At 68.8% G+C, this 57,671-nt stretch carries 48 protein-coding genes (1 of these 48 running past the window's edge); 21 read left to right on the plus strand and 27 right to left on the minus strand.

All coding sequences use genetic code 11. The annotated features are described in order from the left end of the window. Window positions 1-296 precede the first annotated feature (296 nt). Window positions 297-713 (plus strand): RDD family protein, encoded by a 417-nt coding sequence (locus tag AB0I04_RS43050; protein WP_360898415.1) that lies wholly within the window; start codon window positions 297-299, stop codon window positions 711-713. 865 nt (window positions 714-1,578) lie between these two features. Then, a complete protein-coding gene (locus AB0I04_RS43055) occupies window positions 1,579-2,001 on the plus strand; it encodes a spore-associated protein A (RefSeq protein WP_360898417.1) in 423 nt (140 codons plus the stop codon). A 180-nt stretch (window positions 2,002-2,181) separates the two neighbouring features. Here the strand turns inward: AB0I04_RS43055 and AB0I04_RS43060 are convergent, their stop codons facing one another. Continuing rightward, complete coding sequence (locus AB0I04_RS43060) at window positions 2,182-2,919, minus strand: hypothetical protein (RefSeq protein ID WP_360898419.1); 738 nt, start codon at window positions 2,917-2,919, stop codon at window positions 2,182-2,184. A gap of 254 nt (window positions 2,920-3,173) precedes the next feature. Next, entirely contained in the window at window positions 3,174-3,998 is an 825-nt protein-coding gene (locus AB0I04_RS43065; RefSeq protein WP_360898421.1) for an alpha/beta fold hydrolase, read from the minus strand. 28 nt (window positions 3,999-4,026) lie between these two features. Between AB0I04_RS43065 and AB0I04_RS43070 the strand changes: the two genes are divergently transcribed. Beyond that, on the plus strand, window positions 4,027-5,190 hold the full coding sequence (locus AB0I04_RS43070) for an acyl-CoA dehydrogenase family protein (RefSeq protein ID WP_360898423.1): 1,164 nt from the start codon (window positions 4,027-4,029) through the stop codon (window positions 5,188-5,190). A gap of 19 nt (window positions 5,191-5,209) precedes the next feature. Here the strand turns inward: AB0I04_RS43070 and AB0I04_RS43075 are convergent, their stop codons facing one another. The 4 genes from AB0I04_RS43075 to AB0I04_RS43090 all read right to left on the minus strand — a co-directional run bounded on the left by AB0I04_RS43075 (window position 5,210) and on the right by AB0I04_RS43090 (window position 7,425). After that, complete coding sequence (locus AB0I04_RS43075) at window positions 5,210-5,881, minus strand: DUF3159 domain-containing protein (RefSeq protein ID WP_360898425.1); 672 nt, start codon at window positions 5,879-5,881, stop codon at window positions 5,210-5,212. After that, entirely contained in the window at window positions 5,862-6,113 is a 252-nt protein-coding gene (locus tag AB0I04_RS43080; protein WP_360898427.1) for a hypothetical protein, read from the minus strand. The genes AB0I04_RS43075 and AB0I04_RS43080 overlap by 20 nt, the downstream gene beginning before the upstream one ends. 103 nt (window positions 6,114-6,216) lie before the next feature. After that, entirely contained in the window at window positions 6,217-6,714 is a 498-nt protein-coding gene (locus AB0I04_RS43085) for a hypothetical protein (protein WP_360898429.1), read from the minus strand. 39 nt (window positions 6,715-6,753) lie between these two features. Continuing rightward, complete coding sequence (locus AB0I04_RS43090; RefSeq protein WP_360898431.1) at window positions 6,754-7,425, minus strand: DJ-1/PfpI family protein; 672 nt, start codon at window positions 7,423-7,425, stop codon at window positions 6,754-6,756. A gap of 185 nt (window positions 7,426-7,610) precedes the next feature. Between AB0I04_RS43090 and AB0I04_RS43095 the strand changes: the two genes are divergently transcribed. Continuing rightward, a complete protein-coding gene (locus AB0I04_RS43095; RefSeq protein WP_360898433.1) occupies window positions 7,611-8,558 on the plus strand; it encodes a helix-turn-helix domain-containing protein in 948 nt (315 codons plus the stop codon). 9 nt (window positions 8,559-8,567) lie between these two features. On the opposite strand, the gene bla is transcribed toward AB0I04_RS43095, so the two are convergent. After that, window positions 8,568-9,494, minus strand: a complete 927-nt coding sequence (gene bla / locus AB0I04_RS43100) for a class A beta-lactamase (protein ID WP_360898435.1) — start codon at window positions 9,492-9,494, stop codon at window positions 8,568-8,570. Between the two features lie 268 nt (window positions 9,495-9,762). Here bla and AB0I04_RS43105 point away from each other — a divergent pair, with 268 nt between their 5' ends. Next, complete coding sequence (locus tag AB0I04_RS43105) at window positions 9,763-11,019, plus strand: MFS transporter (RefSeq protein ID WP_360898437.1); 1,257 nt, start codon at window positions 9,763-9,765, stop codon at window positions 11,017-11,019. A 116-nt stretch (window positions 11,020-11,135) separates the two neighbouring features. Here the strand turns inward: AB0I04_RS43105 and AB0I04_RS43110 are convergent, their stop codons facing one another. Beyond that, a complete protein-coding gene (locus AB0I04_RS43110; RefSeq protein WP_360898439.1) occupies window positions 11,136-13,829 on the minus strand; it encodes a hypothetical protein in 2,694 nt (897 codons plus the stop codon). A 222-nt stretch (window positions 13,830-14,051) separates the two neighbouring features. Between AB0I04_RS43110 and AB0I04_RS43115 the strand changes: the two genes are divergently transcribed. Beyond that, window positions 14,052-16,847, plus strand: a complete 2,796-nt coding sequence (locus AB0I04_RS43115) for a SpoIIE family protein phosphatase (protein WP_360898441.1) — start codon at window positions 14,052-14,054, stop codon at window positions 16,845-16,847. 16 nt (window positions 16,848-16,863) lie between these two features. On the opposite strand, the gene AB0I04_RS43120 is transcribed toward AB0I04_RS43115, so the two are convergent. The 3 genes from AB0I04_RS43120 to AB0I04_RS43130 form a co-directional block, all read right to left on the minus strand. Further along, a complete protein-coding gene (locus AB0I04_RS43120; RefSeq protein WP_360898443.1) occupies window positions 16,864-17,622 on the minus strand; it encodes a hypothetical protein in 759 nt (252 codons plus the stop codon). 214 nt (window positions 17,623-17,836) lie between these two features. Continuing rightward, window positions 17,837-19,996 carry a hypothetical protein gene (locus tag AB0I04_RS43125; protein ID WP_360898445.1) on the minus strand — a complete coding sequence of 720 codons (2,160 nt, stop codon included), beginning with the start codon at window positions 19,994-19,996 and terminating at the stop codon, window positions 17,837-17,839. 242 nt (window positions 19,997-20,238) lie between these two features. Next, window positions 20,239-21,057, minus strand: a complete 819-nt coding sequence (locus tag AB0I04_RS43130; RefSeq protein WP_360898447.1) for a dienelactone hydrolase family protein — start codon at window positions 21,055-21,057, stop codon at window positions 20,239-20,241. 151 nt (window positions 21,058-21,208) lie between these two features. Here AB0I04_RS43130 and AB0I04_RS43135 point away from each other — a divergent pair, with 151 nt between their 5' ends. The 3 genes from AB0I04_RS43135 (at window position 21,209) to AB0I04_RS43145 (ending at window position 22,482) form a co-directional block, all read left to right on the plus strand. Then, on the plus strand, window positions 21,209-21,631 hold the full coding sequence (locus AB0I04_RS43135; RefSeq protein ID WP_360898449.1) for a cupin domain-containing protein: 423 nt from the start codon (window positions 21,209-21,211) through the stop codon (window positions 21,629-21,631). 49 nt (window positions 21,632-21,680) lie between these two features. After that, the gene (locus AB0I04_RS43140; RefSeq protein ID WP_360898519.1) at window positions 21,681-22,184 is read left to right on the plus strand and encodes an oligopeptide/dipeptide ABC transporter ATP-binding protein; all 504 of its coding nucleotides are present in this window, start codon (window positions 21,681-21,683) and stop codon (window positions 22,182-22,184) included. A 145-nt stretch (window positions 22,185-22,329) separates the two neighbouring features. Further along, a complete protein-coding gene (locus AB0I04_RS43145; protein WP_360898451.1) occupies window positions 22,330-22,482 on the plus strand; it encodes a hypothetical protein in 153 nt (50 codons plus the stop codon). Window positions 22,483-22,705: 223 nt separating this feature from the next. On the opposite strand, the gene AB0I04_RS43150 is transcribed toward AB0I04_RS43145, so the two are convergent. Then, window positions 22,706-23,905, minus strand: a complete 1,200-nt coding sequence (locus tag AB0I04_RS43150) for a helix-turn-helix transcriptional regulator (protein WP_360898453.1) — start codon at window positions 23,903-23,905, stop codon at window positions 22,706-22,708. 124 nt (window positions 23,906-24,029) lie between these two features. Between AB0I04_RS43150 and AB0I04_RS43155 the strand changes: the two genes are divergently transcribed. Then, the gene (locus tag AB0I04_RS43155; protein ID WP_360898455.1) at window positions 24,030-24,740 is read left to right on the plus strand and encodes a hypothetical protein; all 711 of its coding nucleotides are present in this window, start codon (window positions 24,030-24,032) and stop codon (window positions 24,738-24,740) included. A 12-nt stretch (window positions 24,741-24,752) separates the two neighbouring features. Here AB0I04_RS43155 and AB0I04_RS43160 read toward each other — a convergent pair whose 3' ends face one another. From AB0I04_RS43160 to AB0I04_RS43170, 3 genes are all read right to left on the minus strand, one after another. Beyond that, window positions 24,753-25,538 carry a hypothetical protein gene (locus tag AB0I04_RS43160; protein ID WP_360898457.1) on the minus strand — a complete coding sequence of 262 codons (786 nt, stop codon included), beginning with the start codon at window positions 25,536-25,538 and terminating at the stop codon, window positions 24,753-24,755. Window positions 25,539-25,574: 36 nt separating this feature from the next. Continuing rightward, complete coding sequence (locus AB0I04_RS43165) at window positions 25,575-26,342, minus strand: transposase (protein ID WP_360898459.1); 768 nt, start codon at window positions 26,340-26,342, stop codon at window positions 25,575-25,577. A 121-nt stretch (window positions 26,343-26,463) separates the two neighbouring features. Beyond that, a complete protein-coding gene (locus AB0I04_RS43170; RefSeq protein WP_360898461.1) occupies window positions 26,464-26,979 on the minus strand; it encodes a hypothetical protein in 516 nt (171 codons plus the stop codon). 392 nt (window positions 26,980-27,371) lie between these two features. Between AB0I04_RS43170 and AB0I04_RS43175 the strand changes: the two genes are divergently transcribed. Further along, window positions 27,372-28,112, plus strand: a complete 741-nt coding sequence (locus tag AB0I04_RS43175; RefSeq protein WP_360898463.1) for a hypothetical protein — start codon at window positions 27,372-27,374, stop codon at window positions 28,110-28,112. Window positions 28,113-28,578: 466 nt separating this feature from the next. Here the strand turns inward: AB0I04_RS43175 and AB0I04_RS43180 are convergent, their stop codons facing one another. After that, window positions 28,579-28,845 carry a hypothetical protein gene (locus AB0I04_RS43180; RefSeq protein WP_360898465.1) on the minus strand — a complete coding sequence of 89 codons (267 nt, stop codon included), beginning with the start codon at window positions 28,843-28,845 and terminating at the stop codon, window positions 28,579-28,581. Window positions 28,846-28,953: 108 nt separating this feature from the next. Between AB0I04_RS43180 and ssuE the strand changes: the two genes are divergently transcribed. After that, window positions 28,954-29,457, plus strand: coding sequence for an NADPH-dependent FMN reductase (gene ssuE / locus AB0I04_RS43185; protein WP_360898467.1), 504 nt, complete (start codon window positions 28,954-28,956; stop codon window positions 29,455-29,457). A gap of 38 nt (window positions 29,458-29,495) precedes the next feature. On the opposite strand, the gene AB0I04_RS43190 is transcribed toward ssuE, so the two are convergent. From AB0I04_RS43190 to AB0I04_RS43200, 3 genes are read right to left on the minus strand one after another with little or no spacing between them, the layout of a single operon-like run. Next, a complete protein-coding gene (locus tag AB0I04_RS43190) occupies window positions 29,496-32,147 on the minus strand; it encodes a hypothetical protein (RefSeq protein WP_360898469.1) in 2,652 nt (883 codons plus the stop codon). A 16-nt stretch (window positions 32,148-32,163) separates the two neighbouring features. Further along, on the minus strand, window positions 32,164-33,207 hold the full coding sequence (locus tag AB0I04_RS43195; protein WP_360898471.1) for a hypothetical protein: 1,044 nt from the start codon (window positions 33,205-33,207) through the stop codon (window positions 32,164-32,166). 14 nt (window positions 33,208-33,221) lie between these two features. Beyond that, on the minus strand, window positions 33,222-34,868 hold the full coding sequence (locus AB0I04_RS43200; RefSeq protein WP_360898473.1) for a hypothetical protein: 1,647 nt from the start codon (window positions 34,866-34,868) through the stop codon (window positions 33,222-33,224). A 574-nt stretch (window positions 34,869-35,442) separates the two neighbouring features. On the opposite strand from AB0I04_RS43200, the gene AB0I04_RS43205 reads away from it, so the two are divergent. Next, entirely contained in the window at window positions 35,443-36,861 is a 1,419-nt protein-coding gene (locus AB0I04_RS43205) for a DUF4407 domain-containing protein (RefSeq protein WP_360898475.1), read from the plus strand. Further along, a complete protein-coding gene (locus AB0I04_RS43210) occupies window positions 36,858-38,546 on the plus strand; it encodes a protein kinase (RefSeq protein WP_360898476.1) in 1,689 nt (562 codons plus the stop codon). The genes AB0I04_RS43205 and AB0I04_RS43210 overlap by 4 nt, the downstream gene beginning before the upstream one ends. A 106-nt stretch (window positions 38,547-38,652) precedes the next feature. On the opposite strand, the gene AB0I04_RS43215 is transcribed toward AB0I04_RS43210, so the two are convergent. After that, on the minus strand, window positions 38,653-39,621 hold the full coding sequence (locus AB0I04_RS43215; protein ID WP_360898478.1) for a cyclase family protein: 969 nt from the start codon (window positions 39,619-39,621) through the stop codon (window positions 38,653-38,655). A 405-nt stretch (window positions 39,622-40,026) separates the two neighbouring features. Between AB0I04_RS43215 and AB0I04_RS43220 the strand changes: the two genes are divergently transcribed. Then, window positions 40,027-40,866, plus strand: a complete 840-nt coding sequence (locus AB0I04_RS43220; RefSeq protein ID WP_360898480.1) for a PE-PPE domain-containing protein — start codon at window positions 40,027-40,029, stop codon at window positions 40,864-40,866. Here AB0I04_RS43220 and AB0I04_RS43225 read toward each other — a convergent pair. Then, complete coding sequence (locus AB0I04_RS43225) at window positions 40,844-42,925, minus strand: AfsR/SARP family transcriptional regulator (RefSeq protein ID WP_360898482.1); 2,082 nt, start codon at window positions 42,923-42,925, stop codon at window positions 40,844-40,846. The genes AB0I04_RS43220 and AB0I04_RS43225 overlap by 23 nt on opposite strands. 3 nt (window positions 42,926-42,928) lie before the next feature. Further along, window positions 42,929-43,570 carry a TetR/AcrR family transcriptional regulator gene (locus AB0I04_RS43230; protein ID WP_360898484.1) on the minus strand — a complete coding sequence of 214 codons (642 nt, stop codon included), beginning with the start codon at window positions 43,568-43,570 and terminating at the stop codon, window positions 42,929-42,931. A 243-nt stretch (window positions 43,571-43,813) separates the two neighbouring features. On the opposite strand from AB0I04_RS43230, the gene AB0I04_RS43235 reads away from it, so the two are divergent. Beyond that, window positions 43,814-45,151 (plus strand): MFS transporter, encoded by a 1,338-nt coding sequence (locus AB0I04_RS43235; RefSeq protein ID WP_360898486.1) that lies wholly within the window; start codon window positions 43,814-43,816, stop codon window positions 45,149-45,151. Window positions 45,152-45,156: 5 nt separating this feature from the next. Beyond that, window positions 45,157-45,666 (plus strand): MarR family transcriptional regulator, encoded by a 510-nt coding sequence (locus AB0I04_RS43240; protein ID WP_360898488.1) that lies wholly within the window; start codon window positions 45,157-45,159, stop codon window positions 45,664-45,666. A 61-nt stretch (window positions 45,667-45,727) separates the two neighbouring features. Here the strand turns inward: AB0I04_RS43240 and AB0I04_RS43245 are convergent, their stop codons facing one another. The 4 genes from AB0I04_RS43245 to AB0I04_RS43260 form a co-directional block, all read right to left on the minus strand. Beyond that, window positions 45,728-45,982 carry a hypothetical protein gene (locus AB0I04_RS43245; protein WP_360898490.1) on the minus strand — a complete coding sequence of 85 codons (255 nt, stop codon included), beginning with the start codon at window positions 45,980-45,982 and terminating at the stop codon, window positions 45,728-45,730. A 35-nt stretch (window positions 45,983-46,017) separates the two neighbouring features. After that, the gene (locus AB0I04_RS43250) at window positions 46,018-46,803 is read right to left on the minus strand and encodes a DUF202 domain-containing protein (protein ID WP_360898492.1); all 786 of its coding nucleotides are present in this window, start codon (window positions 46,801-46,803) and stop codon (window positions 46,018-46,020) included. Between the two features lie 587 nt (window positions 46,804-47,390). Beyond that, window positions 47,391-49,157 (minus strand): SulP family inorganic anion transporter, encoded by a 1,767-nt coding sequence (locus AB0I04_RS43255; RefSeq protein WP_360898494.1) that lies wholly within the window; start codon window positions 49,155-49,157, stop codon window positions 47,391-47,393. Window positions 49,158-49,460: 303 nt separating this feature from the next. Then, window positions 49,461-50,081 carry a TetR/AcrR family transcriptional regulator gene (locus tag AB0I04_RS43260; protein WP_360898496.1) on the minus strand — a complete coding sequence of 207 codons (621 nt, stop codon included), beginning with the start codon at window positions 50,079-50,081 and terminating at the stop codon, window positions 49,461-49,463. A gap of 61 nt (window positions 50,082-50,142) precedes the next feature. Here AB0I04_RS43260 and AB0I04_RS43265 point away from each other — a divergent pair, with 61 nt between their 5' ends. Next, window positions 50,143-51,630 (plus strand): FAD-dependent monooxygenase, encoded by a 1,488-nt coding sequence (locus AB0I04_RS43265; protein ID WP_360898498.1) that lies wholly within the window; start codon window positions 50,143-50,145, stop codon window positions 51,628-51,630. Here the strand turns inward: AB0I04_RS43265 and AB0I04_RS43270 are convergent. Continuing rightward, a complete protein-coding gene (locus AB0I04_RS43270) occupies window positions 51,627-53,342 on the minus strand; it encodes an aromatic amino acid ammonia-lyase (protein WP_360898500.1) in 1,716 nt (571 codons plus the stop codon). The two genes, AB0I04_RS43265 and AB0I04_RS43270, sit on opposite strands and share 4 nt — an antisense overlap. Before the next feature lie 612 nt (window positions 53,343-53,954). Here AB0I04_RS43270 and AB0I04_RS43275 point away from each other — a divergent pair. The 3 genes from AB0I04_RS43275 to mgtA all read left to right on the plus strand — a co-directional run. Then, complete coding sequence (locus AB0I04_RS43275; protein ID WP_360898502.1) at window positions 53,955-55,442, plus strand: LCP family protein; 1,488 nt, start codon at window positions 53,955-53,957, stop codon at window positions 55,440-55,442. Between the two features lie 127 nt (window positions 55,443-55,569). Further along, window positions 55,570-55,923 carry a metalloregulator ArsR/SmtB family transcription factor gene (locus AB0I04_RS43280; RefSeq protein ID WP_360898504.1) on the plus strand — a complete coding sequence of 118 codons (354 nt, stop codon included), beginning with the start codon at window positions 55,570-55,572 and terminating at the stop codon, window positions 55,921-55,923. Continuing rightward, window positions 55,907-57,671, plus strand: partial view of a magnesium-translocating P-type ATPase gene (gene mgtA, locus AB0I04_RS43285; RefSeq protein WP_360898506.1) — the 5' portion only. Its footprint extends 938 nt past the window's final position; 1,765 of the gene's 2,703 nt are visible here — the first part of the coding sequence; it begins with the start codon at window positions 55,907-55,909; its stop codon lies beyond the right edge, outside the window. Before AB0I04_RS43280 ends, mgtA begins: the two co-directional genes overlap by 17 nt.

Here is a 57,671-nt window from a genome sequence, read left to right on the forward strand (position 1 = left end):
TCATGGCCACATCTTCCCCCCAGCTCCGGCCTGGAGGCACTGACACTGCTGAGATCGCCTCCGGCCTTCCCCCAAGCTGCGCGGCCTCGGTGATGCGGCGCTTGGCTTCATCTTCCTGACCGACCAAGTCGGCGCTGACTCGCGCTGTCGATCCCCGGCTCGACCCGATAAAGGTTCACCGCCCCTGACTTCCAATCGGGCTGCCCGGTGATTCACCACGGACGTCGCGTCAACACATGAACAACATTCCCGGCCATTCCCGACAAGTCGGCGCGCCATCTGTATGATCGCCCGCCATGGCACAACGAGAGGTCGAGCTCGCCGGCCGGGGACGCAGGTTCCTCGCAGCACTCATCGACGGGCTCTGCATTGCGGTCCTGAACTGGCTGATCTTCCGTAGAACCGCTCCCAATGCCTCGTCCTCTATCTCGTCCTCCGTCGCGTACCTGCCGATCGCGTTTACGTATTTCTGGGTTCAGCACGGCTGGTGGGGTCAGACGCTCGGCAAGCGTGCCATGGGCATCAAGGTGATACACGTGAACTTCGACGAGATCGGGTGGCGAACCGCCGCATGGAGGGGCGGGTTCGGAATGATCTTTTCCCTGATCACCTGCGGAGTTGGCGGGTTCATCGACTTGGCATGGATCCTCTGGGACCCCGACAACCAGACCCTCCACGACAAGGTTGCCAAAACCTGGGTTGTGAACGTATAGCACGACGATGCCGATCGCTACAGCGATCTACCCTCCATATGCGCGTAGGCGCTCATTCGGCAGGAGGTCCCGCAGGGGGCGATCGCTGCCGCCCCGCTTCCGTTCTCGGGCCGTGAACGGCCCTGCGGTACGGGTCGGGGTTGCCCCCGAATTATGGCGGTGCTGTCGCTCTTGGCCCCACCCGGCGGGCTGGGTTCGGCCCCACCGTGTAGCCGGGCGGTTACGGTTTAGCGAGTTCTGGCTCCACCTGAGGTGTTGTAGCTCGCCCGAACCCGCAGGCCGGCGATGCCGGCGATGGGATTCTCGATCACAGGTGCGTCTTCTCGGCACGCACGGTCATGCGTTCCACGGGCTCCCGCCCGCCCGCACCCGAGACCTCTCGCGCTTTCCCCCGTACGGTGTCACTCTTCGTACAAGCAACTCAATCAGACAGACAGCCTCACATCAAACTTCTCATAATAAATAAATGGGGCAGAACCGACATCGGAACAAATAGCTTGTAGGCGACGGTGAACGTCCACCGCTTGGGTCGATCGGCCCGCGGCCCATCACCGGGAGGAAGGTTCTGGCTGGTCATTGCCTCTATGCTCGTTGCCCATTCTCGCCCCCGCTCATGCCAATTAGGGAAATTAATCCCCTTATGTCCCATTTCGGCTTGATGTGGAGGGACCCGCATGTCGGTTACCGCAGGGACTTCAACGGTTGTGGGGCGGGGAGAGTGATCATGATCACGCCCCATTCCGGAACGCCTTCGGTGTTCAATGCGTCAATCTTGGCGTTCACAGCCCCCCGGCTGGAACGGCAGGGGCGTGTCCCTAGCACCCCCTTGCCAGTCGCTGCCCCGACATCACTTGGAAGGAATCTCTTGCGCAAGTCTGCACAGCGAGCAGTACTCGCCCTCAGTGCGGCCACCGCGGTCGCCGGATCCGTCTTCATCAGCAGCCCGGCGATGGCGGCGTCGTCACCGATCGCGGCATGCGGCGGCGGCAAGTACCACGTTGTCGGCCATCACGATTTCAAGAAGAAGGGCAAGAAGGTGGCCACCACCTTCCTGCTGTACAACGGCAAGACCAACTGCGTGATCACGTGGAAGGCGCACCCGGACAAGAAATACGTCTCTGCAGGAATCGCCAAGTACGGTGACAAGAACTGGACGTGGCAGCACGGCTACTTCTCCACCTACGCAGGCCCGGTGAAGCGCTCGGCTCGCGGAGCGTGCATCGTCTGGGGCGGCGACTACGACCACAGCCGCCGCTGGACGCTGAAGTGGGGACACTGCGGCAAGTGACCTGCGCCTGAGCTGAAGGGGCGTGGTGGGGCGAGAAGGACGTCGACCGCGACGGCCAACCCACCCGCCCCTACGCCGCATACCCGACCCGGGCGGGCGGACCGTCAGCCCATCCGCCCACGCTCCGTTCGGCATTCTGGTTCTACGGACACGTGCCGGTCGAAAAGCTCCGCGAACTTCTCATGTTCGCTCCACGACTGCTCGATCAGAACTGCATCGGCCGCTGTTCCTGGCGGATCGGCGTGCAGTGAGGGGGAGGAGAGTCACCATCGTCTGGCTTGTGCGCACCATCGCGCGGCGCCACGGATCCGGTAGACGATTGGCGGCGGCCAGGGCCTCGGCGTAGGAGCCGGTCGATGAGGGGTCGTCGTAGGTCTCGAAGGCCAGGCGGGCGGCGAGGGTGCACGCGGTGCTGGAGATCGAAAGCAGCTGATCGCGTAGATCGTCAGGCACATGTCCGGCGAGAAGCGCGCGGCATGACTCGATGATCGGTACGAGCCCGAGCTGAAGTCGTACGAACGGTACTGCTCCGACACGGCCGTTGAGGTCGGCGACGGCCGTGCCGAGTTGCGCGATCAACTGTTCGTCGGTGTGGCGGGGATCGGCCAGCGCCGGCACGAGGGAAGCCGTAAGGCTCGGATTGAGGAAGGCGAGCAGACCGCTGGTACCGCTCGTCAGCGCGTCGGCCACCAGATTACGAAGCTCCGATATCCGCGCTGCCTCGATCCCGTACAGGGCGGACACGGTCATGAGTTGATCGAAATCCGAACCGGGGCCGAGGGCCGTCGTCCCGCCCTGATCGGCATAGACGCGGGCCAGCAGGAGTTGATAGCGCTCGCCAGGACGTACCGCCTCGTTCTCCCAGCGCGCGATGGTTCGCTGAATGGTGCTCAGACGGGCTTGGGCGACGGTGGGCATACGAAGGCGGCGGGCGGCATCCCTTAACGCGCGAGCCTGGTCCAGCAAGGACCAGCCCCGACCGATACGCAAGGTACGCAGGCGCTGGGCACCTCGCGTCCTCCGAGGCGTACCTCCGGTGGTTGTCCCTCGGACGTCCTGCCCGTGATCGATTCGGGCTGACGGTCTCACCGGAAGGCGAGCGCGTGTGGCTTGATGACCCGATCGACCTGGTCGGGCCGTAGCGGGCGCACCTCAAGGGGGCGGCCGACGCGTCACTTCTGGGCGGGGACGTTCAGTGCGTCGGTGAGGAATGCCGTGACGAGGGCGCTCGCGTGGGGCCGGCACTCCTCGAAGTAGGCGTGCCGGGCGCCGGGGAGGATCCGGGTCCGGCTGTCGCGGATGCGGGCCGCGAGCAGCGGGGCGTTGGCCGCCGGGGTGAGTCGGTCCTGGTCGCCGTGCAGGATGAGCGTCGGGGCGCCGACGCGGGGGAGCGCGTCCCAGGCGTCGTGCCGGTTACTGGCCAGCAGGTGGCCGCGGCGGGCGTACGGGGGCATGTCCGGGTCGCCGAGCGTCGTGTACGGGCCGGGGTGCTTCGCGGACCAAGTGGGGGTGTACATCAGGTCCAAGAGGGCGTGCCGCGACGCCTCCGGGTCGGCCTGGGCCAGAGCGCGCCGTACCGAGGCGTCCCGTTCGATCGCGTGCGAGCCGCCCGGCGAGGTGCACCCCAGAACGAGGCGCCGGACGCGGGCCGGATGGCGGGCCGCGACCCACTGGGCGACGCGGCCGCCCATGGAGGTCCCGTAGACGTCGGCCCGCTCGATCCCCAGGTCGTCCAGGACCGTGATGACGTCCTCGGCGAACACTTCGGTGGAGTAGCCGTCCTCGGGCTTGCCGCTGTTTCCGGTGCCGCGGCAGTCCAGGGTGATGGTGCGATGCATGGCGTGGAAGTCCTCGCGTACGCCGTCCCACCAGTGGTGGTTGTTCGCCTGCCCGGCCAGGAGCACCAACGGGCATCCGGCGCCCTCGTACTGGTAGGCCAGGAGCGTGCCGTCGTGGGCGCGAGTGGACGCGTGCCGGCGCTGGTCGTGGACTGTCATGCTTTCCTGCCGGGGAGTGAGGAGAACGATGAGCACTGTGGACATCCTGTCGGAGGACGAGCGGTTCATCGTCGGCACGGTGCGCGACTTCGTCGATCGGGACGTCAAGCCGGTCGTCCGGGAGCTCGAGCACACGAACACCTATCCCGAGGCCCTGATCGAGCGGATGAAACGGCTCGGCGTCTTCGGCCTGGCAATCCCCGACGAGTACGGCGGGACCCCGGTCTCCACGTCGTGCTACGTGCTCATCACCGAAGAACTCGCCCGTGGGTGGATGAGCCTGGCCGGCGCGATGGGCGGGCACACCGTGGTCGCCAAGCTGCTCCTGCAGTTCGGTACCGAGGAGCAGAAGCGCCGCTACCTACCGAAGATGGCCACCGGTGAGATCCGGGCGACCATGGCCCTGACCGAACCCGGTGGCGGCTCGGATCTGCAGGCCATGCGGACCGTCGCCCGCAAGGACCCGGACGGCTACCTGGTCAACGGGTCCAAGACCTGGATCACGAACTCGCGCCGGTCGCAGCTGATCGCCCTGCTGTGCAAGACCGACCCGGACGCCGAACCCGCCCACGCGGGCATCTCGATCCTCCTCGTCGAGCACGGCCCCGGGCTCACGATCTCCCGCGACCTGCCCAAACTCGGCTACAAGGGCGTCGAGAGCTGCGAACTGGTCTTCGAGGACCATCGCGCGGGCCCCGACGCCGTACTCGGCGGCGTCGAGGGTCATGGATTCGCGCAGATGATGAAGGGACTGGAGACCGGACGACTCCAGGTCGCCGCCCGCGCCCTGGGCGTGGGCCGGGCCGCGCTGGAGGACTCTCTCGCCTACGCCCAGGAACGTGAGGCGTTCGGAAAGCCGATCTGGCAGCACCAGTCGATCGGCAACTACCTCGCCGACATGGCCACCTCCCTGTCGGCGGCGCGGCAGCTCACCCTGTACGCCGCCCGGGAGGCCGACGCCGGACGCCGTGTCGACATGGAGGCGGGTATGGCCAAGCTCTTCGCGTCCGAGACCGCCATGCGGATCGCGCTGGACGCCGTACGCGTCCACGGCGGGTACGGATACTCCACCGAGTTCGACGTCGAGCGCTACTTCCGCGACGCGCCGCTGATGATCGTCGGTGAGGGCACCAACGAGATCCAGCGGAACGTCATCGTCCGCCAGCTCATCGCCCGCGGCGGCCTCGACTGACGAACGGCTCGCCAGAGCATCACGAATCCTGGCGATGGCGGGTCACGGCCAGGCGGGACAGGACGATCGAGCCGGCCGTGATGCCGGCCCACATCGGTGCCATGAGGACGTGAAGGACCCCGAGCCCGCCGATCGCGTCGAGGCGGTAAAGGGCCACCTGGGCCGCCAGGCTCACGAAACTCACCAGTGCGATGACCAGAGTCGTCCGCCGGTAGAAGCGGTGCAGCGGCCGGTGCGAGCGCCAGTCCCTCGGGCCGCCCACGACGCGGTTCGCGACCAGGCCGGCCAGGGGGCGGCCGGCGAGGATCGACAGGAGGCATGCCATCGTCGCCGCCGCGGGCACCAGCATGGGCAGGAGGAAGAAGCTTCGCGCCTGCCCGGTGCCCGCCGCCACGGCGGCGCAGACGATGGCGAGGAGCGTGCCGATGACCGCGTGCCTGACGTGCCGCCGAGCGCGCAGACGCCATGCGAGGACGAGGACTCCGGTGACGGCGGTCGCGATCAGCGCGGATCTCAGCCCGCCGATGGCGTCGGCTGCCACGAAGACGATGGTGGGGGCTGCCGTGGTGACCAGTGAGGAGGCCTGGCCGCCCGGTCTGAGCGCCGCCCTCGCCGCCTCGCGTACGGGCTCGCCGTAGGAAGTCCGTCGGGGAGCCGTGTCAGGCCGGGTTTCACCGCGCGAGGTCGTCATGGGTGCCTTCGTGCCGCGTGAGGTCTGCGGGATCCGCCGATGTGCTCGCTGCGTCGGAGCGGTCCAGCGCGCGGAGCGCGAGCATGCCGCCGATGCCGGGGATGACGGCGCGTACCGCGATCCCGGTGGTCCGGCTCGGGTCGCGCCAGGCGGCGAAGATGCCGAAGAGCCAGGCGATGCCGTGGACGGGGCCGACCAGGGAGGCGATCTGAGGAACGTTCGCGGTCGCCATGTTGCCGAACAGGATGGCGAGGCTGACCAGTTCGACGATCGCGGAGACGCGCAGCGGCGTGCGCGTGGGCCGTCGTGTCGGTGTGGTGGTCGCGGCGATGGGGTCACGCTCCTGTGCTGGAGCCGGGGCGGACGATCATCAGGATGGTGACCGTGGCCCACAGCAGGTTGAAGGTGCCGGTAAGCATGGCCAGCCGTCGGATCTGGGCGGGCTCGATGCGTGTCGCGGTGTCGGCGTCGGCGCCGCTGCCGGAGCCGCTGCCGTTCAGGCCGGCGATGGCGATCTCCTGAGCCGGGAGGACCAGCAGCGCGAGCACGATCGCGGCGACGCCGGTCAGGACGATGGAGACGATCAACCAGGCGCTGCCCAGGACGTGCATACTGCTCGCCGTCGCGAAGCCGAAGACGGGGACGGCCAGGCCGACGCCGGCGTAGACGCGGCAGATGCGGTGCAGCAACCGTACGGCGCCGACCGATTCGGGCTTGTCGGGTGCCGCTGCGGCTTTGCGGACCGCGGCGGGGAACATGCTGCCCGCGACCGTGACCGGGCCCACGGCGATGACCGCCGCGAGTACGTGGAGGATGAGGAGGACCTTGCTCATCGCCGGGTACGCGCTTTCGTCGGAGGGATGGGGAACGGGTCAGGCGCCCACCGGGGTGGGCCCGTGGTCGCGCCAGGCGACGCCGCGGCGCTCGTGTTCGAAGAGCTGCTCCACGGCTAGTGCGACCTTCGGTCCCACTTCCCGCTCCAACAGGTACAGGCCCAGGTCCAGGCCGGAGGTGACGCCGCCGGCGGTGACCAGGTCACCGTCGTCGACGACGCGGGCCCGGGTGACGTTGACGCCGCTCGCGCCGAGTACGTCCAGGCCCTGGTGATGGGTGACGGCGTTGCGGCCGTCGATGAGCCCGGCCATCGAGAGGATCAGCGAGCCGCCGCAGACCGTGGCCACGGTGGTGCCGGGCGCGGCCAGGGCCTTGGCCAGCAGGCCCGGGAGTCCGGTGGTCAGGGTCCGGCCGAGGATGGCGGGGATCGTGGCCTCCCGCTCCGCGTCGGTGAGATCGTCCTCGCCCTGGGGGAGCGACCTGCCGGCGGCGCCGGGGACGACGATGAGGTCCGCGCGGTCCGGGTCCACGCCGGCGGTGGCCGTCAGGGAGATGGCGGGGATCCCGCTGCGAACCTCGCCCGGGCCGTCGGCGGTGACCAGTTCGACGCTCACCTGGTCGGTGAATGCCTTCGAGGCGCTGAAGACCTCGAACGGGGCGATGACATCCAGCGGGTCGAAGCCATCGAAGAGGACAAACTGGGCGAGCATCGGTGCCTCACATCCGTCGTTCCGTCACTACCGCGCTCACGCTAGGAGACGTGGCGGGTGCGGGCCATCGGCTGGATTGACACATTGCAACGGATTCTCGCCAACGCACTGACCTGGCTTGTCACGCCTACCACCGGTGTGACGCACGACTACGCATTGGCCGGAACTCGGCGTACGCTGCGCTCGTGCATACGGTGGCGATCCTGGTGATGGATCATACGGTCGTCTACGACATGGCCATTCCGGTCGAGGTGTTCGGCCGTGTCCGCCTGCCGGACGGGCGCAGTCCGTACCGGGTGCGGATCTGCGGGACGCAGCCGCAGGTGCCGACCGAGACCTTCACCATCCACGCCCCGTGGGGGCTGGACGCTCTGGCGGACGCCGACACCGTCATCGTGCCCGGCTGCAGCGAGACCGCCGGCCCGCCACCGGTCGAGGCGCTGGAGGCGCTGCGGGACGCGGCCGCGCACGGCACGCGCATCGCCTCGATCTGCGCCGGTGCCTTCATCCTGGCCGCCACCGGGCTCCTGGACGGGCTGGCCGCGACCACGCACTGGATCGCCGCGCAGTACTTCGCCGAGATGTTCCCGAAGGTCGACGTGCGGCCCGACGTGCTGTACGTGGACAACGGGCAGCTGCTCACCTCGGCCGGGGCGTCCGCGGGACTGGACCTGTGCCTGCACATGATCCGCCGAGACCTGGGCTCGGCCGTCGCGGCGGACGCCGCCCGGCTGGCCGTCACCCCCCTGGAACGCGAGGGCGGCCAGGCCCAGTACATCGCCCACGAGCGACCGGCGGTGCCCCGCGGCTCGCTGCTGGAGCCGACACTGACCTGGATCGAGGACCACCTGAAGGACGACATCACCCTCGAGGGCATGGCCGCCCGCTGCGGCATGAGCACCCGCACCTTCAGCCGTCGCTTCCGCGAGCACACCGGCACCACACCGCTGCAGTGGCTGCTGCGCGCTCGGGTCCGGCGGGCGCAGTACCTGCTCGAGCACACCGACCACTCCGTGGAGCGGATCGCCGTCCAGGCCGGCTTCGGATCCGCGACGGCCTTCCGCGAACGCTTCAAGCGCGTCGCCGGTACGACCCCGCAGACCTACCGAGCCGCCTTCCGCAGCTCCCGCTGAACGAGCCGATCAGGTAAGGGCGGAGACGATCTGCTTCGTGGCTTCGGCGATCAGGGAGTCGACGGGCGGAGTGTCGTATCCGGCTCGGTCCGACATGATGGCCAGCACCAGCGGGGCGGTACGGGGCGGCCACACGACGGCGATGTCGTTGGCCCTGCCGTAGTCCCCGGTTCCGGTCTTGTCGGCCACCGGCCAATCTCTGGGCAGCCCGGCCCGGATGCGTTTGACGCCGGTGGTGTTGCTTACGAGCCAGTCTTTGAGCAGGGCGCGTTTGTCGGCCGGCAGCGCGTCGCCGAGCACGAGCGCGCGGTGGTCGGCGGCGATGGCGCGGGGAGTGGTGGTGTCACGCGGGTCCTGGGGGCGGAGTCTGTTCAACTCGGGTTCGTAGTCGTCCATTCGGCTGACGGTGTCTCCGAGCCCGCGTAGGTAGGCGGTCAGCTGCGCCGGGCCGCCGATGTCGCGCATCAGCAGGTTGCCGGCGGTGCCGTCGCTGTAGCGGATGGCGGCGTCGCACAGCTGCCCGATGGTCATCCCGGTCGCGATGTGATCCTTGGTGATCGGCGAGATGGAGTTGACGTCGGCTCTGGTGTAGGTGACGCGTTTGTCCAGGTGACCGAGTGCGTTCCCGTGCAGGACCGCCGCCGCGGCGAGTGTCTTGAAGGTGGAGCAGAACGCGAATCGCTCGTCCGCGCGGTAGGCCACCGTGGTGCCGGTACCGGTGGCCAGGGCGTACACGCCCAGGCGGGCCTTGTGCTCGCGTTCGAGCGCCGCGAATCGCGAAGTGTCCGGAGATCCGGCGGTGCCCGGAGAGCGGCGGCCTGGTGCCGGGGAGGACCCGGAGGCTGAGCGATGACCTGTGCCGCACCCCGCCAGCGGCAGGAGGACGGCGGCGGCCAGCAGCGCACGGCGGGACGGGCCGGACTGGTCGAACGACATCAGGTGGCACCTGCCTCACTTGCCCGGGATCCCGGACCGGGTGGACGACGACACCGCCGAGCAGACCAGAGCCGAGCCAGCGATGTCTACCGCACTCGTATCTATAGAAGAACGGATATCAAGGCTGGTCGCCAGGGGAGGCGCCCGTGGCGTCGCGACGACTTACCGTCTCGCGTCGAGGAATGGCCTGACTCGGCATTGACCAGTGAGAATAGGCTGCTCGATATCATTTCCGCTCCGATACCGTATTCGATTAGGACGCCACCGCATGCCCGTCGGCGGCACGACCGCCTCCCACCCGGCCGCTTCATCGCGTACGGCCGGGCGGGACGCCACGGACCGCCGGGCGATCGCGGTCGTCGTCGGTGTTCAGGTCGCCGCGGCGCTCGGCTACTACGCGGTGATGGGGCACCTCGTGGCCCATCTGCGGCGCGATGCGGGCCTGCCCGCCGGAACGATCGGCCTGGTGCTCGGCACGCGATTTCTCGTCCAGTCCGCACTACAGCCGCCGCTGGGGGCGCTGATCGACGTGCTCGGGGCGCCTCGCGCCGGGCTACTCGCCTGCGCGCTCCGTACGGCGAGCTTCGCGCTGCTGGCGACGGCGGACGGGCCGCTCGGGCTGTTCGGCGCGGCCTGCCTGCTCGGCGCGGGCGGCTCGCTGTACGTGCCGGCCGTCCAGGCCATCATCGCCGGGACGTCCCCCGCGCGCCGTCCCGTCGGCTTCGCCGCCTACCTGGTCAGCGGGCAGGTCACGGCCGTGGTGGCGCCGTTCGCCGGGCTCGCCGTGCTGAAGGGCGGCGGCTTCGGCCCCCTGGCGGCCGGCGCCGCGCTGTGCTGGGCGATCGCCGGCGCCCTGTTCCTGGTCCAGCGCCCCCGACCGTTGCCCGGGCCGGAGGCGGATCCGGTTCTCGATCGTCCCGGAGCCGGTACGGGGATGGAGACGTTCCGTGGCATGGCCGCCGTCGTTCGCGACCGGGTGTTCCTCCGGTTCGCCGCCGCGACCGCCGCCGGCATGCTGCTCGCCGGGGAGACGACGGCGGTCGTGCCTCTCAAGGGCTTCGGGCCGGGCCGGACGACCATGTTCTTCTGCGTCGCCGCCGCGTTCACGGCCATGGTGCAGCCGTGGTGCGCCGCCGGGAGCCGCGCCGACCGTCCGCGCGTTCTCCAGGCGGGACTGGTGCTGACCAGTGCTTGCTACCTGGTGCTTCTTCCGCTGGACGGGGGCGGCGGTGCGCCGGAGGCCGTCGGCCTGGTGGCGGCCGCCGCGCTGGGCGGAGTGGGGCAGAGTCTCGTGCAGTCGTCGATCTTCCAGTCCATCGCCCGTTATGCGCCGCCCGACAGGGTGGGCGCGTACCTCGGCGTGTCCTCCTGTCTGTCCGGCATGACGGTGTTCGCGGGCGATTTCGCGGTCGGAGCACTCTTCGACGCCGGGTCCGCGGCGGCGGCCACCGCACTGGCCGCCCTCGCCGTCCTCGGGCCGGCGTCGGCGATGGCCTGCGCCCGCCCCCTCACCCGACGATCCTGAGGAACCTCGCCGCGACGGGAGCGGCGACGTCGGCGCCCGCGACGGCGAACGCCGATCGTCGTCCTCCCGCAGGCCGGCACCGTGATCGGGCCGGCCGTGGAGTGGCCGCGTCGCGGCTAGCCGAGGCGCAGGAGCCGCTTGAGGATGGACGGCGGCTGCAACGTGCGGTCGAGGGCCAGGGGGATGACCGCGCTGCCCGCCGTCACGGCGCCGAGCCGCGTGCCGTCGGCGGCGTGGCGTGGCGGGTCCCCGGTGACGCGGACCGGCACGGTGAGCCCGCCCCAGCCGACCACCGTGACGGGGGCCGTCGCGCGCAGCGGAGTGCGCCCGCCCAGGCCGTCGTCGACCAGCGCGACCTGTGCGCCCGCCGGGGCCAGCGTCACCGAGGTCAGCGCCTTCTCAGCGGCGACGATCAGCGGCTGCGCGGCCTCGATCGCGCCCATCGCGCTGGAGGACTGCTGTCCCATGACCGCACCGACGATCATGGTGGTGACATGTCCCGTACGCTTGCGGGCGGCGAAGACGAAGTTGCCGCCCGCCGCGTCGGTGTAGCCCGTCTTGCCGCCGACCACCCCATGGCGCCCGACCAGGACGTTGCCGGCGGCACGCGGTGGCCGTCCGTCGTTGGGCACGTACGTGCGGAGGTTGACGATCTCGGCGAAGGCCGGGATCTTCATCGCCGCGGTCAGCAGCTTGACCTGGTCGGCGGCGGTGCTGACAGTGTGTGAGTCGTATCCGCTGGGGTCGGTGTAGGTGGTGTTGGTCATTCCCAGCGAGCGCGCGGTCGCGTTCATCTTCTCGACGAACGTCTGCTCCTCGCCCAGGTCCCAGCGGGCCAGCTCGTGCGCGAGGTTGTTCGCCGACACGAGCAGAAGCGCCTCCAGCGCCTTGTGCTCGGTGAACGCCTGCCCCGCGACGACCTCGACGAGCGACTCGCCCCGCTCCTTGCGCATCGGAAGCCGGGCGGCCTCCTGCCGCGAGATCCGGTACGTGGGACCATCCGTACCCTGCTGCAGCGGGTGATCGTGCAGGAAGACGTACGCGGTCATCACCTTCGCCACGCTGGCGGTCGGGGTCGGCGTCTCCCCGCCGGACGACCCCATGGACCCCAGCCCGTCCACGTACAGGGTCGCCTGCCCCTGCGCCGGCCAGGGGAGCACGGGGGCGGCGCCACCGAAGGTGTGCCGGGTGGCCGTCAGCGTGAGACGCATCGTCGGCGCGGGCATCGGCCGTACGAACTGGCCGGTCACCACCCCCGCCAGCAGCACCAGCACCACGGCGACGATCCAACCGGTACGCCGCCGCTTGCGCCGCGGCTTCTCCGCGGGCGCCTCCGAAGGAGCCTGTACGGGCACCGGGGCGAGTTCCGCCACGGGCCGCCGGGCGGTCTCGGGCGGAGGCGTCGCGACGGTGGAAGGGGTCCTCAGCTGCGGCGGTTCCACCACGGGGGGCCGGGCGGTCTCCGGCGGAGGCGTCGCGACGGTGGAAGGGGCCCTCAGCTGCGGCGGCTCCACGACGGGCGGCCGGGCGGTCTCCGGCGGAGGCGTCGCGACGGTGGAGGGGATCCTCAGCCGTGGCGGTTCCACCACGGGCGGCCGGACGGTCTCGGGCGGAGGCACCGCGATGGTGGAGGGGATCGTGAGCGGCGGCGGCTCCGCCACTTGCCGCCGGGAGGTCTCAGGTTGGGGCGTCGTGAGCGGCTTCGCTGCGGGTGGCCGGGAGGTCTCAGGCCGGGGTGTCGTTGGGGGCATCGTCCGCGGCGGCGGTGCCGCCGTGTACGCCGTCGTCGCCGCCGGGGGCGGTGAGATCATCGGCACGCCGTCCCGCTGCGTCGTACTCGCCAATCCCCCCTGGCCGGACGGACGGACCTCGGGGAGCGCCTCTTCGACCGTCTGAGGAGGCGTCGCGGACGTCTGAGCGGGCGGGCGTTCCGCGGGCGTGAACCACGAAGAGTGCTCCGGTGCTCCGCGGTCCGGGGCAGGAGGAGCGATCGCGGTGGTCTCGGCCGCCTCGGGCGACGGCGCGACCGACTCCACCTCGTCCTGACCGTTGGCGCCTCCCGAACTCCACCATGGGGTCCGTTCCAGAGCGGACCGCCTGGGCTGCGGCTCTTCCGGGGAGGGGCGGTGCGCAGGCGGCCTGGACTCCGTGTCGGCCGTCCGTTTCTTGGGAAACGCCGAACGGGGCAGATCCGAGACCGTGATGTCGGACGCGGCGGGCGAGTAGGGCTTGGGAGGAAGCCGGAACTCCGCGGTGGTTGTCCGCCCGTCCTCCTCCGTTTCGGGTTCGGACTCCGCGTGGTCAGGGGTCGCCGCGTGCGCAGTGGTGCCCTCAGGGAGGGTGCTGTCCTCGGGCACCGGGGTGTCCTCGGGGACCGAGGTGCCCTCAGGGACGGTGCTGTCCTCCGAGGTCAGGGTGTCCTCAGAGGCGGCCGTGTCGTCGCCGCCAGAAGTGGCGTCGGCTTCGGCCTCGGCTTCGGCGGAAGCGGGTTCAGCTCGTTCGGCGGACGGCTCGGCCTTCTCCTGCCGCTCGTCTTCGGTGTGCGCGTCGTCCTCTTCGTCGTCGGCACTGATCGCCTCGGACGGATCGTCCGGATCGGCCTCCGCGTCGGCAGCCATCTCGGACTCGGGGACGCGCTCGGGTTCCGAGGAGTCCTCCTGGTCCCGCGCATCGGTACCCGCGGGTTCCTCGGCGCCGGTGTCCGCCGCCTCTGCCTGCGGTTCGGGGCCGGGCGCGGGATCGTCCTGCGGTGGCGTCCCGGAGGTCTCGTGCTGCGCGTCGTTGTCCGGCTCACGTGACGCACCGTTCACGGCGCGACCTCCTCGACTTCATGACCAGGCAGATGGAGGGGATGTCCGGGCAGGCGGCCCGCGAACGATCTCACCGACGCCCCTCCTACGCCTGTGAAGATGCGCGGCCCGGTGAAAAGGTTCACGACCTACGGGATCTTGATCCGATCGTTGACCGGAGCTGGTTTCCCGGAACGCGGAGCGGGTCCGTTTGGGCTGGTAGCGCAGTGTTATGAATGGGACATGAAGGCATCTTTCCGGCGATACCGGATGTCGTCCCGTCATCCGTTCTCCGGACGCCCACGCGATCACCGCGTTGCCCTGCTGAATCCGCGCAGTGTCGCCGGGCAGGTGTTCCTTCTCCAGGTCGTGATCGTCCTACTGCTGGTCGCGGCCGCGGTGACGATGGAGCTGCTTCAGGCGGCGTATGACGCCCTGCGGCAGGGGCGTCGAGAGTCGATCGTCGCGGCCCAGGCGTTCGCGAACGCACCCGGCCTGGTCCAGGCGCTGCGCAGCCGGAACCCCACGGCGGTGCTGCAGCCGCGCGCCGAAGCGGCCCGGAAGCGGGCGGGCGTGGACTTCATCGTCGTCACCAACACCCAGGGGATCCGCTACACGTACCCCTACCCGAAGTACATCGGGAAGAAGTTCGTGGGCGACATCCGGCCGTCGCTGCAGGGCCGCACCATCATTGAGCAGGCGGGCGGGCCGCCCCTGCCGGCGGGCCGGGGAACGGACGTCCAGGCGGTGGTCCCGGTGACCGATGACAGCGGGTCGGTCGTCGGCGTGGTGTCCGCCGGGCTCACGGCCAGGAACGTGGCGAGACGGTGGCTGCCGCAGGTGCCGCTCACCTTTGTCAGCGGTGCGGCCGCGCTGGCGGTGGCCGCCGGCGGGACGGCTCTGGTGTCCAGGCGGCTGCGGCGGCAGACGCACGGCCTGGAGCCGGCGGAGATGACGCGGATGTACGAGCACCACGACGCGGTCCTGCACGCGGTGCGGGAAGGAGTGCTGATCATCGACGCCGACGGGCGACTGGTGCTGGCCAACGACGAGGCGAATCGGCTGTTGGGCCTGCCGGCGGACGCGGAGGGACGGCCGGTGCGGGAGCTGGGCCTGCCGGAGCGGATATCGCGCTTGCTGGCGTCGGGAGAGCCGGTCACGGATGAGGTGCATGGGGCGGACGGCCGGTTGCTGGCGGTGAACAAACGACCGACCTTCCTGAACGGCGTTCAGGGCAGCAGCGTCGTGACGTTGCGGGACACGACCGAACTGGCGACGGTGTCCGGTCGGGCGGAAGTGGCGCGGGAGCGGCTGAAGCTGCTGTACGAGGCGGGGATACGGATCGGAACGACGCTGGACGTGGTGCGTGAGACGCAGGAGCTGGCTCAGGTGGCCGTACCGCTGTTCGCCGACCTCGTCACGGTGGACCTGCTGGACGCGGTGATGCGGGGGGAGGAGCCGACGGCGGAGAGACGGTGGCGGCTGCGACGCGCGGCGATCACCGGTGAGCTGTCGCCGCTGTGCTCGGTGGGCGAACAGATCACTTTCTCGTCGGCGACGCCGCAGGCGCGAGCGTTGGAGCAGGGGTACGGGGTGCTGGCCGCGGACCTGCGGCAGGCGCGGGGGTGGCAGGAGCAGGACCCGGACCGCGTCCTGCGGGCGCTGGAGCAGGGGGTGCACTCGCTCGTGACCGTGCCGCTGCAGGCGCGGGGTGTGCCGCTGGGCGTGGCGAGCTTCTACCGGGTGGGAAAGACGCCGGCGTTCGAGAACGAGGACCTGTTGGTCGCGGAGGAGCTGGCGGCGCGGGCGGGGGTGGCCGTCGACAACGCGCGGCGCTTCACCCGGGAGCGCACCATGGCGGTCACGCTGCAGCGGAGTCTGCTGCCGCGGGGACAGCCGGATCAGGACGCGCTCGAAGTGGCCTGGCGGTATTTGCCCGCGGAGGCGGGAGTGGGCGGGGACTGGTTCGACCTCATCCCGCTGCCGGGGGCGCGAGTGGCGCTGGCGATGGGCGACGTCGTCGGTCACGGACTGCACGCGGCCGTGACCATGGGGCGGCTGCGCACCGCGGCGCACAACTTCGCCGCGCTCGACCTCCCGGTGGACGAGGTCCTCGCGCACCTGGACGAACTGGTCGCGCGGATGGACAGCGAGGAGAGCACCGACGAGATCGCGGAAGGCCACAGCAGAGCCGAGGTGACGGGAGCGACGTGTCTGTACGCGATCTACGACCCGGTGGCAGGGGTATGCACGATCGGCCGTGCGGGACACCCCGACCCGGCGGTGGTGTACCCGGACGGGACGGTCACCTGGCCGGACGTCCCGGCCTCACCTCCGCTCGGGCTCGGCGGTCATCCCTTCGAAACCGCCGAGCTGCGCCTGCCGGAGGGATCCCGGCTGGTGCTGTACACCGACGGCCTGGTCGAGGACCGGACCCGCGACCTCGACAGCAGGCTGGATGAGCTGCGCCGGACGCTGGAGCGGACCGATGGACACACCCCGGAGGAGACGTGCCAGGCGGTGATCGACGCGATCGTGCCGGCACATCCCGCCGATGACATCGCGCTGCTGGTGGCGCTCACCCGGTTGCTCCCGCGGTCGCGCGTGGCCGAATGGGACGTGCCGGTCGACACGTCGGCGGTCGGCTCGGTGCGGGCGCGCTGCGCCGAGAAGCTGCGCGAGTGGGGGCTGGAGGAGATCGCCTTCACGACGGAACTGATCGTCAGCGAGCTGGTCACGAACGCGATCCGGTACGGATCTCCGCCGATCAGGGTGCGGCTGTTGTGCGGGCGCCATCTGACCTGCGAGGTGTCCGACCGGAGCAGCACCTCACCGCGTCTGCGGCGCGCGGCGACGATGGATGAAGGTGGGCGGGGGCTGTTCCTCGTGGCGCAGTTCGCTCAGAGATGGGGGACGCGGTACACCTCGGCCGGCAAGGTCATCTGGGCCGAACAGGACCTGGGCGACGGCGCGTCCACCGTACGGGGCGGCACGCTGGCCGACGTTCTCCTCGAGCAGTTCGACGACGCCGCCCGCTGAGCGGAAAATCGCGCGCCTACCGCTGGAACACGTTGCTCGGCACGCTGATCTGGAACGGCCGGTCGTACTCCGTGAAGGCCAGGGCTCCGCTGCCCTTCTTCGTCGGCGCGAGGCGCAACGGGTACGGCTTTCCGGTGGTCGACACGTAAATCCAGCCGCTCTGATCGCGGACGCCGATGGCAGGCCGGCCCGCGATGGTCGTCGGCTTTCCCTTGACGAGCCGACCCGACGGCTTGATGAGCTTGGCGAACCCGGCCGGCGTGAAGTCCAGACCGTGCGCGGACGCCTCACGGGCCGAGCCGATCAGCATCCATTTGTCGCCGACCTTGGAGGCCGCACCCGACCCGACCGTGGACTGGACGAACTGCCGGCCCTTGCCGTAGACCTTGCCGCCGGCCCGGAGAATCGTGAACGGGACCGTACGGCCGCCGCCGATGGGCCCACGTATGGAGCCTTTGAACCCGGCGCGTCCGGACTGCATGTCCATGGTGACCATATCCCCGCCGCTGCGTACGCGGCCCTTTAGATGCACCGACGTGGCGGCGCGCAGGGCGGCGAGTGACTCGGACACGATCCGGGCCGCCGACTTCGCCGCCACACCGTTGTTCGCGGGCGCCGCCGAGGAAGGAGCGGTCGAGGAGGGAGCGGCCGAGGGACGGCCGGACGAGGCCGAGCCTTTGTCCGACCCCATCGGGTTGTTGCACGCTCCGGTCAGCAGCACGGCCGACGTCGCGGCCAACGCGACGCCCAGCCGACCAGGGGATGTCTTCGGCACGGCTACTCCATCGGTAAGAGATCGTCTTCCGTGAAATACGCCAGGGAAGCCTAGTGATCGACGAAGCGCTTTATCCTGAAATGCCGAGAACGTCGCAAAGATAGTTGAGCTGGTCGAGGGAACATTTCCAGCGTCGATTGATGAATGGCATTTGACCCGGTGGGCTCGTGGGACGACGAGCCCGGGCGGGGAAGGGCCCGCCCGGGCCACGTGGTCAGATCGCCCTGCTGAGGCCCTCCCAGCGCACCCGCCAGCCCTCGGCGGGAAAACCGGGAGCGTGCCGATCGGCTCCGCCGTCCCATCCCGCGCACATCAGCGCGACGGCGTACAGCAGCCCGCCCGCGCTGGGGAAGTACGGCGAGGGCACCCCGCTCCTGCCGCTGGCCGGCAGCCCCTGCTCGGTGAAGCCGAACTTGGGATGCAGCAGGAAGTCGACCGCCCGACCGGGATCGCCCAGCCGGGCGGCGTTCATCGCCAGCAGCGGGAAGTCCCAGGCGTACAGGTCGTCGACCGGCCAGCTCCGGTACACCTGCTGCGCGGTCGCCCGCATCGTGGGCACGTCGACGCCGTCGCCCGGCAACATCGCGTACGGGGCGATCGGGTCCGGGTGGTCCGTCGCGTGTTCGGTCCACATGTTCTCGACGCCCTCATACAGCACGTACTCGCCGCCCTGGACCGGTAGCGGCGCGAGCCTGGCCAGGACGTCCTGCCACTCCTTCTCGGGAGCGAGCCCCAGACGCCTGCGCCAGATTCCGGCGACCCGAAGCCCGAAGCGCCAGTAGGAGGTCTCGACGATCGGGTTCTTGGTGACCAGGGGGTCGGAGTTCTCGTTGGCGGGGATCGCCGGCGGCCCGACGATGTAGCGGCCGCTCGCCGGGTCGAGGAAGGCGAAGGAGGCCAGGAAGTCGGCGGTGGCGAAGACGATGTCGCGCCACTTGTGCAGCGTCGCGCGGTTGGGATGCGCCCGGTAGTCCAGCTCGGCGAAGAAGATCGGGTGCGGCTGCTGCCACAGCAGCAGCCCGTTCTGCAGACCGGGGGACTCCCGTCCCTCGGGCCCGGTCATCTTGGGCCAGCGGGCGCCGCGGAAGCCCTGTTGCCGCGCCCGCTCCAGCGAAGACGGCAGGAGGTCGCGGTAGACGTCGAGGCTGCGTTCCAGCAGCGGCCAGCGGTTCCACAGCGCCAGGTGCGCGCTGTGCCACACCACCATCTCCAGGTGGAACTTGCCGTACCAGCCGTTGTTGACCAGGCCGGACTCCTGCGGCGGGTACTGCCCGCTCTCGTTGACCGCGAGGGAGTACTGGCTGCGTACGATACGGCGCTCCAGGTCCTCCCAGCGGGGGTCGGCGCTGCCGGACAGATCGACGGCGCCGCCCGAGCGCCAGAAGGCCGGCCACCACGCGGAGGAGACCTTCGCCACCGCCGACGGCGGCGGGGCGACCGCGCGCGCGTCCTCCGGCGTGAACAGGCAGGTCAGTTCCAGGTGCGGGCCGCGGGTGCCGGTGAGGGTGTAGCGGTGGACTCCGCCGTCCCCGCGCCGCAGCTCGCCGCCCTCCCGGTTCCAGGTCAGCGCCGTGTGGTACGTGGTGGCGTCCATGCGGTGCGTGATGCGCGCCCGCGACGGCCCCTGAACGCTCAGCTCGGTGACGTGGGCGTCGGGGCGATCCCAGATCCCGACGAACGGCGCGCTGAACTTGCCCTGCCCCTTGGCCGTCGCGTACGGGAAGTCCACGTACACCGTCAGCCGCCCGGCCTGGACCAGCGGGGAGTCGACGCGTACCGCGATCGCGTCCAGCGTGGGATGGCAGGTCGTCTCGACCGTGACCGGTGCGCCGTCGAAGGTGAACCGGCTGTGGAGCGTTCCCGTCCACAGGTCGAGTCGCTGGTGCCGGTCGGTCAGGTCGGCTTCGGTCGCCTCGCGCCCGGCGGCGGTGCGCAGCGACAGGCCGATGCGGGCGAGGTTGATCTTGTGCGGGTTCCCCCTGAGCCAGTCGTACAGCTCCGGCTGCCCCGCCTGATCGGTCCAGTAGGAGACCTGGCGGCCGTGGGTGTCCCACGGCGTGCCCTTGTAGTCCTCGACCTTCTTGCCCTCGGGCAGCGCGTCCTCGTGCCAGCCCCACTGGGCCATCGTGGCGAACGGCAAGAACGTCTGCAGGCCCGTGATGTCGGCCCCGAACGCGAGGTTGCCGTTGCCGACCTGGAGCGGGAGTTCCGGATCGCTGGAGGTGCGTTCGATGGCGTGCCGCGCCACCAGCGCCTCGCGGTCGATGCGTCCACCGTGCGAGGCCTGGGCGGCCCGTGCCGCCGGGTCACCGAGGAACACCGACGTGGCGGCGGTGCCGACCGCCCCCTTGAGTACCGTCCTGCGCTTGATCAACGAATCCTCCCTCGGAGGGCCGGGGACCGCCCGGCATTCGGCTCTGTGGACATCTGGATCCGGACGACGGACCGCCCTTCATCTCGGAGTGTGGGAAAACCTTTTCCCAACACTCCGCCGGACCTGTTGGTCATCTGGTCACCATAGATCGAGAAACCGCCTTTTGAAAGCGCTTTCTCAGGGGAATCGCCAAGTCCGGCGACATCCGCCCGCGCCTGTGACGGCCTGCGGGCGCCGCGCCGTCAGCCGGTGAGCAGACGTGCTCTGAACAGTTCGAGTACCTGGTCGAGCGCTTGCCGGGTCGCTTGGCCCGGTTCGTCGATGAGATGCTCCGTGAGGACCGAGTGCGGCCTTATCAGCCCGTCCGGGTTGGCGTCGGCGTCCTCGAGTTCGACCGCGACGAAGGCGTCGCCGAGTTGGCGTCGCAGGAAGTCGAAGCGCTCGCCGGGGACCAACCGGTCACTGCGGAAACGTAGCCCGAGGACCTGGAGTCCGGCCGCACGGCGGTCCTGCACGACCTGGAGATCGGCGGGGGAGATGTCGATCGTGGCGCGTTTCCTGCGAGTGATCGGCAGCGGCAGTGACGGCTGCGAGAGCACCGGGGCGAGAATCCGGTCGTCGGTGGCCATGGCCAGCGCGAATCCTCCGGTGAAGCACATCCCGACGGCGCCCACACCAGGTCCGCCGCAGCTGTCGTGCTCGTGCGCCGCCAGCGCGCGGAGCCAGGTGATGATCCGTGAGGTCCTGCCCGTCGCGAGCATGACGAACTCACGGCGTACGCACAGCGGGAGCATCGCTCGTGCGGCGGTGCGTGCGGTACCGAGCCGGCCGTGGGCTTCCGGGCTCGGATCGCGACCGGCGACCCCGAACAGATCCGGCAGGACGACGGTCAGGCCGAGATCGCGGACTCGCCGGGCGAACGCGGCCACCTTCGGCGTGATGCCGGGGATCTCGGCGAGCACGATCACCGCCGGGCCGGTCCCCGACCGCCATACGTCGAATGCAAGATCACCATGCGTGAAGGAACCGCGGGCGAAATCGGCCAGATCGTCATCTGACATCGTCAATCCCTTACTCCTCGCACCTGGTGAGGGTGACGCTAGGGAAGATGATCGCCTAATACAACACGAGATGGCACCGCGCAGTAGGACAGCGGGACCTCGAGACAGGCCCCAGTACGTGACGGCGCGACGAACCGATGGGAGTTTCCTGATGGCGGACGACTGGCACGGCGAGCTGCGGCACATCCGCGGTGCGCAGCTGACCGGGGACACCGGTCAGACGACGGGCATGACCCGGCTGGAGGCCATCTCCGGCAAGACGGTCGGCTCGTCGAAGCTCTGGACGGGCAAGACCCTGGTGGCGCCCGCCACCAACTCTGGTGACCACCATCACGGCGACACGGAGACCTCGATCTACGTCGTGTCCGGTAACCCGGTGTTCGTCTTCGCCGACGGTGACACCGAGGTACGCCTGGAGACCGAGCCCGGCGACTTCATCTTCGTCCCGCCGTACGCTCCGCACCGCGAGGAGAACCCCGGCGACACCGAGGCGGTCGTCGTCATCTCCCGCAGTAGCCAGGAGGGCGTCGTGGTGAACCTGCCCAGTCTGTGGTCGCCGGTCGACCGGCCATGACCGCGGGCGGCCCGCTGACCGTCGTGGAGTTCACCGATCCCGCGTGCCCGTGGGCCTGGGGATCGGAGCCGAAGTTCCGCTGGCTGCGCGCCGCGCTGGACGGCGTGGCCGCCTGGCGCCGCGTCTACGGGATCCTGTTCGACGAGGACGACGATCCCGCGCCGGACCCCGACGCGGAGGCCGCCTGGTACCACCGGTACGTCGCCGGCATCGCCGCGCACACCGGAGCGAGTCGGGCCCGACCGAGCAGGTGCTGCGGTCGCCGGCCCACCCGTACACCGAAGCGTTGCTGCGGGTCGCCGCGCCCGGCTCGGTGGAGGTGCTGCCCGGCGGGCCGCCGCCGACCGGCGCGAAGCTGCCCGGCTGCCGGTTCGCCGACCGGTGCCCGTACGCCGAGGACCGGTGCACGGCCGGGCCGTGGCCCCGAGCATCGGCGAACGCCCGCTTCGCGACGCTGCGCCCATCGCCTTCCCCCTGCCGAATCTGCGGCCACCGTTCGTGCACGAGATCCGCATGCACGAGTTCGACGACTTTCTCCCGCAGATCACAGTGAGGAAGGCATACCCGACCCCACGTCGGACTCCGGAGTGCTCCCTCCGGGAGAGCGACGGTCTGCTACGGGTCCAGATGACCATCACCCCCTTCGGCATGCCGCGCCGCTGGAGACGTCCTCCAGCAGCGCACCTCGCCACCGGCCAATGGCTGCGATCAACTACCGCTTCAACGGATCACACGGCGACGAGTGGACCTACCGGCTCGACACCCTCAACCTCGCCTACGCCACCACCACGGCCGACCTCTTTATGGACACTCCCACCCATCACATCGATGAGCTCGCCGCACTGCGCTGACCCTCTACCACCCCACAGCGCTGCTTTGATCCATCCAACGAAGCCACACGGGGGCGCCAGGACTCTGTGACCTGCGGAAATTCAAGGTCGGTCAGGTCTTGGACATCAAGAGTTTGGAGATCATCTTCCGACCTGTGGGCCGTTACCCGCCCCCGGACGAGGCCAAGGCTTTCGCCAGTCAGCCGCAGCGAGTCTCGCTGCCTCTCCTCGGGACTGTCCCATCTCAGATGCTGCCGTCGTCGAGTCCAGCAATTGCGTTGATATCTGCCTCAGACATGCCCAAGGCCTTGGCGATCTCCTTGGCGAGAGCCGGATGCGGGTTCAGCCTGCCGCGGCGAAGCATGTGGATGGTGGACATCGATCGGGCGGTTTCCCGTGCCATGTCCTTGACCGGAATCCCGCGCAGGTCCATCAGTCTGCTGAACACCGCTGCGAACGGATGCGGCTCCAGCCGCCCGGCCGGTGCGCTTGCGGGGCCGAGGACCATGTCACCGATCTTGGCTTGGAATCGGATCAGTTGATCACCGGTAAACCTGACCTTCGCGACGAACGGCAGGCTCTCGCCGGAGCTGGTGCCGGCGGTGCCTGGCACCGACACCTCGGTGAACCTTGTTGTTGTCATGTAACGGTCGACACCTTCGATCTCCAAGGGGACGCCTGGCTCGACGCCGCTGACCTTCCAGTCACGGTTCCACCAGGGAAGGTTCTGCAACACCTCGTTGAAGAAAGGGGGCAGGACGGTGAGATCCACTGGGTCCGGAGGGTTCTTCTGGCTGAGGTGGATGACGCCCGGCCAGTACCTCAGCGCCGCGATCACCTCTGCCGTCAGCGTGCGATTGGCAGTCACCATGTGGCCACCCTCCCACCAAGCGAACGGTGTGGTGAACGGGCACCCGACCGAACCTGTTCCCAGGCTGCAACGGTTCCGGAAGAGCCGCGTGCTCATCCCGCCCCACGGCCTGAGCAGCTCCACGATCAGCCCATGACAAACAGCCGGTTCACGTGGACAGCAGGCGCCCGTCAGGGCTGAAGGCGACCTCTTCCACAGCCCCACCCAGCTCAGCGAGAACGTCGCCGCGATCTCCGCCCGCCATCCCCAGCCACCTCGCCTACTGCATCCAGAGCCGATCGTTCCACACGCTGCGGGCCGAACTGCGACGCCGAAGGCACCCGCAGACTGCTCCGCCGAAAGCGGCGACGTGAATTCACCGACCAGCACGGCAGGTTCTCCATCGAGGCCGCCGGAACCAACAGCCGTTATCGGCGTGCCGGTGCTGGCCGCATGCCGGTACCTCCATTTTCGCTGGCCACCGACCACCAGTCCACTGGCCATCCACCACCAGCCACATTGACCGCCCGCCACCAGAGCCCTGGCCACCAGCCACCACTCAACCGGGCCACCTACCACCAGAACGACGACCACCTATCACCACTTCTGGCTCTTGATCACTCTCTGGGGAGCCTTCACGGATGGTGATCAGGGGTGGTCGCTAGTGGGGCTGCCGAGATGGGGGCTTCAGTGGTCCGGTGGGTTGGATACTTGGCGGATGACCTCCGCCGACGTCTCTGAGCGCCAGCAGTTCTCCCCCACGCCTGAGCAGTTGATCGCTGGTACGGACTGGGGGCACCTGGAGGTGATCGTCGGTCCTGAACAGGGCTGCCCGACCGTGCGGGAGTCGCTGACCGTCCTTTTGGAGGGTGCACCGTCCGCCCAGGCCCGTGCACTGCGCGATCTGGGGGAGGCGATCAATCACCAGAACTCCATCGCTGAGGCCACGGCGCCGGCCCTCCTGGTGGTCGCAGCGCTGCTCACAGATTCCCGTACCGACCAGGTTACATTGCCAGCGCTGCCGTATCGGACCGACACGCCGACCCTGCTACGCCAGGGCCTGCTTCTTCTGGTAGCCAACGCGATCAACGACGCCGGAGACGAGGCCGAAGCCGCCGCTCGTCACTTCGGCCACGAGCTGCTCCCTGCTGAACTTCAGGTCCGCTCCATACGTCCTGCCCTTCTCCCGGCCGCGTGTGCCCTCCTCTGTGACCCTGACCTCAAGGTCCGCCAGGCTGCAGCGCTGACCGTTATCCGCCTACTGGAAGACCTTGACCTGGCCTCACAGCACACGGAGTTGAAGCAACAGGCGGAGCTGGTGCTGGCTGCCGACTCCTTCAGCCGCCCTCGCGCCGGCCACTTGACCGCGTCCAAGGATGCATGGGTAGTGCCGGCTGATGGAGGCTTCGACGACCATCCGCCCTTCTGAGATCGGTGATGCTCAGTTATGGAGGATCATGGCGCGGAGGAGGTCGAGGTTGGCGGCCAAACATGATCCTCTTGAGGTGCTTGACCCTGCAGTTTTCGCCCTCGACCGCGCCGGATGAGTAGGGCAGCGAGAGTCCGTTGAGGACGCGGCGTGGTCGCGGCGCAGACCCTGGGCGAAGGAACGTAGGTGAGGTAGGTCGGCCGTCTCGGAGTCGACGGCCGCCAACCATGGGTCGAGGTCGTGTTCGCCGGTGCGGTGGATGAGCATCTTGGCGAAGGTGGTGACGTGATGGTCGAGGGCGGCCAGTGGTCGGCTGCGGTCCAGGATGGCGGCGAGGTGGTCCTTGTCATCGTCGGTGAGGTGGTCGGGGTCGCTGGTGATCCAGCGGCGGACGTCGCGGACCGATGGCGGCTTGGCCGGCAGCGCCGGGCCCTCCAGTCCGGCGCGCAGCGGGGCCAGGTAGCGGCGGATGGTGCGGGTGCTGCCGCGGTATCCCTGCTCACGCAGTTCCCGGCACAGCAGTGCGGCGTTGCCGCAGCCGTCTTCGATGACGCGTTTGCGCAGGTAGGGGACGAAGGTCTCGAAGAGGCGGTACCGGTTGCCGGGGTCGCCGAGCAGTTCGTCGGCGGTGGCGGCTTGTTGGAACTTACGGACGGTCTTGTAGTTCAAGCCGGTGATCTGGCAGATCTGGGTTTGGTTGAAGCCCTGGGCGAGCAGGGCTTGGATCTCGGTGTGACGCTGGCGGGTCCGGTCGGCGATCGGCATCGCGACTGGACCGGACAGGGGCAGTGACGGCAACTCCTGAGCGGCCAGTTCGTCCCGGAACGGGACCAGTTAGCGGCGCAGGGTGCGGGCGCTGCCCTGGTAACCGTGTTCATGCAGTTCCTGGAAGAGGAGGGCGGCGTTGGTGCACCGATCGTCCAGGATGCGTTTACGCAGGTAGGGGATGTATTTGTGCAGCTGGGCGGAGGCGCCGGCGCCGGGAAGTAGATCTTCGGCTCCGGTTCGACTGGACTGCTCAGAAGGCTCGCAGATCTGAGTGGCGCCCTCGTTGCGGACGACGGAAGCGCCGGTGCCCGATCCCTCCGGCGCGTCCTGGCCGTCCCCGGCGGGGATAGGTTCGCGCAGGTCGGCACGGTGTGCTCGGATCGTCTTGTCGACCCCTACGCACAGGTTTTGATAGAGATGCCACCGATCGGCGCACTGCCGGGCGTCAGGAGCTCCCAACCGGGTGCCTTCAGCGAACCCGCTCGCCCGGTCCCGGCACACGATGCCGACCCCGGGATGAGCGGCCAGCCAGCCGGCCAGAGGTTGGGCTTCGCGGCCGTCCAGCACATCGACGGGCCGGTGAGTGTCCAGGTCGACCAGGATGGTCGCATAGCTTTGACCGCGCCGTTTGGCGAATTCGTCTACGCCCAACACTCTCACCTGCCCGACCTCGGGATCGGGCAGGGCCCGGATCAGCCGGATCAGGGTGCAGCGCGACACCGCCATGCCGAGTGCTCGCGCCAGGCGGCTGCCGGCGTTACCGGCCAGAGCCAGCGCGATCTTCTCCAGGACGGTCCGGAGCCTGGTGGTGCGCCGCTGGCGCCGCTCGGTCAACCCCTCGACCTGCTCGGGGAGGGCAGTTCCAGCGGCACGATGTCTCCTCTGCGGCCGTTTCTGATGATCAGATCGTGGTGATCCAGATCGTGATGGAACGGCCGCAGCCACGTGCCGCGCGTTACGAGATCGCGAGCGTCTCGTGCACCTCGCGCAACCACTCCCGCAGGACCACGTAGTCGGTGTCGCCAAGTCCCACGCGGGCGTTGACGCGGTGAACCAGCGCCCGCCCTGGGCAGTGATCCGACACCCACTCTCGGTCGGCCTCGGCGACCTCGTCATCGACCCAGGCGAACGGGCGGCCCGCTGCCCAGCCCACCAGGGTGCGGGTTTTCCAGTGCAGGCCACGCTGCTCGTCGAGCGCGTCCTGGTCGGACGGCTCGGGCCAGTCCACCACGGCCAAAGGCGGCAGGCCCAGGCGGGGACAGATGCTCTCGTTGGCGTCGGCCAGCCAGGTAGTCGCCCACACCAACTCGCACGGCAGCGCCCTCAACAGCGGCCCGTGCCCGGGGTCGATCCGGTCCAGGAGCGGATGAGACCCGGCCCCATCTGGTTCGGGCCGATCGAGGGGGTAGGTCGGGTACGGCTGTGTCGCTCCGAACGGGATCAGTGGCCCATCGACATCAAGGAACAGCAACGGAGCAAGCCGGGAAGCAGTCACGACTGTCCCGTGTCAGTAGATCGTCCTCGTGGCAGCGTCTTGACCTGGGGCGAGGAATTTTGAGTGGCGGACAGGCAAGGGATCACGGCCTGGGGCGGCCTGGGATTCTGGTGGACTGTGCCAGTGGATCTTGCTGGATTGGGCGCGTGGGGTTGAGTATCACTGCGGCAAGTTCGATCGCGTCGGGGTAGATCGCGGCGTGTGTGTAGGTGGCGTGGTGGGGCGGGATGCCGCGGTGTCGGTTGGCGGTTTGCAGGATGAGGAGCCGGTGTCGCCAGTGGAGCGGGATTGTGGCTGGTGAGGTTGGCCAGGGAAGGGCCCGGCTCGACGACCGATTCCGTCCGCCGACTCGCCGATAGCCTAGGCCGGTGACGACACCGGAGGCTTACACTCGCGACACGTCCGATGGTTCCGGCTCGCTACCTGACGCTGACGTACTGCTGCGACAAACGGATTGGGCCGCGCTGGACTTCGCCTTCGAGCCCGAAGTTATCGACGTCGCCGACGCGCTGACCAAGCTCTTCGACGAGAATGCCGACGTCAGGGCCCGAGCGCTTCGTGATCTCAAAGAGGCCGCCAACCATCAGAACACCATCTATCCTGCGACCCCGTCCGTTGCCCTCTACATCGCAGCGGTCCTGCCCGATGACCGCACCGAAGCCACCGGCAGGTACGGCGAAGACGATCGCATCAGGCCACTACGAGCGGCACTGATCGACTGGCTGCGAGTGTTGGCGTATGACGTCGACGACAGCAGCGTGGCGGCAGCCCAGCGACACGGATTCGGGGTCTATCCGGCCCAGGCCGAGCTCCGGGCCCTACGACCCACGCTGTTCCATGCCGTCATGGCGTTCGTCGACGATTCCGACGTTGACGTCAGGCACACCGCTATCACCACGGCCCTGGTCTTGCTCGACACGCCGCAAGAACACGCTCGTCATCGAGCCGAGCTTGCCAAACCCGTCGCCGACCTCCTCGCCACCAGCACCAACTGGTACCACCGAGCCCAAGCGTTGGACGCTTTGGACGCATGGGGTGAAGACACCGTAACGCTCCGGCAGACCGAGCCTCCTCGCCCGGGGATCCGTCGCGCTGAACCTCGATCCTGAGGAAATGCCCAAGCCCCCGCGACCATCTGAACTCCCTCGCGGGCCGCGCATCCTCGAATCGCACCCCGGCGCACGACGATAGCCCCGTACGCCGCACGAGTCCAAGCGCGTCGACGTAGTCCAGCTCAACCAGCCAAGCCGGGCTCTCCACCCGCTCGACCGCAACACCGCCCACCATCCGCCCGAAACGATCAGCGAACGAGGAAACCGTAGTGACACAACCGGCCGGATGAGCAAGATTCACTGACAAAGAGGAAGATCGACTGTCACAGGACAACGACCGCACGATAACGCCCCTGATCTACCCCAACGAGCCCTGTCTCGTCTCAAAAGATCTTGCCGCTGAGCAACGCCCTGAGCAGGCCAGAGACAATCTTGGGCGAGACGGAGCGGCGGCCGAATCTCATTCAATGTTGTCGGCCAAGCGAGGATTCCGGCCGGTGTCTCATTCAATGTTGTCCGCTCGCTACTCGTATCCGCTGGCCTTAACCAGGAGTTCGCCGACCAGCTTCCAGGTTGGCTGTCGGCCCCCAGAGTGGGACCCCTCCAGCGCCTCCACCGACGCCGCGAGTGCGTCCAGGTAGCGATCGAGGGTGGGGTTCTCCCACTCGTCCGGATGATCCTGCAGGTCAGCACACATATCGGACAAGACCCGCTGCACATCGACAGCTGTAGCAACCTGATCGATGTCGGTCACGTGTGCGAACCGACCAGTCTCGTAGCCAGAGCTCATGGGGGCAATCATCCTCGTCGGTGGAGAGCGAAGCGCGGGGTCGTCTCATCCGACGTTGTCCATCAGGGGCACGCCGGGCAAGATCATGTGAGACAGAGGCAATGTCGCGTGAGACGGGACAAGCCCGAAGTCGCACTCCGTCACCGCTCCCCAGAGAGTGATCAAGAGCCACTTCTGGATGGCCACCAGCACGAGGCCCTGCTCGGGGCGAACTTCAGTCACCCCGCCATCGTCGCGGCCACCGAACTGTTCGAACGCGCCGACGGTGTCGTCATCGGCACACCCGTCTACAAGGCCGCCTACTCCGGCCTGCTGAAGTCCCTGCTCGACCTGCTCCCGCAGTTCGCGCTGACGGGCAAGACGATTCTGCCTCTGGCCACCGGCGGGACCACCGCACATGTCCTGGCCATCGACTACGCCCTGCGCCCCGTACTGACGTCGATGGGCGCCGACCACATCGTTCAGGGCTGGTTCGTCCTGGACCGCGACATCACCGTGCACGAGGACGGAACGATCAGCATCGAGACGCGCACCGATGAGACCCTCAGCCGCCTGATCGACCAGTTCTCCACGGCGACCGGCCGCACCCCACGACTGGCGACCGCCGGCTGACCACCCGAAGTGCTGTGGGGACGTCCGCACGTCGGCGTTCAGGCGTCGTGGTGGCCGTCCCCATCACCGGCATCGCCACGGCGCAGGATCGCCGGGCGCCGCGCCCACAGGCTGCCCATCTGCGTCGACTTCTTGACCATCAGCTCCGTGTGGTCCCGGATCTCTCCGAGATGGCGGCGGTTGTCGTCGGTGAGGTCCAGCGGCCTCTCCGCTCCCCGGTCGGCCACCGTGGCAAGGAGATTGATGTGGAACATCGCCTCGAACAGGCTGGATCGCTGCACCTCCCGGTGGAAACCGGCGGCGACCTCCTGCCCGAACTCTCCCCCCACGACCCGGTCGGCCAACGCCATCGCCCAGTCGTACGCGGCCTCGCGCCGTGCGCCGAAAGTGATCAGGCCGTCGTACAGCCTTCCGACGATGCGGAGCGCGCTCGTCCCCGACGCGATCGCCTGGGTTCGTGCGAGATCGTCGAACACCCCTTCGTACGGCCGCCCGTGGTGAAACGCGGCGACGCAGCGGCCGACGATGGTCTCGACCTCGTCCTCGAGCGCTGGCGGGTACGGGTACAGGGGCGGCGCCGTGGAGCCGTGGGGCCGCACTGAGGGCGGCTCCATGACCTTCGTGCGGGGCGCGGTCTCCGGCGGATGTTGCCAGCGCATCCGGTCGAGCCAGGCGCGGGCGTCCGGATCGGAGGTCAGGTCGGGCGCCTCCGAGAGGCTGGTGACAAGGGCCTGAACGAGCCGGGCCGCGTCCTGGGAGGCGGCGTGCTCGGTCAGCCGTTCGGTCAGGGACAGCACGTCATCGGCCCGGCCGCTGTGGATCTGCCATCGCATTCCCCGCAGGTACGTGCTCATCCCGGAGAGCATGTGGGCCCGGTTGCCGGGGTTCCAGACCTCGATCTCCCAGTGGGCGACGAAACCGTCCGCGTAGTGGGCCCAGTCCCTGGTGGCCATGTTCATCATCGCGCTCGGGAGTGCCGCGGTGGCCAGACGGAGCACGTCGAGGGCCCCTCGCATGGCGGGGTCATCCGGATTGAGGTCACCCAGACGTTCGGCCCAGTAACTCTGTTCGTCCGGTTTGAGGGGGCCCCGGGTGTTCAGCCATTCGATGAACGGCTGCAGGACCAGGTGCAGTCGCCGCCTGTGGTTCGCCGCGCCCAGTAGCGCACGGACGCAGTTGCGGCCGTACCCGGCCAGTATCTCGATGTCGCCTCGGCTCGGGGCTCGTGGCGAGCGGGCCAGCACCATGTGAAAGGGGCGCATCAACTCGGGCTTGACGGGCGTCAGCCAGTCCAGCCCGGCGCGCAGATGCGGAGCCCGGCCCTCGGCGAGCCGGGCGATCAGCTCACAGACCGCTGCGGGATTCTGCGAGAGAGCGACCAGACTCTGGCCGTACTCGCTGGTCTGCCCGGTGGCGATGACCTCCTCGTAGAGCATCTCGGCGACGCCGTTCAGCCCACCCTCCAGATCCTCGCGGCGGTCGGGCGACAGGATCACGCCGGCCAGGAACCTGTCGGTGCAACCGAGACGCTCGGCCCAGACCAGGTAGGGCCGTACCCGCCGGCTGCTCGGTGCCCACAGCAGGCGCTTGGCGGTATCGATCAAACTGTCGACCAGCAGCGCCGGATCGCCCTTCGCGATGATCGGCAGCCAGTGTTCGATCCGCGGAAAGTCCTCGTGCTCCCCCAGGCCGATGAGATAGCCCAGGGCCTTGCGGCGGTCGTCCGGCTCCAGGTCGATGATCTGGCCGCTGTCCAGCAGCTCGCGTACTTCGCCGGGATCACCGTCGTCCGTCCGGATACGCTCGACAACGAGGCGTGGCCGTTCGAGCCGCTCCAGTGCCTGTACGGCGTGCGTGGGATCCTCGAACCGTCTGGGTTCGATCTCGGCCGCCAGCCGGCCGATGATCCATGACGGCTCCTTGCCGCCGGTCAGCAGCGCGTCGAGCCGCTCAAGGTAAGCGCCCGCGGCTCCCTCACCATGCGGTACGTGGCCCGAGCCTCGCCAGATGACCGGGTGAGCCTCGTCCCGTGCCCGTCGGGCGAACGACAGCCGGATGCGGTGCCGCGTGGCGCTGTTGGTCCACGTGGAGGCCGTGAACCTGGTCCGATAGCCGTACGGCAGCAGCGAGATCACCGCGTCCAGGAACCGCAACCGCTCCAGCAGTTTCGTCTGCTCGGCCCGTACGACGCAGACCGCGCGGCGGGGGATCAGCAGCAGCGCCGCCGTCTCGCGTACCGTCTGCTCGCCCAGCGCCGCCATGTCCGCGACGAGCCGTCCGGGGTCGAGTTCCGGCACCTGAACGCGGATCGGCTGAGAGCCATGGTCGCGCGGTGACAGGTCCTTCAGCGCCCCGTACAGCTCGACATAGGACACCGGATGCTCGCTGAGCTGCCGGTACGGCACGCAGAAGTACCTGGTCTCGGCGATGTCCCGGCCCACGCCGTCCTTGTCCCCGGTCCACGTCTGTATCGCCAGCCCAAGATGGGCGTCGTCGTTCGCGCCGACCCAGCTGAGCGTGACCCGGGGCAATGCCTCCGGCGAGTCGGCAGTGCCGGGGGTGAACCGCGCGATGATCTCTTTGAACTGAGCGGGTTGGTAGCGCCCACGGCTGGCAGCGGTGACCGAATAGTCGTCCCGCTCCCCGGGTGGCTTCCCCCAGATCGCCCACTCCGCTTCGATCCACACCATCGTTTCTTTCGTCCGCTCAGTGGGTTGCGGGGCCGTCGAGCTGCTGGCCCAGCCACAGCACCGGCTCCAGCACGTTGATCGGGTGAACGGCGCCCCGGATCGTGTGGCCGCCGTGGCCGTCGGGCACCACGTTCTGATAGTCGGCGGTCCGGAAACGGATCGACTTTCCCAGGTAGAAGCCGATCGAGGAAGTGGCGAAGTAGCGGACCTTGCTGTCGTGGAAGTAGCGCTTGATGCTCTTGCGGACCAGGGCGGCGCTGCCGGTCGGCGACACCTTGCACAGGTCCTCGAAGAGGTCCTCGGCGCTGTCGTCGTGCACCCGGGGGAACATGTGGTCGTCGTCGACGTCGACGGTCAGATAACCCCGCCGGTCGGCGGTCTGGTAGACGCGCGGCTCGTCGAATTTGGTGATGCAGACCGCCAGGTGATGCGGCAGACGGTTACCGTCGAAGCGGCGATTCTGCAACGCCCGCTGGGCGATCTGCGCCAGTGTGCCCTGGAAGTACTTGTACGCGTCGCCCTTCTCCTTCTCCCGGATCGGATCGTAGAGATAGACGATGCCGTCACAGGCCGCCAGGCTGTCGATCAGCCGCTCGGTGTCCGACTGGGACTCCTCATCGCTCTCGTCCTCGTCAAAGCCGAGATCCTTGAGCGTCACCGCGTCGTCATCGGTCTTGGTCCCGCTCTTGAAGGTGTCACCCGGCGCGTCGATGAGGTCGACGTGGAACTGCAGCGGCACCCTCACGATCTCCTTGCGCCAGCGCCCGCCGATACGGACCTCGCTCTCCGACATCATCACCCAGCTCAGCTCGGCCATGCTCTCGGTGGCCTTGGGAAAGCGACGTTGATCGGTGAGTGCCGCGGTGGCCTCGGTCAGGAACGCGACGGAATCGTCGTTCACCCCGACGAGCGCCCAGTCCTGCCGGCTCTGGGCCACCGCCACGTTGAGCGAGGCGAGAAAGGAGGTCTTCCCGCTGCCGGGTGCGCCCCACAGCCCGATACGTCGCATCACCCGCTTCGGGCCAGGCCGGCCTGGGGGCGTCTCGCGGAGGGTCACCATCGCCTCATTCCTGGTCATTCCTGATCGAACAGCGGGAAGGGAAGTCTCTGGACACGTGGCACGAGCACTCCGATGTCCACGCCGAGCCGACGGGGTTCGGCTTCGGGCAGCTCGTAGAGGGCCTTGGCGCCCAGCCGGTGCCACGTCGGCCGGTCCCGGGCGTTCAGCCGGTCGACAATGGCGATGCGGGAGACATCGGTGTTCCGCTCCAGTGTGCGGAGCAGCTTGCCCGAGTCATGGCCGTACGGACAGGGCAGCACGCGGCTCTCGCTGGCTCTGGGCGGGTGCGGTGGGCGTCCGCCGACGGTCATCAGCACGGTCTTTCGAACTCCGGTCGTGCGGACGATGCGGCCGACGGCCTCGAAGAGCATGTCCTCGACCGGTGCGGCTTCGTGATACTCCGACTCGACCGCGCGCAGCCTCGCCAACGTCGTGAGCGCCTCTGCGGCGGGGGCCAGCCACGCTCCGCGGACCACTCGGCGGTCATCCAGCCGTGAGTCGAGCGGGTGATCGCCGTAGCCGAGGATGGCGATCCGGAGCAGGTCGGGCTCTGAGCACTCCTCGTCCAGGATCTTGATCAGCTCACGGATCAGGCGGAGCCGGGCGTCCACTGCCTCGCGGCCGCCGCCCAACTCCACTCCGCACACCAGGTCCACGGCTGCCACGGACGGCTCAAGCCGCTCGGGGATCAGGCTCAGCAGCTCCGACCAGCGCCGTTCGTCCGGTGCCACGCCCGCAGGTTCGACGAACCGGACGCGGGCCGGCCCGTCCAACACCGCGCGCAGCCGATACGTCCCCGGTCGCAGCTTGACAGAGTTGATGGACAGCAGCCGTGGATCGCCGTCGTGCCAGGTGACGGTGGCGAGCACGGTGCCGTTCTCGTCGGACGAGACGCAGCGCACCGGCAGGACGGTCTCGTCGCCGGGCCGGGCGCCCACCGGGAAGAGTTGGCGGGACTGCAACATCACCTCGCGGCTCGCCGGATGCACCGCGGCCACGACGAGTTCGTACGGCTGGTGCAACGGGGAGTCCTCGACCAGCCGCTCCAGTTGCGGGCCCGATGACATCGACGAGACCCGCACCGACGCGGCCGGTTCGTATCGGCGCGCCAGGAACGCCACCGCCCGCTCGGGCAGAGTCCAGCCGGACACCGTAGAGGTGATCACGACAGGCCGACTCGTACGGATGAGCGCGGCGAGTGCGTCTTCCAGCGTGGCCCACAGCTGCTCGTGATCGAACGCCGCGACACCGCCGGCGAGCTGGAAGGACCGTACGATCGGGTCCGGGGAGAGCGTCGGCAGCAGGTCTGTCCAACTGGCCAGGTCACGTGCGGACATGACCTCGAGCCATCCCAGCGGCCCCACACCGACCTGCGTGGCGCCGATGCCCTTGTCGGTCACCTCGATGACGGTCAGCCGGTCGGAGCCGTTCAGCGTGGCCACCGCCTGGCGAAGGATTTCGGCCAGCACACTCTCAGGAACGACGTCGGGACGCGCGGCGCGCACGGCCCGTTCCCATTCGTCATGGTCCGGCGTGCCGCCGCGGATACACGGCATCCGCCGCCCACTCTCGTCCGGGGAGACCCGCGCGGCCGCGATCGCGTCAAAGGCACGACGTGCCGCCTCGAGCTCGCCCTCCTGCCCGTCGGTATCCGGAGGCAACCGGGCCCACCCGCAGGCACGGCAGATCGGCTCGCCGTCCCACCGCCGCCCACAGACCGGACACCTCGGGTGGTTCGGTCCCCCCTCGCAACCCGCACCACCCCCGGCCGGATCGCCTGAGCCACCCGTCGACTCCGCCCCGCTCCCGTTATCAGGGGCGGTGTCATCCTCGGGACCTACGCCAGGCCCGACAAAAGGGTTATCTTCCGGCATCTCGGACAACGGCCCTCAGGCTGGCATTGGTCATTGATCCCGTTTCGGTCGTGCCGTCGTCGGATGCGAGGGGTTCATCTTGGAGCGATCATACGGATATGATGGCATATAAACAAGTGTGTCTTTTTACACAGACGTCCTGCGAGTAGCGAGGTAGCCTCATGCACTTGACCGGATGCAGCAAGCCGGAGCTATCTGCTGATTCGGGCCATCACCGGCTAAAAATCGACAACTAACGTTGCTTGAAGTCTTCGACCATCAGCCCGGTCATCGGGAGGGCCTTCCGCCTCCGCCCCGAACGATCCGATGAGTGGGCATGCTCTTCGCGTCCGTGACCTCACCCCCCTCAGAGAGAGTGCACGTGAGACGTTTTCTGATCTGGCTTTCCGGGGCCCGCTCCGAGATCTTGGCCCTCTGCGCCACCGACCGCGGCAAATACGAGGGCATCGGCAGTGCCGTGCTCATCACGTCGGTGATGGCCGGCATCTCGATGACCTTCGCACTCCACACCGCACTCATGGTCGCACTGCCCATCGCGATCGGCTTCGGTCTGGCGTGGAGTATGGCGATCATGAGCCTCGACCGGTGGCTCGTAACCTCTATTCAGCGACGCGAAAGTGCCTGGAAGAATTTCCTTCCAGCCATTCCACGACTCGTGCTCGCGCTGTTGTTCGGATTGGTCATCTCCACGCCGCTGGTCCTCCAGATATTCAAGCCGGAGATCGATGTACAGATCGTCCAGATTCAGGAGAACCAGGCCAACGCCTTCAGCAAGGACCAAGCCAACGGTTCCATCGGAAAAGAGATCACCGCGCTTCAGGGGCAGGCCCAGCGGCTGCAGCACACCATCTCCTCGGGCGGCGATGACCCGGTCGACCCGGCCTCCGATCCAAAGGTCGTCGGGCTCACCAAGCAGCGCGACGCTCAGGCGAAGACGGCCAACGCACAGTTCAAGGACTGGCAGTGTCAGCTCTATGGCCCGTGCAAACCGGTCGGCGACGGCCCGCTGGCCAAGGCCAAGGAGAACAGCTACCGGCAGGCGCAGAGCGAGCTGAACGACCTCAACAACCAGATCGAGGCACGCAAGAGCGAACTCACCGCCACTGACAGCAAAGGCAGGCAGGCGCGGGTCGACTATGCGCGCGGGGCGCTCCCGGGCGTACAGAAGCAGCTCCAGACCCTCCAGCAGCAACAGCAGGCCCGCCAGCGGTCATACGCGGCGAGCAACAAAGCGTCCAAGGGGTTGCTCATCAGGCTTCAGGCACTCGATCAGGTCGCCAAGAAGAACGGCACGCTGCGGTCCGCGCAGATATTGCTGTTCCTGTTCATCACAGCGATCGAATGTCTACCCATCATCGTCAAGCTCCTGCACACTTTCGGCCCGCCGAACAGCTACGAGAAGGTCCTGGCAGAGAAGGAACGCATCCAGCTCAGGGTGGCCCATAAGAATCTCCAGAGAGAGCTGTTCGCCGACGTGGACGGTGACGACGTCAGCGGGATCTGGGATGGCGAGTCAGGTTCGGTCACCGCCACGATGCCGAGCGAATCGCCGCCTTCCGTGAGTGAACCTCTCGACCAGGTGGAGGTCCGGTCCGTCATACCGCGACCGCCGGACACCTGGGAGCACCGCAAGCTGCAGAGCATGGCTGACATGCCGATCCGAGGCGACGACGTATCGTCCGTTCCAGCGCGTCCCACCACGCCGGATGAGGCCGTGCCCGAGGCTGGTGAGCTCTTCCCCGATGACCCGGACCTCTGGGGCGGGGAGCACACCGGATGAGAGGCCGCCCCGAAAAGACGATCGCCGGGCGTTATCGGCTCACCTCCAAGCTCGGCCAGGGTGGGATGGGCGGCGTCTGGCTCGCCCACGACGAGGTCCTCGACCGCCGCGTGGCGCTGAAGGAGATCGTTCTTCCGCACGGTGGTGGCGCCAAGGAACGCGCCCACCTGAGACTCAGGGCCTGGCACGAGGCGGTGGCGGCCGCCCGCCTCCAGCACAGCGGCATCGTACGGATCTACGACGTCGTCAAAGAGGACGGGGATCCGTGGATCGTGATGGAGTACATCGCGGGCCACTCTCTCGCCGATCTGATCCAGAGCTCCCCGGAGGTGCTCACCGAGCGCTACATCGCCGAGATCGGCCTGCGCGTACTGGACGCCCTGTGCGTCGCCCACGCCGAGGGTGTGCTGCACCGCGACGTCAAGCCCGCCAACATCCTCATCGGCCGTACGCCGAACGAGGTGATGCTGGCAGACTTCGGAATCGCGACCATCGAGGGCCACAGCCGCCTCACTCGCGACGGTTCCGTGATCGGCACGGTCGCGTACATGGCCCCGGAGCGCTTCAGAGCGAAAGGCACGGTCGGTCCCGCCTCCGACATGTGGTCATTGGGTGCGACGCTCTACACGGCAGTGCAGGGACACTCGCCCTACCACCGTGACAACGACATCGAGATCATGGGCGCGAGACTGTCCGAGGATGAGGCCCCGGAACCCCTGACCGGTGCACATCGTCTCCGCCCGGTGATCGAACGCCTCCTCATCAAGGACCCCGACGCACGAATGCGCGCCGACGAAGCAGCGCATCTACTAGGCCGAATCGTCGCTGAGAGCACATCGGTACGCGCCGGCGGCCGACCACCGTCCGGCCCCTGTCTACCGGAGTCGGGTCCCGGCCGTCGGAAGCCGGAACGGCCGGACCCGGGCTCTGGGAAGCCCGAGCAGCCGAGCCGGCCGGGAGACGCCGCGCCGGCCGAGCCCGACGACCGGCGCGCCCCCTTGTCGCACTTCGCCGCGATGGCAGCCGGGGAACCGACCCGAGCTGTCATGGTCATGGCCAGAATGGGCCCGCGCGCCGCCGGCGGCGTCCTGGACGACATGGCGTCCGAAACCACGGCCGCCGCCCGCATGATGAGCGTGATGTCCACCGAATATGCCGCAGGCGTGCTGGACCACGCACAACCCAGGACCGCCGCGGCCGTACTGCTGGCGCTACCGCCGACCCGAGCCGCCGAGATCCTGGTCCGTATGGCGCACAAACCCGCCGGAGCCGTGGTCGGAGCAATGTCCGCCCACATCCGCCCCACCGCTGCCGTCGTCCGGGCGATGCCCGAAGCCGAAGCCGGTCGGGTGTTCAACAATGTGCAGCCAAGAGTCGCGTCGAGCGTGCTTCTCCAGCTGAAGCCCCAACCGGCAGCGGCAGTGCTCGCACACATGGCCGTAAGACCGGCAGGAACCGTGGTCGAAACAATGTCCGCGAAGGTCTCGGCAGCGGCGGCGGTGGTCCGTGCGATGCCCACCGAACTGGCCGGGGGAGTCCTGACCCACACTCCACCCAGAACGGCCGCCTCAATTTTGTCAGTGGTGGAAGCCTCCTGGGCCACCCAGGTCCTGGCCGAAATGGACCAGCCAGTCTCCGTGCAGGTCGTCCGTCACCTGAACAGAACCCCGAGCACCGGAAGCTGACAACGCCGATGCCGGTGTGGTGGGAACGCGGGGGACTGGACCGTCCGCATGGATCGAGGGCAGCCGGGGCGGCGGGTCGACGAGGACGGCCAGGTCGACGGCCGGCCTACTTGACGGCGATGGGATTGACGGGGGAGCCGACGGCTCCGGTGATGGGCAAGGGGGCGGCGGTGAGCCAGAACTCGTGGACGCCGTCCGTCGCGCAGTCGTCGGCGAGCGCCTCCAGGTCCCACATCTCGCCGACCAGCAGTCCGATGTTGGGGATCACGACCTGGTGCAGCGGCTGGAAGGCGTGGTCGAACTCGTTCGGCCGGACCTCGAAGCCCCAGGTGTCGGTGGCGATCGCGGCGATCTCCGTACGGTGCAGCCACCCGGCGGTGGTGAACGACAGCCCCGGCGCGGGCCCTCCCGCGTAGTCCCCCCAGCCGTCGCGGCCCACCCGCGCCAGCTGCCCGGTCCGTACGAGGACGATGTCCCCGCGGCCGATCTCCACACCGTGCGCCGCCGCGGTCTCGGTGAGGTGCTCCGCGGTGATCGGGAACCCGTCCGGCAGCTCGCCCTGAGCACCGACCACTCGGCCCACGTCCAGTAGCACGCCGCGGCCGGCCACGTGCGGGGCCATGTGCTCGATACCGGTGACCAGGTCTCCGTCGGAGGTCACCACCTTCTCGGCGGCCCGGCCGTTCCAGGCCTTGCCCCGATCGAAGATGTGCCCGAGCCCGTCCCACTGCGTGGAGCACTGCAGCGGCATCGCGATCACGTCGTCGGCGCCGCCGATCCCATGAGGGAAGCCCTGGTGTCCCAGCGCCGCGTCGGTGCCTGTGTCGATCATGGTGTGCACCGGATTGGTGCGGCGCCGCCAGCCCTTCTGCGGGCCGTTCATGTCGAACCGCTGCGACAGCGAGAAGCTCACGCCCCGCCGTACGAGGGCGGCGCCCTCGCGGCGCTTGGCGTCGGTGAGGAAGTTGAGGGTGCCGAGCACGTCGTCCTCGCCCCAGCGCCCCCAGTTCGAGTACGCCTTGGCGGCCGCGGCGATCGCGCCCGCCGGATCCGTGGGATCGATATGCGTGGTCATGCGTTCCCCCGGCGAAGGGACGCCCCCAGAACGACGTCGTCGTACGGGCCGGTGATCGCGCTCGGCAGGCCGGCGGCCGCCAGTCGCGCGACGCGTCGTCCGCGAGGGCGTGCAGGGTGGGCAGGGTGGGCAGGGTCTCCTCCCACCGTTCCAGGATCGCGCGCATCACGGCCGGCGTCGAGCGGGAAGCAGCTCGCGGAGATTGGCGAGGCCATCACCGCGTCCCTCGAGCGCGCCGGGGCGCGACCTGGGGGTTCACCGCGATTTTATCGGCGGCGACCAGTACCTCTCCCGTTTGATTGTCATTTCGGCACGAATTCATCGGCGGCGACTAGCGTTACTTGCGTAGCTTCGCGGCCGCCGTGTGTGTCCTCGGCGCACGGCGCTCAGCGCATGTCATGTCCTATGTCAAGGAGTCGAGCCATCAAGGGAAGAACCATCGGCTGGGGCGCAGCCATCCTTGCGTCGGCAGGGATCCTTACCGCAGCGATCACCTCCACCAGCAGCACGGCCGTTAAGTCCGCCGGCTTCGGCGAGAACGCGAATCATTACTACATCGAGATCAGCGGCACCGGCGCGGGTGACCCGGCTGGATGCGACGGCAGGTACACCACCGGCTACCAAGGCAACTACACAGCCGCAAACGATCATCTCAATGGCGGCAAATGGGTTGCGGTCTGTTACCCGGCCACCATCGGCCCGTTCGTGGGTAACGGGTTCAGGCCGGATCCGGCCGCGCCGCACCTCGACGACAGTGTTGCGCAGGGCGTGACCAATACGGTCAAGGCGCTCGAGGAGAAGTACCACGAGGACCCGGGCGCACACTTCACGATCGTCGGATACTCACAAGGCGCCGAGGTCGGGGACATGGCGCTGCAGAGGGTCGCCAATGGCGACACGGCGGTCCCGAAGTCGCAGGTCGACGGCAAGCTCTACGCCGACCCGATGCAGCCTGGCACCGGGCTCTGGGCGAAGAACCCCAAGGGCTGGAACATTCCGCTCGTCGGGATCACCTCGCCAGGTCCCGGTCCGGAGAACTTCTCCGGCGTTCCCGTCGAACGCTTCTGCATCCACTCCGACGGCATCTGCGATGGGGCGTCGGTCTTCCCGCCGGAGGCGCAAACGGCCCCCGCCATCGTCGGCTATTTCCGGCAGCACGGTCGCTATCCGAATAATGGCGACATCATTCCCCAGACCATCGCCAACGACGTCAAAAACGGCATCACCTGGTACCCGGCCTCGTAATCGGCCGAACAGGTTCAGGGGCGGGCGTCGCCGAAGCCGGGCGCGCCCGCCCCCCATCCCTGCGCACACCTTCGTCGCCCGGCCGCGGCGAAGTGACGTTCAAGGCATCGGTCAACCAGGCGTACGCCCGCTCGTAGTCGCCCGTCGGGAAGCTCGTGGGGCCGCGATCGCTCGCGCATCGCGCGGCGGCCACGTAGAGCCGGAAGACGCCGGCCCGTGCGGCGGCGACCTCGGCCGGGTCCGCTGCCGCGAGCCGCCGTGCGTACACCGCGACCAGGTCGTGCAACCGGTACCGACCCGCGGTCGGCTGCCGCAGCAGGCCGACGTCGACCAGGCTTTCCATCGCCTGCTCGGCGTCCCGCGGTGACCAGCCGAGCATGGCGGCCGGCGTCAACCGGTCGAACTCCGCAGTCGGCGACAGCCCCAGCACACGGAACGCGCGCCGGACCACGGCCGGAAGCCGGTCGTAGGAAAGCCGGAAAGCCGCCTCGACACTGCGGTCCTCCGCGGTCAGCTCGCCGAGGCGATGTTCAGCGTCGGCCAGTCGGGACACCAGATACTCGAACGTCCACGTCGGCCGGTTCTGCAACCGCGCCGCTGCGATCCGAAGGGCCAGCGGGAGCCGGTCGCACAGGCGAGCCAGCTCGCGCACCGCCTGCGGCTCCTGGGCGCAACGCGTCCCGCCCACGACGCGGGTCAAAAGCACCTCCGCCTCATCGATTGCAAGCGGCCCCAGAGAGATCCGGCGGTCCGCGTCGACCCCGGCCAGTCGCCGACGGCTCGTCACGAGCACCCTGCTGCCCGCCCCGGAGGGCAGCAAGGGCCGAGCCTGCTCGGCGCCGGCCGCATCATCGAGCACCAGCAGCAGTCGCAACGAGGCGGTCATCGCCCGCCAGCACGCGGCGAGCTCGTCGAGGTCCTCCGCGTCGTCGTCGGCGCCGACCGCTCGCAGCAGCCGCCGCAGGGCACGCTGCGGCGCAAGGGGCTCCCTCCCCTCGCTGTGTCCGTGCAGATCGACGAACAGGCAGCCGTCCGGGAACGACTCCTGAAGCAGCCTCGCCGCGTGGACGACCAGTGCCGTCTTGCCGATTCCCGCCACCCCGTCCACCACGGCAACCGACACGACGTCCGCACGGGACGGCGCGGTGAGGCTCGTGATCTCCCGGCGACGCCCGACGAGATCTCCCACGTCTCCCGGCAGCTCGTTACGCGTGCGAGCGCTCGGTCTGACGCGCCCCGGTGTCGGTGCCTCGGTCGGCTCACGTGGCACGGCGTTTCCGACAAGGGAGGTGTCGTCACCGCGCAGCACCGCCTGGTGCACCCGACGCAGCTCCTCGCCTGGCTCCACCGCCAGATCCTCCACCAGCCGGTCACGCACTCCGGTGAACACGGAGAGCGCGTCGGCCTGCCGCCCGCTCCCGTACAAGGCGCGCATCAACAAGGCGGCCAGCGATTCGCTGTGGGGGTGCGTCGCCGTCAGGGCCGACAGCTCACCCACCGCGTCGGTGCAACGGCCCAACCGCAACTGGCATTCGAGCTTCTCCTGGACCAGTGCGATCCTGCGTTCGGCGAACCGCAGCCGCTCTCCCTCGGCGAACGGCCCGGGAATCCCGCTCAACGGCTCACCCTGGAACAGCTCCAGGGCTCTGGAGCAGGCGTCCACCGCGGCGCCGAAGTCACCTGAATTTCTCGCCGAGCCCGCCTCGTCGGCGATCTCCTCCAGCCGCAGGGCGTCCACCAAGACGTCTCCGCTGACGAAGCGATAGCCGCCGCGATCGCTGCTGATCACGGAGCTCGCGGCGCCCGTATCTGAGGCGCGCAGGCACTCGCGCAACCGGTGCACATAGACCGGTATGACCTTGCCGCCCGTGCCCGGTGGCGACGTACCCCACACCCCGTCGAGGAGCTCCTGCCGGCTGACTGTCACGTCCGGCCGCAGCAGCAAGGCGACGAGCAGGGCCTGCTGGCGAACGGGACCGAGGTCCAACCGCACACCACTGTGCCATGCCCGGATCGGGCCGAGCACCGCGAACCGTAGCTGTCGCGAAGACCCTGTCATGGTCTACCTCTGGCCGGCGGTGCCGACATCGTCGAGCCGGAGTCCCGGATCGACGGAATGCACCGCGAGCATCGACATCAGGAAGGAGTTCACCAAGAACCGGTGCAGGCGTGCGCGGTCCAGGTCCCGATGCTCGAGCCAGTGCAGCACGCTCGTCTCGAGGAAGGCCAGCTGCCCGTCGATCGCAATCTTCAACACCCGGGAGCGTCTGACGATCTGCGGATCTCCCGGGCTCATGCGCGCGATGTGCTCGACGAAGCGGGTGATCCTTTGTTCACGCCGGGTGTTCATCACTTCGGCGACACCGGGGATGCCGAGCTGTCCGCCGAAGATCGCGATATAGCCGGCCGCATGGCTCTCGGCGTAGCCGATGAGGCCGTCGATCGCGTGCTCGATCTGTTCGAGCGGTGGTAGGCCGGGGTCCGGCTCGGTCGCCGCGACGAGCTCGTCCGCTGCCGCCTGCAACACTGCGACGAGGAACTCCTCCTTGTCCTGGAAATAGTGGTACAGCAACCCCTTCGAAACCCCGGCCGCCCGCGCGACGGCGTTGATCGAGAAGACCGCCGGGCGGGCGCCGAGAAGCTCGATGCCGACGCGCAGAAGCTGCTCGCGCCGTTGATCCGTGTCGAGGCGAACCCTAACCACGGCGACAACTTAGCCAGTATTGACCGGGCGTTCAATAGAGTTGCGCTCTCTGTGCGCGACCCGGCGGCTACGGCGCGATGCCCCCGCCCGAGATGTTGTTCTGAGGCAGAACTATACTGTGATTGTTCTGAGGCAGAACTAGTTGAGGGTAGGGCCGGCGTGACCTTGTTGCGGGAAAGTCCACGTCCGAAGGCCGTCAGGGAGCATCGGTGGGCACCCTGGCTGGCGGTCTGCTCGGTATGCGTGGGCGCGTTCATGGGGCAGTTGGACGCGAGCATCGTCACGCTGGCGTACCCGGCCGTCCAACGAGAGTTCGGCGCTCCGCTGGCGTCGGTGCAGTGGGTGTCGCTGGGGTACCTGCTGGTGCTGGTCGGCCTGCTGGCGGCGGTGGGCCGGCTGGCCGACGCGGCCGGCCGCAAACTCGTCTACCTGCAGGGCTTCGTGGTGTTCACCGTCGCGTCGGCCGCGTGCGGGTTCGCGCCGTCCCTGGAATCGCTCGTGGTCTTCCGGCTGGTGCAGGCGGCGGGTGCCGCGATGTTGCAGGCGAACAGCGTCGCCCTGGTCAGTGCCAGCGTGCCGCGCGAGCGGTTGCGTCAGGGTTTGGGGCTGCAGGCCGCCGGTCAGGCGTTGGGCCTCGCGCTCGGGCCGACCGCCGGGGGGCTGCTCGTCGCCTCCGCGGGCTGGCGATGGGTGTTCTGGATCAACGTGCCCGTCGGGTGCGCGGCGATCGTGGCCGGTCACTATCTGCTGCCTCGCACGCGCGAGCGCAGCACCGTACGGCGTCTCGACTGGCCGGGGCTCCTGCTCATCGCGGCCGCCACGACCGCCCTGTTGGTGGCACTGTCGGGCGCTTCGGGGCTGGGCCTGCCCGGTTCCGCGATCCTCGGCCTGCTGGGCCTGTCCTGTGTCGCGTGGACCGGGTTGTGGATCCGGGAACGGCGTGCGCGCTTCCCGCTCATCGATCCGGCTCTGCTCCGCGCCCCGGGGGTGGCGACGGGGCTGTTCGGGGCGCTGTGCGGCTATCTGGTGCTGTTCGGGCCGCTGGCGCTGATGCCCCAGATACTGCCCGGCGGGGCGGCGCACGCCGGCCTGGTGCTGACCGCGTTGCCCGTCGGGTTCGCGATCGCGGCTCTGGGCACCGACCGAATCCTGCCGCGCCGATGGGGGAACCGGGCCCGCGGCGTCGGCGGTGCGGCGGTCGCCCTGGCGGCCCTGGCGCTGCTGGTTCCGGCTCCGACCGCGACCGGTCCGGTGATCGTGCTGCTCGGACTGCTGGGAATCGGCTTGGGAGTGTTCATCCCGGCGAACAACACCGTGATCTTGTCGGCCGTTCCGGCGCGGCTCTCCGGCACCGGCGGGGGAATGGTCAACATGACCCGGGGGATCGGCACCGCGTTGGGGATCGCGCTGGTCACGTTCGCGCTGCACGTGGCGGGAAAGGACGCCGGCGGCGCGCGTACGGCGGTCGTGATGATGGCGGTCGCGGGCCTGGCGGCCGTCGTGAGCGCCGCGTACGCCAGGACCGGTCGACCGGGCACAGTGCGAAAGGTCTATCAAACCGAGGGATCAAAGCGACAATGACGGTCATGAACGAGCGCGATCGATCTACCGTCCCTCCCGCAGAGGACATCCGGAGACCAGAACCTGCAGGGCCTGAGCTCGCCGACACGGTCGCTCGATTGCGACGTGCGATGCGCCGTGCCGCTCGCGCCGTTGATCCGGCCAATCCGCTGGCGGTGGCGCAGCTGGAGCTTCTGTCGGCGGTGGCGGATGAGCCGGGGATCCGCCCGGGCGAACTCGCGCGGCGGCTGCGATTGGCCCCGAACTCGGTGACCACCCTGGCCAACGGCCTGCATGCCAAGGGCCTCATCACCCGTTCGGCGGGCGGCCGCGATGGCCGTGCGGTCGCGCTGAAGCCGACGGACAAGGGGCTTGAGGCCGTCGAGGCGTGGAAGAGCACCAATACCTCGATCATCGAGGCGGCGCTGGCATCCCTGGACGAGAGCCACACTCGAGCCCTGTCCGGCGCCCTTCCGGCTCTGCGTGAGCTTACGCAGGCCGTCGACGCGATGGCGGACGCGTCATCGAGCGAATAAAGCGGGGTGGAACGCTGCTCGTGGATGTCGACGAAGTTCTGCCTCCGGATCTTTCATGTGTTCAGCCGTTGAGCAGCACGTTCGTGAGTGCCGCCGCACAGACACACACGATCGCCCCTGCGGTCAGCAGCGAACGCCCCCGGGAGCCGCGCGGTGATGGTCCGGGAGGCCGGCAGTGGCAGGCGACGCAGATCAGGGCGCTGACGGCCAATATCGGCAGCCCGATGACCGGATCGATCTTCGTGATCGCGCCGCCCAGCGACGCGACGGAAATGGCGGTACGGGTCCGAGCCAGTTGTGTTCGTTCCCTGGCCATGCCGGGGTCTCGGTCCGGCCCTTCGCGAGGGGTGTTCATCGGCCGCGGACCGCCGAGACCACAACGACGATCAACGAGGCGATCGCCGTCGTGGCGATGGCGGCCGCGAGGATCGTCGGTAGCCGTGATCGTGGCAACGGTCGCTGTTCATGGAGGACCTTGTGATTGCGTTTGAACTCGAGGTAGCTGACCGCGGCGACAACGGCACCCAGGACCATCAGCGGGACGCCGAGCAGATCGCGACTCCATGGAACGCCGGGGAAGGGCCGCAGGACTTGGATACTCGCCAGTCCGGCGGCCACGAGGGCGAGCGCGGTTCGGCTCCAGGCCAGGAAGGTCCGTTCGTTGGCGAACAGGAACCGTACGTCCGGCAGGAACCGTACGTCCGGCGCGGTCGCGTCGCCGGGATTTGCTCTCGGGAGTGGTCGTCCGAGAGCCCGCAGGTGAGGTGACGTGACCACGGCGGTCAAGGTGGCCAGCGTGAGGAGGGCGAAGGCGAGCCGGTCACCGGCCATCGGCAGGGGTGAATGAGGTCGCAGGAAGAGGGTGACCGTTGCCACGGCGAACGCGATGCCCAGCTCCCGAGCTGCGAGGGACGGGAGGCGGCCGGCCGACGGGTTCCGGTGGGCCTCGACCGGCGGGCTGCCATGAGGTGTGTGTGGATGAGGGGGCGCACCGAGATCCTGCTGCAGCGCCGGCAAGGAGAAGGTGATGATCCCTGTGTCGAGTCGTCCGACGAACAGCCCCAGGCACACGGTCGATACCCCGAACCACTCGGCGTGGTGGAGGTCGCGGATGAACCGGGGGCGGGGTCTTTCCACACGCAGAACATCCAGGGCCGGCATCTTGGTGCGTCCTTCCGATCGGCTGTCGCGGTGACCTGGTGGAACGCGAAGCGACATCGCGGATAGTTCTGTCAAAGAATCATTTACGCAGAATAATCAGATATTGACGCACGGTTACATCGTCGGCATGGTTCGCGGGATATGAACCGTCGGAAAGCTCTTTGTATCCCCGACGCTGGATTGACGTGCCGACGCCCGAACCGGACCAGGACGTGAGAAGGGGCCCGCTGCCGCGATGACGCTCGTTCATGGATCAGCGGCGGCGAAGCGGACCACCTGGACCGGGCAGGGGCAGCGGCGTTCCAGCTCCATCGCCGTGCAGTGATGTAACCGTGCCGCCCATCGGGAACGGATCCGTGCCCCCACGTAGACCGTGCACGCCGAATGGGAGCGCGCCTGCTCGCGCAGCGCCCCGGCGAGCCAGCGCAGCCAGTCCGGAATCGGTGCCGTCCACCCCGACCAGCACCGTCCCGCCGGCGATCACTTCTCACCCCGGGCGTCGTGGCAGAGCCGGCCGGGCCGCGTCCATCGCACACCGCCGTCTCCCGGAAAACGCGACGCTGTCATTGGGTACGGGCTTCGGCTGCGGCAAGAAGGGCTCGCGCATGGGAGATCGCGGCGGCCGGATCGGAGTGGATCAGCTCGCCCGACGGCGGCCGCGCACCCGTCGCGTTGATGATCAGCTCGTGATGACCGGGTCGCACTCCGGCGAGCAGCACGGTGACGCCGCGGGCACGCAGATACGTGATCACTTCCGCGAGGACGCGGGCCGCGGTCAGGTCGAGAGCCGAAACGCTGGACATGTTCAGGATGACCACACGCGGCCCGGCGATCTGGGTGAGGCTGGTGAGCAGGCGATGAGTGGCCGCGAAGAACCAGGGCCCATCGAGTTGGTACACGCTGATCTCACTTTTCACCGTGCTGCCCTGCGCATCGTCCGAACGCGGGTCATCGCCCCTGCCGGCGTCTGCTTCGACGGGTATCGCCTCAATGTGGCAGCTGCGAGCAAGGGTGGCGATGGCCACCAGGGTCGCGATCACCACTCCGGCGGCGACGGCGGCGATGAGGTTGACGGCGACGGTCACGGTGAAGGTGAACGCCACGATCAGGCTGTCGATACGGCTCGTCCGCAAGATCGACGCCAGTGAGCCGACCTTGATCATCCGGACGGCCGCGCCGAACATCAGCCCGGCCAGCGCCGCGCGTGGGATGTCGGCGACCAGCCCGCCGGCGGCAAAGGCGATCACCGCGAGCACGACGGCATGGGTGAACGATGCCAGCCGGGACGTCGCCCCGCACCGTACATTCACCGCGGTCCGCGCCAGCGTGGCCGTGGCGGGGACTCCGCCGATGAGCGGCACGGCCAGATTGGACAGACCCTGACCGAACAACTCCCGGTCCGGGTCGCTGCGCTCGCCACCGCCCATCGCATCCACCACCGCCGCCGACAACAGGCCTTCCAGCGCGGCCAGCACCGCGATGGCCAGTGCCGACGGCAGCAACGCCGCGACGACGTCGAAACGGATGAAGGTCAGGGATGGCGCGGGCAGGCCGGCGGGCACCGCGCCGACACGGTCAAGGCCGAGTGGGAGCACGTCGGCGATGACCGTCGCCATCACGATGGCCACCAGCGGGAAGGGAACCTTGGGCAGCCATCGGTTACCGGTCATCACGACCACCGCCACGGCCGCCGCCATCAGCAGCGGGGCCGGCCGCACGCCCCGGACGTAGGCCAGGATCGCCCGTACCGCCTCGCGCCACACCTTGTCGTGATGGCCCGAGGCGAGCCCGAGCGCGGCCGGCACCTGCTGCAGCGCGATCATCGCTGCGACACCGATGGCGAATCCCTCGACGACCGCGGTCGGCACACAGCGTGCGTAACGGCCCAGCCGTGCCAATGCGGCGCCGATCAGGATGACGCCGGCCATCAGCCCGGCCAGGAGGACGCCGTCCGGGCCGAAACGGTGCAGGATGGGCAGGAGCACGACGGTCATCGCGCCTGTGGGTCCTGACACCTGCAGTGCCCCGCCACCGAAGATCGCCGCCAGAGCGCCGGCCACCACGGCGGTGGCCAGCCCGGCGCGTGCTCCCAGGCCTGAGCTGGCGCCGTACGCCAGTGCCAGCGGAAGCGCTACCACCGCGACTGAGAGCCCGGCCAGTATGTCCCGCCGTGGATGTCGCCGCATCGCCGACCAGTCCGCCCGCCCCGGCAGCAACTCGACCAGCCGGCGCAGATGCCTTTTGCGGCGTTGTCCAACGGAAGGGGCGGTGTTCGACCGGCCAGAATGGAACGCTCCGAACGACGATCCGGATGGCGTGCTGTCCGGCATCTGCGCTTCCTCCCGTAGTACGGAAAGACCACGAGGCGGCCTGGATCTGTCACCGAGTCGCCGGCATGACCAGCCTCGACTACTGAAAGTAATCAGGCGTGTCGATTTCGGGGACCCGTGCAGGAGTGGACTACCGTCCGAGACATCGGGCTGCGACCTTCAGGCCACATGAGCACCGCAGACATCATGGATCTCGATCACTGCACCTGATCGCGGCCGGTCCGGTCGGGAGACGCACCCCCGAGTCCTCAGCCACTGCGCGGCCGTTCGTCAGGGTTGATGACGCGGCCGATGGGCGGAACGCTACGCCGCCGGTGGCAGCAAGGCGTGGGCGGCCTGCGTGGCCAGCCACTCCGTCGCGTCCGGCCAGGTCCAGCCCATGCCGCGGACGGTCCTCCAGGCGTCGAATCCGAAGTAGAACCAGAGCGTCTGTTCGATCTGTGTCCTGGTGAGCTCGGGACGCACGCCACCCGTCTCGATCAGCCGTTCGGCGATGATGCCGAAACGCTCCTGGACGAACCGGGTGGCGAGGTCGGCGGCGGCCGCGATGTCCGGATCGGCGTTCCGGTTGTCGAGCAGGATCGTGAGGGTCTTCTGCTGCCTGCGCTGCACCGTCCCGGTGCCCTCCGCGGTGACCCGGAGGATCTCTCGCGGATCGTCGAGCGTGGCGATCCGCTGCAGACTGTCGGAGCCGACCGCGTCGGCGGCGCTGTCCTCGGTCATCGCCAGGATCAGCGCGGACTTGCCGCCCACGCTCGTGTAGACGGTGTTCACGGCGACGCCGGCCGCGGCCGCGACCTCGGCCACGCTGGTGCGCGTGTACCCCTGCCTGGCGAACAGCTCCCGGGCCGCCTTGATGATCACCCGGCGGGTGTCCGCCGCATGCCGGCTCCGGATCTCGGACGTGTAGTTGCGAGGCGGCATGACGTGATACTAACGGAGGAACATTCGTTGTAATGGTATTACTATGAATGTGAACGGCATCATGGAGAAAGCGTCCGCGCAGGTCATCGTCGTCGGCGCCGGGCCGGTCGGGCTCTGGCTCGCCGCCGAGCTCGCGCTGGCGGGCGTGTCCACACTGGTCCTCGAGCGCGAGGAGCAGCGCAGCCCGCACTCGAAGGCGCTCGGACTGCATCCCCGTACGATCGAAATGCTGGCGATGCGGGGCCTCGCGAAGCAGTTCGTCGCCGAGGGTGCTCCCGTGCCCAGCTGGCATTTCGGCATGCTCGAGAGCCGGCTCGACTTCACCGGGCTCGACACCCCGTACCCCTTCATGCTCGCGTATCCGCAGGTACGCACCGAAGAGCTGCTGGAACGCCGCGCGAGGGACCTCGGCGTCCCCATCGTGCGCGGGCATTCCGTCACAGGCCTGACGCAGGACGATTCGTCGGTCACGGTCGAGGTGACCGGCGCGGATGGCACCTCGACCCTCAGCGCTCGGTTCGTGGTCGGCTGCGACGGTGCCGGCAGCACGGTCCGCAAGGCCGCCGGCATCGACTTCCCCGGTACGGACATCACGGCGTACGGCTTCATCGGCGAGGTCGTCCTGGACGATCCTCCCGGCACCGTGATCAGCATGCACAACGCGGCAGGCGCGGTGATCGCTCTGCCGATCGGTGGGGGACGGTACCGGGTCACCGGCTTCGACCCGGAGAACCAGAACGCCGGTGACGAGCTCACCCTGGAGGCGCTGCGGGCCATCACGAGCCGGGTGACCGGCACCGACTACGGCATGCGCGATCCGAGCTGGCTCACCCGGTTCGGCAACGCCACGCGCCACGCGGCGACCTACCGCAAGAACCGCGTGCTGCTCGCCGGAGACGCCGCGCACATGCACTGGCCGGCTGGCGGCGTCGGACTCAACGTCGGCGTGCAGGACGCGATGAACCTCGGCTGGAAGCTGGCCGCCGAGGTGCAGGGCCGCGCGACGGCGGGCCTGCTCGACAGCTACCACGACGAACGCCACCCGGTGGGCGAGGCGCTGGCCGAGCACACGCTGGCCCAGGGCGCGCTGATCACCGCGATCACACCGGACGGGCAGGCGCTGCGCTCCCTGCTGCGCAACCTCATCGCGTCCCACCCGGGCCTTGAGCGCACTCTCGCCGAGAAACTGGCCGCGCTCGACATCACCTACCCGCCCTCCGGCCCGGCGGCGCACCCACTGGTCGGTACGAGAGCGCCCGCGGCCGAGCCGGATTCGATCATCTTCAGCGCCCTGCACGACGGCCGGCCCGTACTCCTGGACCTGTCCGGCGGCGACCGATTGGGCAGGGCGGCCGAGGCCGCGTCGGCCATGGGCATCGAGACGCATGCCGGCCCGCTCGCCGAAACCGGCGGTCCGGACTGGTCCGGCGTCGGCGCGGCGATCATCCGGCCGGACGGATACGTGTGGCGGGCCGTAGACGCTGCCTCACCGAGTCTGGAGTCGGCGGTGATCCACAGCCTCGACAGCCTGGAGGCGACCTCTTTCTAAGGCGAGGGTCGGCCTGCCGGTATCGGGGCGGGAGCCGGTGGCCGGAGCGCCTGCAGGAGCAACCCGTTGTGCACCAGCCAGGTCGCCGTCCGCAGGTCCGGTGTCATGTAGCGGTCGTCGCCGAGCGGCCTGATGTAGTGCCTGATCGCATCCTGCAGGCGCCGGGTCCCGGCGCCGAGCGGCAGGCCCGACATCTGCCCGGCTATCAGGTCGACGCCCTGTGCCGACATCAGCAACTGCACCGCGAGTACGGTCTCCAGCCGGTCGAGGTTGCCCTGCAGGTTGCGCACCGACGCCATCGCCATGGTGTTGTGGTCCTCCTGCCCGAACTTCGCCGGGCGGGACAGCACACCGGCGGGCGCGGCGCGTACCTGCATCTCGGGGACCAGCGCGGTGGCCACGGTCTGTACCTGGATCATTCCGGAGTTCAGTCCCGGGGTACCGCCGGCGAGGTTGGCCGGCAGGCCGTAGCTCCACGTCGGCGACAGCAGCCGGGCGGACAGCTCCTGAGACAGGACGCCCAGATCGGTGATCTCGGCGTTCAGGGAGTCGGCCGTGTGCCCCAGGAGCGAGCCGTCCCAGTTGCCGCCCATGACGAACTCGTACTCGCGCTGGTCTTTCTGCGGGAAGACCAGCGGGTTGGACGTCGCGGAGTTGGCCTCGTTCCGCAGGACCGTACGCGCGTCGCCGAGGCCGTGGCGGAGCACGGCCATGATGTGCGGGGCCGCACGCACCGACACCGCGTCCTGGATCCGCGGGTGGTAGTGGACCGGGTCGAGCCGCCGGCGCCCCTCCTCCGTCATCCATCCGGAGCCGCCGACCAGCGCGCGGAGCCGGGCCGCGACGGCGCTCTGCTCGGGGAAGTGACGCTCGTTGTGGGTACGGGCGTCCAGCGAGCTCTCTTCGGCCCGGGTCGCCTCCATGAACAGCGCGAGCGCCCCCTCGGCCTGGTCGGCGAGCGCGGTGGCCCGGTGCACGGCGTCGAGCAGCGATGCCGCGACGACGGTGCTGCCGCTGACGATCGGGAGCGCCTCACCCGCCTCCAGCACGAAGTCCCGGGGCAGCCCGGCCTTGGGCAACATCTCGGACGCGGGGCCCTCCTGGCCTCGATACCGCACCGGTGCGTCCTCGCCGATCGCCGCGAGCCCGGCGGCGGCCTGCGGCTGCAGGTCCCCGATGCCCAGCGAGCCGATCTGCGGCATCCGTGGCGTGACCCCGGCGTTGACCAGCGAGAGCAACCGCTCCGGCACCTCCGGGCGGACCCCGAAGGCGCCCCTGGCCATCTGGTTCGCCTTCAGCACCAGGGCCAGCCTGACCACGTCGTCCGGGAACGCGGGACCGACTCCCGCAGCGTTGGACCGCAGGATGGACCGCTGGAACTGCCGCTGCTGATCCAGCGTCAGCGGCTTGTCCTTCAGCGGTCCCAGCGCCTGGTTCCAGCCGTACACCCGCTGCCCGGAGGCGATTCTCGCCAGCGCTCCCTGCCGGGTCTGGACCATGTGGGCGCGCGTGGCGGGTGCCAGCCGCACCGACACCGCGTCGCCGTCCAGGATGGCGAACGCCTGCTCGACCGACAGCGACGCGCCATCGAGGACGAGGGTCCGGGCCGGGGACGCCGGGCCACCGGTCAGAACGCCGGACGGATGGACGGCGAGCGCCCTGGCGGGCATGGTCAAGCCGGCGAGGCAGACGGCCCCCACGGCGATCCGCACCGTACCAGTGATCAACTCATCCCCCGAGATCTCCGGTATCCGGTCCGAGACCGGCTCAGAGCCGTGTTTAGCCCTCGCGGAGGCCGGACGGGAAAGCGGCTCAGCGGTTGTTGCCCGAGCCTTGACCGGTGGACGAGCTGTTCGGGCGGGACGAGGAATGCGATGGTCACAGGTTCTGTACGGCGGTCCACGTCTTATCGAGAACGTCGTACATCACGAGAACGACGTTGAGCGCCCAGAACGTGGTCGTCACCCACAGGTCGCGTTGCCGGGCCATGGCGTCCTCCCCCGAACTGGGCCCTCTCAACACGTACGGCCACCCCGTGCCGTACGCTCATTTTATATCTATTACTTGCTCAAGTCTGCAACTATCAGAGGCTTCGGAGGGTTCGGTCGTGTGCTCGTGACCTACCCTCCCGTTCGGCCGCAATCGCTTGAGGGATTTGCCCACATCTGATATTTGTACAATCTTGCAACTATCGAAGTGGTCGACTCGGCCGTCACTGTTGCTGAGCGCGTCGATGCGATGTTGCGGCCCGCGGGCGGGATCATCCGATCCGGGCCGAGAAGGCCTTGACCCTCGGGTCGGCGAGCGGACGATCGGGAGACTGCATGGCATTGCGTCAGGCTGAACGGCCCGTGGTGTCGGGGCGCGGACCGGTTCCGGTCGCCGGATTGTGGCGGGCACTGGGCCTCACGATGGCCTCGGTGTTCGTATGGGGCGTGGCGCACGTGGCGGCGGGGCGTCGCCTGGCCGGTACGGCCCTCATGGGACTCTACGGCGCGTTGGTGTCCGCCGCCGTGATGGCCGTGCTGCTGTTCCAGGAGAAGCTGAAGCAGATCGCCGTCCAGCACACCTGGCTCGGCGTCATCACGATCGGGATCCTCGCGCTCGCCCTGACCTGGGCGCTGATCATCATCCGCTCTTACCAGGTGGTGCGGCCGGTCGGCCTGCCGCCCGCGATGCGCGTCGTGGCCGGCTCCCTGGTCGTGGCGATGACGCTGGTGGTCTGCACGCCGCTGGTGTACGCGGCGAACACCACGTACGTGCTCGGTAACACGCTGTCCACCATCTTCCCCGGGGAAGATCATTCCGGCCAGCCGGTGAACGCCGCGAACCCGTGGAAGAACCTGCCCCGCCTGAACGTCCTGCTGCTCGGCGGTGACGGCGGGCAGGACCGTACCGGCATCCGCACCGACAGCATGACCGTCGCCAGCATCGACACCAAGACCGGCGACACCGTACTGTTCGGCCTGCCCCGGAGCCTGCAGAAGTTCTCGATGCCGCCCCGGCTGCAATCCCGGTGGCCGAACGGTTACACCGGAGATCCCGGCGATCAGGGCCTGCTGAACGAGCTGTACATCATGGGGGAGCGGCACCCCGAACTCGAGCCGGGCTACAACAAGGGCCAGCGCGGCCCGCACCTGCTCGAAGACGTGATCGGGTATCTGCTCGGCCTGAAGATCAACTACTACGTCCTGGTCAACCTGGGGGGCTTCAAGGACATCGTGAACGCCATGGGCGGCGTACGGGTGCACATCGAGAAACGGCTCCCGATCGGCGGTGAACCCGAACGAGGCATCCCACCGTCCGGCTACCTCGAACCCGGCTGGCACAAGCTCGATGGCGAAGACGCCCTGTGGTACGGCCGCAGCCGGCACGCCGATGACGACTTCCATCGCATGGACCGGCAGAAGTGCCTGTTGAAGGACATTGCCGACCAGGCCGACCCGCAGACGGTCGTCACGCATTTCGAGAAGCTGGCCAAGGCGGCGCAGAACACCATCTTCACCAACATCCCCTCGGCGCTGTTGCCGGCTCTGGTGAAGTTGTCCAGCACGGTCAAACACGGTGCCGACCTCCAGAACCTGACTTTCAACCCGTACAAGCTGGCCGGGTTCCACGTGTACCAACCCGATGTCGCCCTCATGCGCAGGGTGGCCGCCAACGCCATCGACGGCAGCGCGAACCCGCAGCCGTCGAGCACGTCCCCCTCCGCGGCGAAGAAGAAGCACACGGCGCGCAGGACGGTTGCCGCCACCCCGACACCCACGAGCGCCGGCGGGAGCGCCGTCTCACTGAAGAACGTCTGCGGCTGAAGCCGAGTCCATGAGCGTACGACTCGGGACCGGCGCTGCGGGAAGTGTCCGATGCGGCGGTGTCGTTTGCACATCGGTGGTCTCCTCAGGGAGGCTGGACAGTGGCTGAACAGACCTGGAGGTTGTCGTGACGGATACCGTTGCCGGCGAGCCGGAGTATCTGTCGCCCGAGTTCCTTCAGGACATGGCGGGCACCTTCGGGCTGCTGGCTTCGACGATGCGGTTGCACATCATGTGGGTGCTGGCCCACGGAGACTGCGATGTCGGGACGATCGCCGCACATGTCGGCGGGAGCGTCCCGACGGTCAGTCACCACCTGGCCAAGCTCAAGCTCGCTGGGCTGGTGCGGTCGCGCCGGGAAGGCCGCCGCCAGATCTATCTGGTCGACGATCCGCACATCGTGACCGTCGTGCAGCAGATGGTCGACCGCATGCGAGACCGGTCCACCGGCTTGGGACGCCGCCGTGGCGTGGGCGCCTGATCCCCTTCCCGCCCTCTCTCCACCGCGGCCTGATGCGGCCGACAGGCCGCGACTCCCCGACGTACGCGGCCGGCTCGCCGAGTACGCCTCGATGCCGATTCATCAGGTGCTTCGGCGGCTGGACAGCGGACCGCGGGGCCTGGAGGAGGACAAGGCTCAGGAGCTGCTGGCACGGCACGGCGACAATGTCATCACCGGTTCGGTCGCGCCGCATCGGGGCGCCAGGCTCTGGCACGCGCTGACCAACCCGTTCGTCGGGATCCTGCTGGTCCTCGGCGGCGTGTCCGCGGCACTCGGGGCCTTCGGCGCGGCCGCCGTGATCGGCGCGATGGTGGTCATCAGCTGCTGGCTGCAGGTCCGCCAGGAGCAGCGCTTCGACCGCGTCGCCGCGACCTTGCGGGCGATGGTGGTCAGCACGGCCACCGTGGTACGCCGTGCGAGCGCCGACGCGTCGTCGGCCGCCCGAGAGGTGCCGATCGACCAACTCGTTCCCGGCGACGTCGTGAACCTGGGTCCCGGTGACATGGTCCCCGCTGACGTACGGCTGTTGCGATCGGCGGGCCTGGCCGTGGACCAGGCCGTGCTGACCGGAGAAGCGCTTCCGGTCGCCAAGCACGCCACTCCGGACGAGGCGGTCCCCGACATCGCGGTCGTCCGGTCGGCCGGCGATCTGGGAACCATCGACTGCCCATGGCTGTGTCTCATGGGCAGTACGGTGACCACCGGGACCGGAACCGCCGTGGTCGTCGCCACCGGTGCCGCGACGTACTTCGGGGCGATGCACGCCCATCTGGCGCCACGACGTGCCGAGACCGCCTTCGACAGAGGAGTCCGGGGCGTATCGCGGGCGCTCATCGGCCTGATGCTCGTCTGTGCCCCGCTGGTCTTCATCGTCAACGCCTCGGTGCACGGCATCAGGTTCGCCGCGCTGTGGTTCGCCATCTCCGTCGCGGTCGGCCTCACCCCGGAGATGCTTCCGGTCATGGTCAGCACGGCGCTGGCCCGAGGAGCGAGAGCCGGCGCCCGGCACAACGTGATCATCAAGCGGCTGCCGGCCATCCACAACCTCGGCGCGATCGATGTGCTGTGCACGGACAAGACCGGAACGCTCACCCAGGACCAGGTGAGCGTCGACTGCCACATCGACACTGACGGACGCCCTGATCCGGAGGTGCTTCGCTGGGCGGCGCTGAACAGTTCGATGGCGGCGCACGGGGACGCGGTTTTGTTCAACGAGCTCGATGAGGCGTTGCTGACCTACGCCGAGCAGGCGAGCATTCCAGTCGATGACGTCACCGCCGTGGACGTCATCCCCTTCGACTCCACCCGGCGGCGCGGCAGCGTGATCATCCGAGCCGGCGGCCGCCCGGGCACCGACATCCTGATCACCAAGGGTGCCGTGGAGCAGGTCCTCGACCGCTGTACCCGGCTGCGCCGCGACGACGGCGACGTCCCGCTCACGACGGCGGACCGGCAGCGGCTGAGTGAGGTCGGCGACCGGCACGCCGCCGACGGGGTCCGGCTGCTGGCGGTCGCCATCGCCGACAGGCCGGCGCGCCTCCGCCCCTACCGCCCAGAAGACGAACAGGGACTCACGCTGGTCGGGTTCGTAGGCTTCCGCGACCGTCCCCGGGAGTCCGCGGCCGCTGCGGTGACGTCCCTCGCCGCGCGCGGTGTCACCGTGAAGGTCCTCACCGGGGACCACCCGCTGGTCGCCGAGCGGATCTGCCGCGACGCCGGTATGGACC

This window comes from Actinoallomurus sp. NPDC050550 (genome assembly GCF_040655075.1).
Taxonomy (GTDB): domain Bacteria; phylum Actinomycetota; class Actinomycetes; order Streptosporangiales; family Streptosporangiaceae; genus Actinoallomurus.

Coding starts and splice junctions, on each gene's coding strand:
- AB0I04_RS43130 (WP_360898447.1), bottom strand. CDS start 21,057: ATGTCAGATGACGATCTGGCCGATTTCGCCCGCGGTTCCTTCACGCAT.
- AB0I04_RS43255 (WP_360898494.1), bottom strand. CDS start 49,157: ATGCCGGACAGCACGCCATCCGGATCGTCGTTCGGAGCGTTCCATTCT.
- AB0I04_RS43220 (WP_360898480.1), top strand. CDS start 40,027: ATGTCAAGGAGTCGAGCCATCAAGGGAAGAACCATCGGCTGGGGCGCA.
- AB0I04_RS43155 (WP_360898455.1), top strand. CDS start 24,030: ATGACCTCCGCCGACGTCTCTGAGCGCCAGCAGTTCTCCCCCACGCCT.
- AB0I04_RS43085 (WP_360898429.1), bottom strand. CDS start 6,714: ATGAGCAAGGTCCTCCTCATCCTCCACGTACTCGCGGCGGTCATCGCC.
- AB0I04_RS43245 (WP_360898490.1), bottom strand. CDS start 45,982: ATGGCCAGGGAACGAACACAACTGGCTCGGACCCGTACCGCCATTTCC.
- AB0I04_RS43260 (WP_360898496.1), bottom strand. CDS start 50,081: ATGCCGCCTCGCAACTACACGTCCGAGATCCGGAGCCGGCATGCGGCG.
- AB0I04_RS43265 (WP_360898498.1), top strand. CDS start 50,143: ATGGAGAAAGCGTCCGCGCAGGTCATCGTCGTCGGCGCCGGGCCGGTC.
- AB0I04_RS43090 (WP_360898431.1), bottom strand. CDS start 7,425: ATGCTCGCCCAGTTTGTCCTCTTCGATGGCTTCGACCCGCTGGATGTC.
- AB0I04_RS43060 (WP_360898419.1), bottom strand. CDS start 2,919: ATGCCCACCGTCGCCCAAGCCCGTCTGAGCACCATTCAGCGAACCATC.
- AB0I04_RS43195 (WP_360898471.1), bottom strand. CDS start 33,207: ATGGTGACCCTCCGCGAGACGCCCCCAGGCCGGCCTGGCCCGAAGCGG.
- AB0I04_RS43225 (WP_360898482.1), bottom strand. CDS start 42,925: ATGACAGGGTCTTCGCGACAGCTACGGTTCGCGGTGCTCGGCCCGATC.
- AB0I04_RS43275 (WP_360898502.1), top strand. CDS start 53,955: ATGGCATTGCGTCAGGCTGAACGGCCCGTGGTGTCGGGGCGCGGACCG.
- AB0I04_RS43070 (WP_360898423.1), top strand. CDS start 4,027: ATGAGCACTGTGGACATCCTGTCGGAGGACGAGCGGTTCATCGTCGGC.
- AB0I04_RS43065 (WP_360898421.1), bottom strand. CDS start 3,998: ATGACAGTCCACGACCAGCGCCGGCACGCGTCCACTCGCGCCCACGAC.
- AB0I04_RS43135 (WP_360898449.1), top strand. CDS start 21,209: ATGGCGGACGACTGGCACGGCGAGCTGCGGCACATCCGCGGTGCGCAG.
- AB0I04_RS43050 (WP_360898415.1), top strand. CDS start 297: ATGGCACAACGAGAGGTCGAGCTCGCCGGCCGGGGACGCAGGTTCCTC.
- AB0I04_RS43115 (WP_360898441.1), top strand. CDS start 14,052: ATGAAGGCATCTTTCCGGCGATACCGGATGTCGTCCCGTCATCCGTTC.
- AB0I04_RS43075 (WP_360898425.1), bottom strand. CDS start 5,881: ATGACGACCTCGCGCGGTGAAACCCGGCCTGACACGGCTCCCCGACGG.
- AB0I04_RS43105 (WP_360898437.1), top strand. CDS start 9,763: ATGCCCGTCGGCGGCACGACCGCCTCCCACCCGGCCGCTTCATCGCGT.
- AB0I04_RS43080 (WP_360898427.1), bottom strand. CDS start 6,113: ATGGCGACCGCGAACGTTCCTCAGATCGCCTCCCTGGTCGGCCCCGTC.
- AB0I04_RS43210 (WP_360898476.1), top strand. CDS start 36,858: ATGAGAGGCCGCCCCGAAAAGACGATCGCCGGGCGTTATCGGCTCACC.
- bla (WP_360898435.1), bottom strand. CDS start 9,494: ATGTCGTTCGACCAGTCCGGCCCGTCCCGCCGTGCGCTGCTGGCCGCC.
- AB0I04_RS43145 (WP_360898451.1), top strand. CDS start 22,330: ATGGCTGCGATCAACTACCGCTTCAACGGATCACACGGCGACGAGTGG.
- AB0I04_RS43180 (WP_360898465.1), bottom strand. CDS start 28,845: ATGAGCTCTGGCTACGAGACTGGTCGGTTCGCACACGTGACCGACATC.
- AB0I04_RS43240 (WP_360898488.1), top strand. CDS start 45,157: ATGAACGAGCGCGATCGATCTACCGTCCCTCCCGCAGAGGACATCCGG.
- AB0I04_RS43215 (WP_360898478.1), bottom strand. CDS start 39,621: ATGACCACGCATATCGATCCCACGGATCCGGCGGGCGCGATCGCCGCG.
- AB0I04_RS43190 (WP_360898469.1), bottom strand. CDS start 32,147: ATGGTGTGGATCGAAGCGGAGTGGGCGATCTGGGGGAAGCCACCCGGG.